46 protein-coding genes and 1 tRNA gene (2 of these 47 cut by a window edge) are annotated in these 57,671 nt (G+C 45.3%); 14 read left to right on the plus strand and 33 right to left on the minus strand.

What is annotated here, in order from left to right:
- The 14 genes from urtA to QUA25_RS06560 all read right to left on the minus strand — a co-directional run.
- Positions 1-1,048: the 5' portion of an urea ABC transporter substrate-binding protein gene (gene urtA / locus QUA25_RS06495; RefSeq protein WP_333036463.1), read on the minus strand. Its footprint begins 272 nt before the window's first position; the window shows 1,048 of its 1,320 coding nt (coding positions 1-1,048); it begins with the start codon at positions 1,046-1,048; the stop codon falls past the left edge of the window.
- Positions 1,049-1,572: 524 nt separating this feature from the next.
- Positions 1,573-1,645 (minus strand) — tRNA-Ala (locus QUA25_RS06500).
- Positions 1,646-1,765: 120 nt separating this feature from the next.
- Entirely contained in the window at positions 1,766-2,494 is a 729-nt protein-coding gene (locus QUA25_RS06505) for an HAD family phosphatase (RefSeq protein ID WP_333036465.1), read from the minus strand.
- Positions 2,495-2,617: 123 nt separating this feature from the next.
- On the minus strand, positions 2,618-3,517 hold the full coding sequence (locus QUA25_RS06510) for a class I SAM-dependent methyltransferase (protein ID WP_333036467.1): 900 nt from the start codon (positions 3,515-3,517) through the stop codon (positions 2,618-2,620).
- Between the two features lie 247 nt (positions 3,518-3,764).
- The gene (locus QUA25_RS06515) at positions 3,765-6,323 is read right to left on the minus strand and encodes an ATP-binding protein (protein WP_333036468.1); all 2,559 of its coding nucleotides are present in this window, start codon (positions 6,321-6,323) and stop codon (positions 3,765-3,767) included.
- 301 nt (positions 6,324-6,624) lie between these two features.
- Positions 6,625-7,350: a TVP38/TMEM64 family protein gene (locus QUA25_RS06520; RefSeq protein ID WP_333036470.1), complete on the minus strand. Its 726-nt coding sequence runs from the start codon at positions 7,348-7,350 to the stop codon at positions 6,625-6,627.
- Positions 7,351-7,447: 97 nt separating this feature from the next.
- The gene (arsS, locus tag QUA25_RS06525; RefSeq protein ID WP_333036472.1) at positions 7,448-8,434 is read right to left on the minus strand and encodes an arsenosugar biosynthesis radical SAM (seleno)protein ArsS; all 987 of its coding nucleotides are present in this window, start codon (positions 8,432-8,434) and stop codon (positions 7,448-7,450) included.
- 201 nt (positions 8,435-8,635) lie between these two features.
- Complete coding sequence (arsC, locus tag QUA25_RS06530) at positions 8,636-9,031, minus strand: arsenate reductase, glutathione/glutaredoxin type (protein ID WP_333036474.1); 396 nt, start codon at positions 9,029-9,031, stop codon at positions 8,636-8,638.
- 64 nt (positions 9,032-9,095) lie between these two features.
- On the minus strand, positions 9,096-9,755 hold the full coding sequence (gene arsH / locus QUA25_RS06535) for an arsenical resistance protein ArsH (protein ID WP_333036476.1): 660 nt from the start codon (positions 9,753-9,755) through the stop codon (positions 9,096-9,098).
- A gap of 7 nt (positions 9,756-9,762) precedes the next feature.
- Positions 9,763-10,467, minus strand: coding sequence for an MIP/aquaporin family protein (locus QUA25_RS06540; protein ID WP_333036479.1), 705 nt, complete (start codon positions 10,465-10,467; stop codon positions 9,763-9,765).
- Positions 10,468-10,571: 104 nt separating this feature from the next.
- On the minus strand, positions 10,572-10,913 hold the full coding sequence (locus QUA25_RS06545) for a metalloregulator ArsR/SmtB family transcription factor (protein WP_333036482.1): 342 nt from the start codon (positions 10,911-10,913) through the stop codon (positions 10,572-10,574).
- Positions 10,914-11,052: 139 nt separating this feature from the next.
- Entirely contained in the window at positions 11,053-12,168 is a 1,116-nt protein-coding gene (locus tag QUA25_RS06550; RefSeq protein ID WP_333036485.1) for an inorganic phosphate transporter, read from the minus strand.
- Positions 12,169-12,404: 236 nt separating this feature from the next.
- Positions 12,405-12,659 (minus strand): hypothetical protein, encoded by a 255-nt coding sequence (locus tag QUA25_RS06555; RefSeq protein WP_333036487.1) that lies wholly within the window; start codon positions 12,657-12,659, stop codon positions 12,405-12,407.
- 177 nt (positions 12,660-12,836) lie between these two features.
- A complete protein-coding gene (locus QUA25_RS06560) occupies positions 12,837-13,511 on the minus strand; it encodes a HEAT repeat domain-containing protein (RefSeq protein ID WP_333036488.1) in 675 nt (224 codons plus the stop codon).
- A 259-nt stretch (positions 13,512-13,770) separates the two neighbouring features.
- Between QUA25_RS06560 and QUA25_RS06565 the strand changes: the two genes are divergently transcribed.
- Positions 13,771-16,230: a CBS domain-containing protein gene (locus QUA25_RS06565; RefSeq protein ID WP_333036490.1), complete on the plus strand. Its 2,460-nt coding sequence runs from the start codon at positions 13,771-13,773 to the stop codon at positions 16,228-16,230.
- A 223-nt stretch (positions 16,231-16,453) separates the two neighbouring features.
- Here QUA25_RS06565 and QUA25_RS06570 read toward each other — a convergent pair whose 3' ends face one another.
- From QUA25_RS06570 to QUA25_RS06590, 5 genes are all read right to left on the minus strand, one after another.
- On the minus strand, positions 16,454-18,811 hold the full coding sequence (locus QUA25_RS06570) for a polysaccharide biosynthesis tyrosine autokinase (protein ID WP_333036492.1): 2,358 nt from the start codon (positions 18,809-18,811) through the stop codon (positions 16,454-16,456).
- Positions 18,812-19,851: 1,040 nt separating this feature from the next.
- Positions 19,852-21,282 carry an MFS transporter gene (locus QUA25_RS06575; RefSeq protein ID WP_333036494.1) on the minus strand — a complete coding sequence of 477 codons (1,431 nt, stop codon included), beginning with the start codon at positions 21,280-21,282 and terminating at the stop codon, positions 19,852-19,854.
- A 213-nt stretch (positions 21,283-21,495) separates the two neighbouring features.
- The gene (locus tag QUA25_RS06580; protein WP_333036497.1) at positions 21,496-22,053 is read right to left on the minus strand and encodes a Uma2 family endonuclease; all 558 of its coding nucleotides are present in this window, start codon (positions 22,051-22,053) and stop codon (positions 21,496-21,498) included.
- A 59-nt stretch (positions 22,054-22,112) separates the two neighbouring features.
- Positions 22,113-22,667, minus strand: a complete 555-nt coding sequence (locus QUA25_RS06585) for a hypothetical protein (RefSeq protein ID WP_333036499.1) — start codon at positions 22,665-22,667, stop codon at positions 22,113-22,115.
- A 115-nt stretch (positions 22,668-22,782) separates the two neighbouring features.
- Entirely contained in the window at positions 22,783-23,460 is a 678-nt protein-coding gene (locus QUA25_RS06590) for an ATP-dependent Zn protease (protein WP_333036501.1), read from the minus strand.
- A gap of 254 nt (positions 23,461-23,714) precedes the next feature.
- Here QUA25_RS06590 and rseP point away from each other — a divergent pair, with 254 nt between their 5' ends.
- The 3 genes from rseP (at position 23,715) to rpsN (ending at position 26,119) form a co-directional block, all read left to right on the plus strand.
- Complete coding sequence (gene rseP, locus QUA25_RS06595; RefSeq protein WP_333036502.1) at positions 23,715-24,815, plus strand: RIP metalloprotease RseP; 1,101 nt, start codon at positions 23,715-23,717, stop codon at positions 24,813-24,815.
- A 177-nt stretch (positions 24,816-24,992) separates the two neighbouring features.
- The gene (gene nth / locus QUA25_RS06600) at positions 24,993-25,643 is read left to right on the plus strand and encodes an endonuclease III (protein ID WP_333036504.1); all 651 of its coding nucleotides are present in this window, start codon (positions 24,993-24,995) and stop codon (positions 25,641-25,643) included.
- Between the two features lie 173 nt (positions 25,644-25,816).
- Positions 25,817-26,119, plus strand: coding sequence for a 30S ribosomal protein S14 (gene rpsN, locus QUA25_RS06605; RefSeq protein WP_006633844.1), 303 nt, complete (start codon positions 25,817-25,819; stop codon positions 26,117-26,119).
- Between the two features lie 131 nt (positions 26,120-26,250).
- Here the strand turns inward: rpsN and QUA25_RS06610 are convergent, their stop codons facing one another.
- Positions 26,251-26,580, minus strand: coding sequence for a hypothetical protein (locus tag QUA25_RS06610; protein ID WP_333036506.1), 330 nt, complete (start codon positions 26,578-26,580; stop codon positions 26,251-26,253).
- A gap of 46 nt (positions 26,581-26,626) precedes the next feature.
- Between QUA25_RS06610 and aat the strand changes: the two genes are divergently transcribed.
- The 3 genes from aat to leuS all read left to right on the plus strand — a co-directional run bounded on the left by aat (position 26,627) and on the right by leuS (position 30,855).
- Positions 26,627-27,223, plus strand: a complete 597-nt coding sequence (gene aat, locus QUA25_RS06615; RefSeq protein ID WP_445242200.1) for a leucyl/phenylalanyl-tRNA--protein transferase — start codon at positions 26,627-26,629, stop codon at positions 27,221-27,223.
- A gap of 100 nt (positions 27,224-27,323) precedes the next feature.
- Positions 27,324-28,046, plus strand: coding sequence for a Uma2 family endonuclease (locus QUA25_RS06620; protein ID WP_333036508.1), 723 nt, complete (start codon positions 27,324-27,326; stop codon positions 28,044-28,046).
- Between the two features lie 250 nt (positions 28,047-28,296).
- Complete coding sequence (leuS, locus tag QUA25_RS06625; RefSeq protein WP_333036509.1) at positions 28,297-30,855, plus strand: leucine--tRNA ligase; 2,559 nt, start codon at positions 28,297-28,299, stop codon at positions 30,853-30,855.
- 207 nt (positions 30,856-31,062) lie between these two features.
- Here the strand turns inward: leuS and QUA25_RS06630 are convergent, their stop codons facing one another.
- The gene (locus QUA25_RS06630; RefSeq protein WP_333036511.1) at positions 31,063-31,872 is read right to left on the minus strand and encodes an SAM-dependent chlorinase/fluorinase; all 810 of its coding nucleotides are present in this window, start codon (positions 31,870-31,872) and stop codon (positions 31,063-31,065) included.
- An 18-nt stretch (positions 31,873-31,890) separates the two neighbouring features.
- Between QUA25_RS06630 and QUA25_RS06635 the strand changes: the two genes are divergently transcribed.
- The gene (locus QUA25_RS06635; protein ID WP_333036513.1) at positions 31,891-32,739 is read left to right on the plus strand and encodes a DUF3598 family protein; all 849 of its coding nucleotides are present in this window, start codon (positions 31,891-31,893) and stop codon (positions 32,737-32,739) included.
- A gap of 100 nt (positions 32,740-32,839) precedes the next feature.
- Here QUA25_RS06635 and QUA25_RS06640 read toward each other — a convergent pair whose 3' ends face one another.
- The 3 genes from QUA25_RS06640 to QUA25_RS06650 form a co-directional block, all read right to left on the minus strand.
- On the minus strand, positions 32,840-33,517 hold the full coding sequence (locus tag QUA25_RS06640) for a GIY-YIG nuclease family protein (protein WP_333036516.1): 678 nt from the start codon (positions 33,515-33,517) through the stop codon (positions 32,840-32,842).
- 143 nt (positions 33,518-33,660) lie between these two features.
- On the minus strand, positions 33,661-34,524 hold the full coding sequence (locus QUA25_RS06645; protein ID WP_333036518.1) for an aldo/keto reductase: 864 nt from the start codon (positions 34,522-34,524) through the stop codon (positions 33,661-33,663).
- Between the two features lie 224 nt (positions 34,525-34,748).
- The gene (locus QUA25_RS06650; protein WP_445242199.1) at positions 34,749-35,543 is read right to left on the minus strand and encodes an ABC transporter permease; all 795 of its coding nucleotides are present in this window, start codon (positions 35,541-35,543) and stop codon (positions 34,749-34,751) included.
- A 448-nt stretch (positions 35,544-35,991) separates the two neighbouring features.
- Between QUA25_RS06650 and QUA25_RS06655 the strand changes: the two genes are divergently transcribed.
- Positions 35,992-37,065 carry a radical SAM protein gene (locus tag QUA25_RS06655; RefSeq protein WP_333036520.1) on the plus strand — a complete coding sequence of 358 codons (1,074 nt, stop codon included), beginning with the start codon at positions 35,992-35,994 and terminating at the stop codon, positions 37,063-37,065.
- Positions 37,066-37,930: 865 nt separating this feature from the next.
- On the opposite strand, the gene QUA25_RS06660 is transcribed toward QUA25_RS06655, so the two are convergent.
- The 3 genes from QUA25_RS06660 to QUA25_RS06670 form a co-directional block, all read right to left on the minus strand.
- A complete protein-coding gene (locus QUA25_RS06660) occupies positions 37,931-39,520 on the minus strand; it encodes a glycoside hydrolase family 57 protein (protein WP_333036521.1) in 1,590 nt (529 codons plus the stop codon).
- A gap of 540 nt (positions 39,521-40,060) precedes the next feature.
- Entirely contained in the window at positions 40,061-43,270 is a 3,210-nt protein-coding gene (locus tag QUA25_RS06665; RefSeq protein ID WP_333036522.1) for an EAL domain-containing protein, read from the minus strand.
- Positions 43,271-43,641: 371 nt separating this feature from the next.
- Complete coding sequence (locus QUA25_RS06670; RefSeq protein ID WP_333036523.1) at positions 43,642-46,917, minus strand: PAS domain S-box protein; 3,276 nt, start codon at positions 46,915-46,917, stop codon at positions 43,642-43,644.
- 542 nt (positions 46,918-47,459) lie between these two features.
- Here QUA25_RS06670 and gatB point away from each other — a divergent pair.
- The 5 genes from gatB (at position 47,460) to QUA25_RS06695 (ending at position 53,166) form a co-directional block, all read left to right on the plus strand.
- The gene (gene gatB, locus QUA25_RS06675; RefSeq protein ID WP_333036525.1) at positions 47,460-48,962 is read left to right on the plus strand and encodes an Asp-tRNA(Asn)/Glu-tRNA(Gln) amidotransferase subunit GatB; all 1,503 of its coding nucleotides are present in this window, start codon (positions 47,460-47,462) and stop codon (positions 48,960-48,962) included.
- Positions 48,963-49,321: 359 nt separating this feature from the next.
- Positions 49,322-50,488: a pentapeptide repeat-containing protein gene (locus QUA25_RS06680; protein WP_333036527.1), complete on the plus strand. Its 1,167-nt coding sequence runs from the start codon at positions 49,322-49,324 to the stop codon at positions 50,486-50,488.
- Between the two features lie 43 nt (positions 50,489-50,531).
- Entirely contained in the window at positions 50,532-51,107 is a 576-nt protein-coding gene (locus QUA25_RS06685; protein ID WP_333036528.1) for a Uma2 family endonuclease, read from the plus strand.
- Positions 51,108-51,187: 80 nt separating this feature from the next.
- On the plus strand, positions 51,188-51,826 hold the full coding sequence (locus QUA25_RS06690) for a Uma2 family endonuclease (protein ID WP_333036529.1): 639 nt from the start codon (positions 51,188-51,190) through the stop codon (positions 51,824-51,826).
- A 107-nt stretch (positions 51,827-51,933) separates the two neighbouring features.
- Positions 51,934-53,166: a pentapeptide repeat-containing protein gene (locus QUA25_RS06695; protein WP_333036531.1), complete on the plus strand. Its 1,233-nt coding sequence runs from the start codon at positions 51,934-51,936 to the stop codon at positions 53,164-53,166.
- 79 nt (positions 53,167-53,245) lie between these two features.
- Here the strand turns inward: QUA25_RS06695 and QUA25_RS06700 are convergent, their stop codons facing one another.
- The 6 genes from QUA25_RS06700 to QUA25_RS06725 form a co-directional block, all read right to left on the minus strand.
- The gene (locus QUA25_RS06700; RefSeq protein WP_333036532.1) at positions 53,246-53,437 is read right to left on the minus strand and encodes a hypothetical protein; all 192 of its coding nucleotides are present in this window, start codon (positions 53,435-53,437) and stop codon (positions 53,246-53,248) included.
- A 337-nt stretch (positions 53,438-53,774) separates the two neighbouring features.
- The gene (locus tag QUA25_RS06705) at positions 53,775-54,044 is read right to left on the minus strand and encodes a response regulator (RefSeq protein WP_333036535.1); all 270 of its coding nucleotides are present in this window, start codon (positions 54,042-54,044) and stop codon (positions 53,775-53,777) included.
- A gap of 173 nt (positions 54,045-54,217) precedes the next feature.
- Positions 54,218-54,598, minus strand: coding sequence for a response regulator (locus tag QUA25_RS06710; protein ID WP_333036579.1), 381 nt, complete (start codon positions 54,596-54,598; stop codon positions 54,218-54,220).
- 127 nt (positions 54,599-54,725) lie between these two features.
- Entirely contained in the window at positions 54,726-55,160 is a 435-nt protein-coding gene (locus QUA25_RS06715; protein WP_333036536.1) for a hypothetical protein, read from the minus strand.
- A 116-nt stretch (positions 55,161-55,276) separates the two neighbouring features.
- Positions 55,277-55,657 carry a response regulator gene (locus QUA25_RS06720; RefSeq protein ID WP_333036538.1) on the minus strand — a complete coding sequence of 127 codons (381 nt, stop codon included), beginning with the start codon at positions 55,655-55,657 and terminating at the stop codon, positions 55,277-55,279.
- Positions 55,658-55,714: 57 nt separating this feature from the next.
- Positions 55,715-57,671 carry the 3' portion of a PAS domain S-box protein gene (locus QUA25_RS06725; protein ID WP_333036540.1) on the minus strand. 1,478 nt of this gene lie beyond the right edge of the window, so the window shows 1,957 of its 3,435 coding nt (coding positions 1,479-3,435); its start codon lies off the right edge, out of view — the gene reads right to left on this strand; it ends in the stop codon at positions 55,715-55,717.

A 57,671-nucleotide genomic window follows, 5' to 3' on the forward strand; every position in this document is an offset into this window, starting at 1 on the left:
TTTCGACGGCTTGCTTCCACAGGTAAACCATGATATAAGCTGCTTCCATCGGGTCGTTAGTCACTCTATCGTTGCCGTATTTTGCCTTGAAAGCTTGCACAAATTTTGTATTGGCCGGAGAGTCTACAGTCATGAAGTAATTCCAGGCGGCATAATGACCTTTAAGATATTCTACGCCTATCGCCTTTACTTCTTCTTCGGCAATACTGACGGACATTGACGGATATTTGTCCGGCCCCAAACCTGCACCCTGCAACTGTTTGAAAAATGCTACGTTGCTGTCGCCGTTGAGGGAATTGAAAATGACGCCCCCGTCTGGCAAAGCTGCTTTAATTTTAGTAATAATTGGCGTGACTTCTGTCCCGCCCAAAGGAATGTAATCTTCCCCAACTAATTCGCCGCCTTTGGCTGCTAGCTGTGCCTTGATAATGGTATTTGCAGTGCGGGGGAAAACGTAGTCAGACCCGACTAAGAAGAATTTTTTGCCTTTATTTTCTAGCAGCCAGTCAACGGCTGGTTCGATTTGTTGGTTTGGTGCCGCGCCGGTATAAAAGATATTTTTGGAACACTCTTGACCCTCGTATTGTACGGGATACCAGAGCATGTGATTTTTTTCTTCAAATACTGGCAATACTGCTTTGCGACTGGCGGAAGTCCAGCAGCCGAAGACGGCGACAACTTTATCTTGGTCGATCAATTTTTTGGCTTTTTCGGCAAAAGTCGGCCAGTCTGAGTTGCCATCTTCTACGACTGCTTCGATTTGTTTGCCGAGGACGCCACCAGCTTTATTAATTTCTTCGATCGCTAATTGTTCGGCATCGACAACGCTTTTTTCGCTGATTGACATCGTGCCGCTCAAGGAATGTAAAATTCCTACTTTGATCGTGTTTCCGCCCCCGGCTGCTGCTGGTGTAGTTCCTGTTGATGTGGGAGAAGCTGCTGGAGTTGCTGTTGGAGTTGGAGTTCTACAAGCTTTGAGAAATAAACTTGATGTTAGGGTAGCAGAACCGTATAAAAGAAATTTCCGCCGATCGAATCGCTTTGTCATTTTTTCTTGTTACTCTTGAATAGATGAGTCAGATGATTGAGAATAATAACACATAGCGATTTGATATTAAGACTCGCTTCAGCAGACTGTTGTATTTTTAGCTACAAAACTTATTCTTTTTGACAAAATGAATGTTTTATGGGGATTGAGGGCAACTGCGGCAGAAACCGGGCTGATACCTTGTTAGATTTTAGATTGACTGATGACATCAGGGTTGGGATCACGGGCTTACCGGATTTTTTTGGAAATCTGGTTTAGACACCAAAATACGTCTTTTCAGCAATTAGTGTGACATTAGAAACTGGGTTTCTTTACATAAATTATCTTATTGATGCTACCAGTTAGGCAGGAACTGGGTCGATCGCACAAAATAGAAAGCGGGTTTCTCGCTCTCCACAGGTTATTGATGCTAAAACTTAGGCAGCAACTGAGTCGCTCGCACACTCATAGGCGAGTATCAAAGCAGGTGACGATCGCACTTCGCTTTGAGTACGATCGTCACCTGTAGTAATGCCCCTGATTTATGGAGAATAGCGGACTCGAACCGCTGGCCTCTGCGGTGCGATCGCAGCGCTCTACCAACTGAGCTAATTCCCCTGATTGAGTTTTAATTTAGCATTTTAGATGCCGGATTGCCGAATCTAAAAGGCTTACAGGTCTTGCTGGCTCTCACGTTCGCAGACCGTCACTTACACTAGCACGTAACTGCTAAAAAGGTCAAGAGTTTTCTGCGGCCGGCTCAGTGGGGGCGATCGAGCAAAGTGCCGCCACTCTATCCAACTCTAAATCAGCAAAATAGTCCACCGTCCAATTAGCTTGGCGCTGGATCATGTGAAACGGGTAAGTGTGAGTCACACCCGCAACCTGAATCCCCGCTTTTTTCGCTGCTTCAATCCCCGCAAAAGTATCTTCCACCGCCAAACACTCGATCGGTTGCAGGTTAAAGTCGGGATATTTCTGGTTGAGAAGTTCCACAGCCAATAAATAGCAATCCGGTGCTGGTTTGCTCGCCGTCAAGTCGTCGCCTGCGACAATTAACTCAAAGTTTGGTGCCAAACCGGCCCGATCTAACACCAATTCTATATCCGATCGCATTGCCCCGCTAACTACGGCCATTTTCAGTCCGGCAACCCGAATTTTATCAATAAATTCTGCCAAACCGGGATAAATCGGCAGTTTCTCCAAAGTATCTATTTGAGCTTTGTAAGCTTCTGCCTTGCGCTGCAGCAGTCGATCGAGATATGTTTCTGTTAGATATCGTCCTCGGCGCTTGAGCAGTTCGGTAATGCAAGCGCGATCGCTCCTTCCCAAACAAACTTCTCGAAACTCCCCACGTTTGAGCTGGAGATTTTCATCGAGCATCAATTGAGCGATGATTTTCTCGTGAATCGGCTCGTCATTAACAATCACGCCATTAAAATCAAATAAAACAGCTTTTAGAGTCATTAGTTAGGAGTTAGGAGTTAGGAGTTAGGAGTTATTAGTTATTAGTTATTAGTTATTATTCAGTCCGCGAAGGCGGACTTTATTTGTGTAGCCCCGACTTCCAGTCGGTGGTTATTCTGTAAATCAAGCGGGAGCTGGAATGCCCGGTAAATCGCCATCAAAATCAGGAGTTCGATCGCCCCAATTCCACCCCCTCGCCACATTTGCCTGTTCCAAATCTTCCCCAGGCAAAGGTTTCACGCCCTGCGTCACCTGATTTACCCACCAGTGTTCGTGAGTTTGCACCGCCGCGAATCCAGCCGCCCCCGCCCAAGCATCGAGGCTGCCAGCCGCGTAAGACTTAATATAAGGCTCTTCAAAGATATCAGTCAGCCACTCTGTTTGCCGCAAAGTTTTTTGATTTCCGTCCAAAATTGCCACTTGTCCCCCAACCTTCAGCAGTCGGAAGCTTTCTCGCAAAAATGCCCGCGATACAGCAGGTGGCGTCTCGTGAAACAGCAAGGAAGCTGCGACTAAATCAAAGCTGGCATCGGGGAAAGCAACGCTTTCAGCATTTCCGTGCAACCACTGGATATTTAAGCCGGCTTTTTGCGCTTTCATGTCGGCAACTACCAGCATATAAGGCGACAAATCCAGCCCGACAACTTCCGCTGCGGGAAAAGCCTGCTTGAGCATGAGCGTTGTCGAACCGGTGCCGCATCCCAAATCGATAATTCGGCGCGGTTTCACCCGCACAGCGTCAATTAAGCCTTGCCTGACGACTGTTTCATGGGGAGGCAAAATATATTGCGTGATGGGATCGTAGGAAACGGCGGCACTGGGGTTGAGGTAGCCACGTTTAATGCCGTGAAAGTTTTGGCTGGTGTAATATTCGGGATAAACTAAATCGGGTTGTCGGTAGCGATCGCCCGCTGTTTCCCAGTCGATACCTTCGTATAGTCGTTTCAGTGCTTCTTCGTCGATCGCCAGTCGAACCAGGGGCGACAAAAAGCGCTCGAAAATTGTATCCTTGCCAACAGCCATAAAACACCTTTAACAAAAACTCTTCTAATTTTAGCCAACGGCCGTCAACTTAGCATTAATTAAAACTGTTTACCCCCTCTTCCCTCTTCCTTCTAGCCCTTACCTCCGTTACAAAATCCGTGGGCTTCCTTTCCACTTCCTTCTTATACCAGTTTTTCCAAAAAATGCAACTATATACCAGCTTAAAAAGATTGTTTGATCGGGCATTTTAAAATCTCAAATCTCAAATCTCCAATCTCAAATTGTATTACTTCTCGTTAGTAATAGGAATTTTTACCAAACACTCCGTACCCCCGCCAGGAGGTCGAGAAATTGTGATGCTGCCACCGTGTCCATCTACTACAATTTTGTAGCTAATTGCCAACCCCAAACCCGTGCCTTTGCCCACCTCTTTAGTAGTAAAAAATGGGTTAAAAATTTGGTCTTTAACGCTGTCGGGAATGCCGGGGCCGTTGTCGGCGATCGCCACTTTCAGAAATTTAGCGCCATGTTCCCGAACTACTCCCGTGGAAATAGTAATAATTTTATCCAGGCGATCGATCTCGTTCAAGGCATCGATCGCATTACTCAGCAAGTTCATAAACACCTGATTGAGCTGAGAGGGATAGCACTCGACTGAAGGCACTTTTCCGTATTTCTTGACTATATAAATTCTATTTTTAATGCGGTTGGAGAGCAGCAGCAAGGTATTTTCTATACCTTCGTGAATGTCCGCTAGCTTTTTGTCAGATTCATCCAGGCGAGAAAAGTTTCGTAAAGAAAGAACTATGCTGCGAATGCGTTCGGTTCCTATTTTCATAGAATTCAATATATGCGGCAAATCTTCCTCGATAAATTCTAACTCGATTTCTTCGCTAAAATCTGCGATTTCCTGGGGAACCTCTGGGAAGGCTTCTTTGTATAAACTCACCAACTCTAATAAATCTTTAGTATATTTGCTGGTGTGAGGCAAATTAGCTGAAATGAAGTTAACGGGGTTGTTGATTTCGTGCGCTATCCCAGCCACCATTTGACCGAGGGATGACATTTTTTCGTTCTGCACTAAATGAGTTTGAGTTTTTTTCAGTTCATTTAAGGCACTATTAAGCAGTTTTACTTGGTCTTGGGTTTGACTGTAAAGGTGAGCTTGAGTAATTGCGATCGCCAATTGGTCTGCTACAGCTTTTAACAGTTGGATTTCCTCCCGGCTCCAAAGCCAATGAGTAGCGTGGCTACAAATTAAATAACCCTGCGGTTGATTCTGAGTCTGGACAGGTACGGCTAAATAGCTATTAGCTTTAAGTTCGGGCGGTTGAGTTACACCCTTCGCCCAAGTGTCCATCGAAAGAATAATTGGTTCGCCTTGACCACTCCGTACTAACACATTTTCGAGAAAGTAAGGCTCAAACTTTATGCCTTGTGTGGGAGAATCAGATGGGCAACATTCCCATAGGATTTGTAACGTTTTTTCTTGCGGTTTATACCAACCAAAAGCCGCCAGTTCTAGGTGCAGCAAACTTACTATTTCTTCGACTGTACTTTGCACAATTTGGTCTAATTCTAGGGAAGCGCGAATGCGTCCGGCAATCCGGTTGAGCATGGCTTCTCGCTCCGCTTGAGCGCGATTGTTTTCGGACGAGTAAATTAGCCAAATTGCTGCTAGCATTGCCGGGATGAGCAGTCCGGCTACTACGGAGGTCAGCAAATTTAATGCTTGCAGTTGGGATTCAATATTTTCACGGGGAATTACTAAAGCCATTGACCAGTTAACTTCCTTGAGTGGAGCATAGGCCACATACACCCATTTGTTATCTATTTTTACCAGTTTGATGTTCGTCTGGCGGTCGATCATCTGCCGCGCAATTGTGGAGAGAGCGGGGTCTTTTGACTGTAAAAAGCTTGGGGCCTCCTGGTCGATATTTCCGATTAAGTTATTGTTGGGATGAACAATTGGCACTCCTTGTGAATTGAGCGCAAAAGCATAACTGTCGGAACCGTACAGCAAGCTGTTAGCGACAGATGTTACTCGGTCTAATTTAATGCTGCCTGAGAGGACTCCAATTACTTGATTGGGAGCGGGAGGTAAGGCCCAAATAGGAGCTGAAATAATAATCGTAGAAACTTTTGTACTGCGGCCGATCAGCGGATCGGAAACGTTGAGCTGCCCGGCCATTGCTTTTTGAAAGTGTTGGCGGTCTTTGCTGTTCGCGCGGTGGCCTAAAGTGTTGATAAATAAGCCGTCGGGTTGAGTTAATGACAGGACGAAATACTCTTTTAATCTGTATATTTCTCCTTGTAACCGGGGCTCGACTAATTGCCAATTGAGAGTGCCAACCGTAGGATCGTAAGCAATGGTTTCTATTTCTGCTTTGCGGCTGCTGAGCCAGCGGTCGATTTCATCGGTGCCTTTTTCTAGTTTTAATAGTGCTATTTGCTTTAAATTGTCCAGGATTAGTCCGCGTACAAAAAAATAGCTGATGCAAGCAGTTGTGCTAATGGTTAAAGCGGTGGTGCCCAGAATTAGCAGGGTCAGCAAATGGCGGCGCTGCCGTCTGTGCTGCCAAAGACTGTGCGCTTGCTGCCACTGCGATTGAGCAGAATTGCAGATGTTGTCCCAAAAGTGGCGCAGCTTTTTTGTTTGGTGTGGCGGCGGCGCAGACACAGATCCGGCTTGATTTGCTGGGTTTTGCATCATCAAATGTTCTCTCCGAATCAAATTCATCAAACGGTAATGGTCATTCGGCAGAATTAATATCAGCCAAGTCGTGAGAGCAGTTTCAGAAAAATAATGCAATTGTAGGGCGGTGTTCCCAACCCTGGTAGGCATCAGTCATTCCAATCTCAAATCTCAAATCTTACATTTAGAATGGTATGACTTGCATTCCTGACTGCAAACAATTCTTATTCCGATCGCACGCTTGCCTTCTATTTTGGCATCAGCTTTATATTTTGACCTTCGGTTTACCTAATTGAGGTAACAGCTTTACGATATCTTTAATATCTATCTCGTTTGTATAACAAAATAATTATAAATAACACAGAGAAAACACGGAGTTTTTTAAATTAGCCATGTATTATAAGGTAGAGGTAAATACTTATTGACAATTTTACTAATTTGCGCTGTGGTTTCAAGGGGAAATTTTTTCGTCTAAAGCTTTTTTTGCCAAGCGGGTTGCATAAACGGTGAGGGCGATCGTTGCTACCAAACCAATGCCGTAGAGAGTCCACTCAGCAGTAGTGCGCGATCGCCCGCTAGATCCGAGTGCAGCCAAACTCCCGGCCAGGGAACCGATATAAACATACATCACAGTTCCAGGAATCATGCCGATCCAAGATGCCAAAAAATAATCTTTTAAAGATACCTGGGTGACTCCAAAAGCATAGTTAAGCAAATTAAACGGAAAAATGGGAGAAAGTCGCGTCAGCAGCACAATTTTCCATCCTTCAGAAGCAACTGCGGAGTCGATCGCCTTAAATTTTTGATTGCCCTCTATCTGTTTGGAAACCCAGTCGCGCGTTAAATACCGCCCTACCAAAAAAGCGCAAGTTGCGCCTAAAATCGAGCCGATGGAAACACAAACAGAACCGCCAACGACTCCAAACAAAACGCCAGAACCGAGAGTCAGCAAAGAACCGGGGATAAATAGAACCGTTGCGACAATGTAAATTAGAATAAAAGCTGCCGGGCCCCAAGGGCCGAGACTCGCGATCGACTCCAAGGCATTTTTCAGAATTCCTTGAAAGTTAAAAAACCTGGTAGCTGCAATTAAAGCCACAGCTAAACCAATCCCTAAAATCAGCTTCCACCTGTTTGATGCTGGCGGGTTTTCACCGGGCGATCGCGAATCATTCATTACCTAAACTCCCCAGTCTAAATTGCATACACCCTAAGCTTGGCAGTTGCGCTTTAGCGCTGCAATACTCTGTAATAAAGCGCAACTTTCCCTTAAATTAAATCAAACTACCGCCGCAGCTAGAACCGCAACCTGCCGTACATCCATAACAATAAGCAGCAGTTTGCACCTCTTGAATCAAATCTAAACTCCCAGATTCGAGCAATTTAGCAGCCGTTATCTTTTCTCCGCGGCCAGTTTTCGCCGGCAGATTTTCCATTTGGTTAAAATCGCAGTCGTAGACATTGCCCAAATAGTCGATCGACAATTCGTTGCGACACATTAAATGTTCCAGAGTACCGGGATTAAAATTATCCTCCAAAAACCCCAGATAAGGCTTGTGGAGTTTCTTATGTTCCAAATGAAACTTAGTCCGTCCCACCGGCAAATTAGTAATCGCGAACAATTGATTAAAAAAAATCCCAAAATGTTCGGCTAAATAAATCTTGTAATCTTCCTCTAACTTGCCTTGTTCCGGTGTTAGCGAAAACTTCTCTGTTGCCGGCACTTGTGGATTGTACACCAAATCCAGAGTTAAATTTGGGTTTTTCCCGTATCCCAACTGATTTAGCTTTTGCAGCGCCCGAATCGAACTGTCAAAAACACCGTTGCCGCGCATTTTGTCCACATTGTCAGCTTGGTAGCAGGGAAGCGACGCCACAATTCTGACTTGTTGCTGCGCGCAATATTCGGGAATATCTTCAAAACCTTTTTCAAAGTAAATCGTCAAATTAGAACGAACAATTACCTCTTTACCTGCCGCCCTGGCAGCTTCCGCTAGCGGTTTAAAACCGTAAAGCATTTCGGGAGCACCGCCGGTGAGGTCAACAGTTTTAATTTGAGGAAAGCGGCGAATAATTTCAATTAATTGGTCGCAAATTTCCGGGGCAAGTTCTTCTGTTCGTTTCGGGCTAGCTTCTACGTGGCAGTGAGTGCAAGCGAGGTTGCAGCGTTTGCCGAGATTAATTTGTAAAACTGTAATCTGCTTTTTAGTTAAAGCTGAGTTAATTTTGTTTTTGAAAGGCGTGACTGCTGTCTGAATCATGTGCTCACCTTTTGGTCTGTGCTCGCAACGAATGTACAGGCGTTCCGGCGGAACGCCTCTCATAATTTAGCACTAATTCCCATAGTTCTGGACGCATCAAAACCCACGAAACCGGGTTTTGTGCCGTTTTTGCGGGATGTAAAGCGTCTTCTTAGAAAAAAACCCGATTTCTGACCACTCGTGCGTGTAGGACTATTAATCTTACTTTAGAGAGTCAACTAATGTTTCAACTCGTGCTTTAATTTCATCTCGAACGCGGTGAAAAGTTTCGAGGGGTTGTCCGTCGGGGTCGTCGAGTTGCCAATCTTCAAACAATTCTCGCAATACCCACGCTTCGGGTAAATTCACACCGCAGCCGCACAAAGAAATTACTGCATCGTAGTCTTCTGCATTGAATTCGCTTAATGGGTTTGATGTTTGATCTGTGATATCAATGCCGATTTCTGACATGACTTGAATTGCTGTCGGATGAACTCTGCTTGATTCTAACCCGGAACTGGTGACTCCAATCTTGCCGACTCCGATGGTTTTAGCAAATCCTTCTGCCATTTGCGATCGGCAGGAGTTTCTTTTGCAAACAAACATTACTTTTTTCATGGTTTTTGTTGGTTGTTAGTTGTTAGTTGTTGGTTATGGGTTGTTGTCGGGGTGTCGGCGGTTTCTAAGCGCCCGGTAATTCAAGGGCGCGATTTGCTAGGGCGATCGCCTCTTTAGCTGCTTGTTCCTTGCGTTCGCTGTAGCGATCTGTCAAATAGTCGGTTTGCTCCCGCAACAACAAGGTAAACTTGTACAGTTCCTCCATCACGTCGATCGCGCGATCGCGATAAGGCGAATCCTTCATCGTCCCATCTTCATTAAATTCCTGATAAGCTTTCGCAACCGAAGACTGGTTCGGAATCGTAAACATCCGCATCCACCGGCCCAAAATTCTCAAAGTATTGACAGCATTAAAAGATTGCGAACCACCGCTAACTTGCATCACCGCCAAAGTTCGGCCTTGAGTTGGTCTGACAGCCCCAATGCTTAAAGGAATCCAGTCAATTTGATTTTTCATAATGCCGGTAATATTGCCGTGCATTTCTGGACTAGACCACACTTGACCCTCCGACCACAGGCTCAATTCCCGCAATTCCTGAACCTTCGGATGCGTATCGGGAACGCTACCATAAATCGGCAGTTCTAGAGGATTAAAAAACTTAACTTCTGCACCGAAATCCTCAATAATTCTCGCCGCTTCTTCCGCCAACAAGCGACTATAAGAACGCTCTCTTAAAGAGCCGTATAAAAACAAAATTCTCGGTTTGTGCGTAAAATTTGCCATAATGCTTTCACTTAAAATCCCGAAATCCGTTAGATATTTCCCGATAAACTGCGACTGCTAATTGTGCCCCCCAAATAGGAGCAACCCAGTAAACCCAGTGGTGTTCCCAAATTCCGCCAACTAAAGCCGGGCCGAGAGAGCGTGCCGGATTCATACTCGCTCCGGTAATCGGCCCCATAAATGCAGCTTCTAAGCCTACAGTTAAGCCTATTGCTATCCCTGCAAACCCGATGTGAGCGCGCCTGTCAAGTCCTGAACCGAGGATAACAAACATTAAGATAAAGGTCAAAACTGTTTCTAAAATTAGAGACTGCAACCAGTTACCGTTGAGAGGGATAGTTGCACCGAGATTTGCTACTTTTCCTAGGGTAATTAGCAGCACTTGAGAAGCTGCGATTGCACCCGCACACTGCCCTAAAACGTAAGGTAAAACTTTATATTTTGGGAAAAAACCGCTCGCCCAAAACCCTAAAGTTACGGCCGGATTAAAGTGTGCACCGCTGATGTGTCCTAGGGCGTAAATCATGGCACATACTACTGCACCAAATACAAAACTGACGCCTAAATTAGTTACGGAACCAGCGCTAGTTTTGTTAACCATCACCGCACCGGTGCCTGCAAAAACCAAAATAAATGTACCTAGAAATTCCGCGATCGCCTCTCGCCTGCAATCTGGCCGAGCACAACCTAACCTATGAGCTGTTGCATCCATCGCTCTCAACTAATTTGTTCCATCCCATCATATCAATAAAATTTGATATGTCAATTATCAAACAAGCGATATCAGTATTTGAGTGATTAAGAAATGTTGATGGGTTAACCTGCGTCGGAACAGGGGCGCGCCGGCAGGATCTGGCTGAAACGGCGGTATTCGGCGAGGTACTGTTCGAGGGCGACAAACTGAGCTAAATTGAGGCTGTAGTAGATCCAGCGCCCTTCTTGGCGGCTGCGGACTAAACCGGCTTCTTTTAGGGTTTTGAGGTGGAAAGAGAGTTTAGGCTGGGGGACAGAAAGTCGATCGCACAAATCGCACACGCACAACTCCTGTTCCCGCAGCAACCCCAAAATCTGAAGCCGCAAAGGATCGGAAAGAGCGTGAAAGCCAGCAGCGATCGATTTATCTGCAACAGGCGGCGCGATTGTAGAATTTTTAACCATAAATTACCCTTAAATTTTAATTCAACAACTCCCGGCGCGATTTCTTGTTATTACCGTTAGATTTGATATGGTTATCCTTTGATGGCCATCCCAAATCAACTGCGAACTCTTTATCTTCTAGGACTAACGATTAATTCTCTTAGCGATGCAACACCCAGTAAGCACAGCCGCTGATTGCCGCAGCAATGGGCAAGGTCAAAATCCATGATAGTAGAATCTGATAGAAAACGCGCACATTAGCTTTTTTTGAAATCAATCCAACACCAAAAATTGAACCTACCGAAACATGGGTAGTAGAAACTGGAAGCCCATAACGACTGGCAACAATAACTAAAAATCCAGTCACTAAGTTTGCCACCAGCCCTTGACCGGTATTCATTGCTGTCAGCTTTTTGCTCATGGTTTCGGCAACTTTTTTAGCATTCAATAAACCGCCGATCGCCATTCCCAAAGCTACTGCCAAACTTCCCCACTGAACTGATATTGATTCACCGACTAACATGAGCGAAACAATTTTCGGCGTATCGTTCAATCCTCTGGCAAAACTGACGATTCCCGCACTCATAAAATGGCAAACATCCACTAACTTTTGGCTGGGGATTTGTAAGAAATTTCCCAGATACCTTTGCGTGCATTTATCTAAAGAATCGATCGCGACATCAGCGGTTGTGATGCACTTAAGTATGTTAGTTGCATCTGGCTGGGGAATGGGAATAATTTGTTGAATTTGACCAGCGCAAATACACCATTCTTTCTGGATTCCTAAATAAACTCGCAGGTAGCGAGACAGCGCATAAATTAAAGCTCCTAATAAAATCGCAATCATGGGACTCAGCAACAAAGGCATTAGAAAATTTTTCTGCAAAGCAGTAAAATTAACTTGATTACCAATTGCTACTAAACCTGCACCAACAAGAGCACCTGTAAGACCGTGAGTTGTGGAAATAGGGAATCCAGTTAAGGTAGCAAGAATAACGGTTAAACCCGCAGCGATCGCGACTGCCAAATGAAAATCTGAGCCATTGGCGATCTCGTCTGGAACTAGCCCTTTTCCCGAAAAGCTTTTTACCAGGGTTTCTGCTAAAAAAATAGAAAATATTGAACCTGTAAAAGTTGTGATCGTTGCCCAACCAATTGCTGTTTTATAGTTCGTCGTCTGACTGCCAAACAGTGTCGCCACGCCTTTAAAATTATCATTAGCACCATTGGAGTATGCTAAAAAAAACGTGGCGATAAATAGGGCAATAAGTAACATTCTCTTACTCAGAATAAGTGTGGTTTATTTAAAACTGTTTTAGACCCGGGCCGCTACAGCACCGAATTTGATTGTATAGACACAGTTGCATCAAAAAAAATAAGGAAAATATTAAGATTTCTTTGGGACTAGGCGAGCGATCGCATCTTAATTTCGCGCCAGCAACATGGGCACGATATTGAACGATATTATAATTAAGGCTCGGCGATCGCTTCCGGTACGCTCAAGCAAGCGATTCACTTCGGAGTCTGTACCCTTGCCGGCACATCTGTCAGTCCCGCCTTCTGCATCAGCGAAATCACCCCTATAGATAGAATTCCCCCAATAATTGCCCCAACAACTACCAGGATGATAAAGACTTTTTGCAGAGTTTTTTTAGTTGCCGGGTGGTACTGTTTCGGCAATGCTTCACCTTGTTCGTCAACTTCTTGATCCAAGGGGTCTAGCGGATTGGAGGGATTTGAGTTAAAGGGATTGGGCGCTTGATTCATGATTAGTTTGGGTTAAAGGAGATCGACAACTATTTTAACTTGCGATTTAGCCTCGCGGCTTAAATAATACATTCTGGTTTTACTGAATACTCTATAAATTTTATTAAGATTGCTAAAATACGGATTAACCCGGTTTATTGAATAAACCGGGTTTTTCAACATACTAAAAGTTTTAGGTCACGCTTCTGCTTTTGACAGGCGCTCAAGAGAAATTGTTGCCGCCTTAGATACTTGAGAATTACTATCTTTTTCTAAGTATTTTAAAGCCGAAACGCTCTTAACACTCGGCAAATTGCCCAAAGCTTCAGCCAGCCTCTGGCGGATCAGCCAATCTTCTGACTGAGCAAAAGTGAGGATGCGATCGATCGCCCCAATATCTTTAATTTCCCCCAAAGCCGAAATTGCCGCCTGCTGGATCACCACTTGCTCGCTGTCGAGAGCTTTCAGCAGCACATCGCGGGCCCGGGGATCTTTGAGATTTCCCAAAGAAACAGCAGCACTGAAGCGCACCAGCCATTGAGTATCTTCGTAAAAAGCCCGCACCAAAGCATCAAAAGCTCTGATATCTTCCAGATAGCCCAAAGCGCCTGCAGCGTCAGCGCGAATGCCGTAATCCGGGTCTGTTTCTAGCAATTTGACTAGAATGGGATAGCACTCTGCTGTCGGTTTTACCCCGAGAGCAAACACAGCCATCGATCGCACCTGCAAACTTTCGTCGTTCAACACCTTTTTAATCAAAGGCACCGCCTCTGCAGCAGGCACATTCCGCAAGTTGGCCAAAGCCACCATTCGATCGGCGGAATTTTGGCTTTCTAACTTGGCTGCAATTTGCTCTAAGCTTAAAGTTGTCATTATGGATAAATCTTGTAGTAAAACTTTACATTCGGGTTATTTTGATTATAGGCGAGTCTCAGGGGAAAAGCAGGCAGTAAAAACCGCCCAAGGATTTGAGGTTCCGGATTAGTGACACCATTAATCTAAAGCTCAGATTGTATAGAAATAATCAATTAGAAAGTCTATTATTTAAATCCCAAGCACAGGCGAGGTGTTTCTGCCGTTCCCTAAGGCTTTGCCCGATAGTTAGCCGCCCTCTGACAACCTGCAATCAACTATGCCGTTTTACCACCCGCCCTTTTACTCCTCAGCCTTAGAACAAGCGATCGATCGCTACCCCCTCACTGCCGGGCCAGAAACTTCCTTAGCAGTGGCGATCGCCCTGATGAGTCAGTTGCAAAACAGTTGTCCCCTAGTCAAAACACCTGTACCCTCAGACCGGGCGGCGATGACCGAAACATCCGCGCCGGAAAAGGTGCGGGCCCGCTGCGTGTTCGTCGTAGAGAACCAGCAGACTATTACCACAGGCAACTTATCCGACAACCCCAGCCGCGGACTGTTAATCGGCATATTAACCCCCGCCGACCTAGTGAGGCTGATAGCTTCTGGCACAATAGACAACCAGCACAAAGTAGCCCTGCACAAAATACCAATTTCCGAAGTGATGTCCCCGGTGTCGGTCTCCCTCACAGAATCCGATGACCAAGACGTGTTTACCGCCTTATCCTTATTTCGCCAGCACAAGATTCGCTATTTGCCGATCGTCAATCAATTTCGCCACTTGGTAGGAGTGCTGACACGGGAAAGAATTCGCCAAGTATTGCAGCCTTCAAACATTCTTAAATTGCGGCGGGTAGCAGAATTAATGACTACGCCAATTACAGCGCCCCACACCGCCTCGCTGCTGACTATAACCGAACTGATGTCAGAGCATCAAGTCAGTTGCGTAGTGATTACAAAAAACAAAGAATTAACAATGGAGAAGCCCAAAGATGACTATACCTCCATTTTTCACTATTCCTTTCACCAACCCCTGGGAATTATTACCGAATATGACATTGTGCAGGCACAGTTTCTCGAACTAAATTTCGAGCAAACCCCAGCTCAAAAAGTCATGAGAACTCCCTTGCAATTTCTTCAACCTTCCGATTCCCTATGGACGGCGCACAAAGAAATGCAGCAGCAACAAGTGCAGCGGTTGGTCGTGTGCGGGGGGCGCGGAGAACTGTTGGGAATTATTACTCAGACCAGCTTGCTCAGAGTCCTCGACCCCACCGAAATGTACCGAGTTGTCAAACAGTTGCAGCAGTCGGTTTATCAATTGCAAGCCGAAAAAGTGGAACTGCTGCAAAGCCGCAACGCCAAACTGGAACAGCAGGTGCGGGAACGGACTGCAAAACTCCACGAACAATTGCAGCGCGATCGGCTGTTAACTCACATTTCCTTGCGGATTCACCAATCCTTAAACCTCGAAGAAATTCTCAACGCCAGCGTTGATGAAGTCCGCCAGGTTTTGCAAGCTGACCGAGTAGCAATCCTGCATTTAGAGTCCAGCAATTACGGCATTGTAGTGGCAGAATCCGTTGCCGATAATTGGCCTTCAATATTGGGAGAAATCATGCCGGATAATATTTGGCAAGAATCTGCTTCCGTGATCGAACAGGAAATTTATGCGGTTCCGGATCTCGACCAAGCCTGTTTGAGCGCCGAAAAATATGCGCGGTTCCAGCAAGCGCAAATCAAAGCTTATTTGATTGTACCAATTTTGCAAGACGGCAATTTGTGGGGGATGATGTGTGTCCATCAGTGTGCCCAATCCCGTCAGTGGCAGCCTTCCGAAGTGGATTTGCTGCTGCAACTGGCAACTCAAATCGCGATCGCCATTCAGCAAGCTCAACTCTATCAGCAAGTCCAAAATCTCAACACCGACCTCGAACGCCAAGTCCAAGAACGCACCGCCGAATTGCAGCAAAAAGTTCACGAGCTCCAGCATTTAAACGTCCTCAAAGATGAATTTCTCAGCACCGTTTCTCACGAACTGCGGACGCCTTTAGCTAATATAAAAATGGCTATTCATATGCTGAGAATTTCTCCTACACTAGATCGGCGCCAGATTTATCTAGAAATTTTAGAAACAGAATGTACTAGAGAAACTGATTTGATTAATGCTTTGCTAGATTTGCAGCGGCTCGAAGCTGCAACTTGTCCGATCGACCTCGAACCAGTAAACTTAGAAGTCTGGCTGCCTACTATTATCGACCCGTTTTACACCCGGGCCCACGACCGCCACCAAGATTTGCGAGTAGAGTGCGATCGCCACCTCCCCACGATCAGTTCCAACCGCGCTAGTTTGGGACGAATTTTAGCCGAGCTCCTCAACAATGCCTGCAAATATACTGCCAATGACGGCGAAATTTTTCTGAAAGTTGAGTGCAAAAACGGAGACTGGGAACAAGAAGGACAAAGGACAAATTCGCGACAAGCAAGTGCTGTGGCTTCAGAAATCCAATTTACACTCAGCAATCAATCGTCCATTTCCATAGAGGAATTGCCTCGAATTTTTGAGAAATTTTATCGCGTTCCCAACGCCGATCCTTGGAAACAAGGAGGTACAGGTTTGGGTTTAGCTTTGGTTCAAAAACTTGTCGAACAGTTGCAAGGAAAAATTGAGGTTGAAAGCAGGAATGGCTGGACTAATTTTATCGTCACATTTCCTACCAACCCGGATGGAAATTAATCCGCCATCAGTCAATTTTAGATTTTAGATTTTAGATTTTAGACTTCGGCCTCAGAGGTTCGGCGAGCGCGAGGGGCAAGTCGCGCTCAGTCGAACGATTTTAGATTTTCGATTTACTCCACAGACGCATCTAGGAGATTGAACAAGAGTCTAAAATTTTGGGAGTTCCATGACTCCTGTCGGGAGCTGGTATCATTTTTTTGGGGGTCATCTTTGTTGGATCTCACTCTTTTTTGGGAGCTAGTTTGCGGATACGAGACGGTGCTGGTGTCAAATTCAAATATTCATTTTTATCTTCAACAACTGATGATCTTGATGCTGGATACTTCTTGCGTTTAGGGGCATGATTCGCAACTGTACCCAAGCATGGTATACCAAAATTTTCTAATTGACTGAAAACTTTTTTGACTTCAGAAAAAGGGACTTGGTGAATTGCTACAACCATCAGTATGCCATCGGTGCGCGCCGCTAAAAAATTCGTATCTTTACTGTCCGCCAGCGGCGGCGTATCATAGATAACTAAGTCAAATTTTGCCTGAAGTTCTTCCATTAAATACTGCATCTGAGATGATGCCAGCCGTCTGGCAGTACCAGGATTCGGGAGACCGGCAGTTAATACAAAAAGATTATCTGCTAGATGCGATCGTTGGATAATTTCATTGGGTTCGTTTTTATTGTCGAGCAAGTTGCTCAATCCCTTGACATTAGGCAGTTCCAACAGCAAGTGCAGGCTGGGCGAATGTAAATTCCCGTCTACTAGCAGCACTCGCTGACCCGCCAGCGCTGCCACGTGAGCTAAGTTTAAAGCAACGGTAGATTTGCCTTCGCCAACTGTAGCCGAACCAATTGCCAAAGAGCTAATCGTTCGATTTGAAGAAAGAAAGCGGATATTAGTATAAAGAGAGTCAAAAGCTTCTATAAATTCCGCAGCATTTTTCTTATTACCCTCTTTTCCTTCAAGATAAGCATAGGCATTAGCAATAGAAGGCGGCAATTTTCTAGCATTTTTGTCCAGAGGAATTGCTCCCAATAAAGGTGCATCAACCGCATCTTTAACGTCATCAGCACAGTAGAAAATATTGCGGAACTTTTCAATGAGGATAGCAGCTCCCAGACCCAAAACTAGCGCTCCAACAACTGCCATCACTAATTTGTTTTTAGCTTTCGATGGAACTGTCATCAGCTCGCCCTTCTCATCTCGCGGTATCCGTGGTTCAGAAATTATTTCCCAAGGTACTTGGCTTTGAGCGGCTTGGACGCGCAGAGTTTCCCGCTGGCTTAAAAGTTGATCGCGGGTGCGGGCGGCTACTTCTAATTGCTGTTGCAGTTCGTTGTAGCGGCGGGCTATGGTGGGGAATTCAGTTGCTTGCCTGTTTAAATTGTTTTTAGTTTGGCTGATTGCCTGAAGGCGAGCTTCTAAGACTTCAACTTGGTTAGCAGTATCAACCAATTGTTTAATCAAGCCTATGCGAATAGAATTTTGAAAATTTTGAACTTTAGAATTAGCTTGGGTGCCTACTAAATTTTGCCCCAAAATTCGATCAGTTTGCTGGTTGAGCAAAGCGACTAAATTTGCCCGCTTGCGCTCTAAAGCTTCCACTATAGGGTTAGCAGATTTAAAACGAGCTGTTTCTACAGCAATCTGACCTTCTACTTCCTTAACCTTGGTCAGCAACTCTTTATATTGAGGTTCTTCGCTTAAAGCGGAAGCGGCAATAGCTTCATTTGGTGTAAAATCTAATTGTTTTTGCAAGTTAGCGTACAGTGTTTTCTGTTCTTGCAGTAGCCTTTGAGTTTCTAACTCTAAAGTTTCTACGGTACGAACTTGCTCCATTAATTGCGCGCCTTGTTCTTGAGGATTGGTAATCTTTTGCTGCTCCTGTATCACCTGTAACTCCGATTTCAGCTTGTTTACGCGCTTATTGAGTCCCGGAAGCTGGTCTTCAATAAATTTAACACCTTCACCAATCCGAGTCTTGCGTTCATCAAGACTGTACTTTAAATATTTCTTTTTAGTTTCTTGTAAAACGAACTCAACTAATTTAGGATCATTCCCCATGAAGCGCACTTCCAAAATTTTAGTCAGCGTCCTCTCATCTTCTCCTATCCGCAAAACGACTAATTCTTTTTGAAGAATTTTCTCGGTAACTTCTGGATATCGTTTTTGGACTTGTTTAACAATAGCCGACAGCATCTGAGGACTCTGGAGAATTTGAAGTTGAGTTGCGTAGTCTAAACTAAAAAAATCTCGATTAGGTACTCCTCCCCCCTCGCTGCGATTTGCTAGGGCAGAGGGGTCAGCAATTCTTGCCTCCGTTGTCACAGGTTCCACTAGCATCCGAAAATCGCCTTGATATGTTTTCTTACCTCCCTTGATCTGATAAACAGCTCCAGCGCCTACTATACCTATAATCCCAATAATGATTAGGGCTTGTCGCTGAAAAGTCCTCAACAACGGCTTGAGATTCAATCCTTTCTGAGGCTGCGCGCTTAACTCTTCTCCCTCGTCAACGGAAAATTGCTGCACCTGTCGGCTCTGGTTGCTAATGGGTACGATATGAGCGTCCTGTTCTCTTTCCATGTTGACCTCTTTGATATTTTGTGGGTAAAATCAGCTTTCTTCTGCGAGCCTTCAGGTTGATACTTTAAGCATTGGCTTAAGGATATCACACGAAATTATTGGTTGGTCGAGCCCACTTCCTTCTAATAGTTCTCACTACTTTGACATAGTATACAAAAATAACTAAATCCCTATGCCATGCCGGCAGCAAAAGTTCTTTTACAACTGCTGGAGAGTTATATCAGACTGCATTTGGCTCTGCTGCGTTGTGCTTGTATTTCGGGTTTCCGGGCGACGAAGCCAACTTTTTGAGGTGTTGCTCCGCTTCGCGACAGGCGGTGCAATAACTTTACCAAACTTTTACAATTGACCGTAACACCTCAGCCGCCGCTTGCGCTGGTATTGGTTTGTCCTCTATGCCTTTTTTCGGTTCAGAGTCAACTGCAGAAGCACTTGTTAACTTACGTGCTAACTGACCGGCTAAAAAGTTTTGCATTTCCCATGTAGATATAATTAGCCACCTTCTGCAGATTTTTTGGAACGGCAACTAATCGAATCAATTTCCGAGAAAAATCTGTTTCTTCTTTTAATTATAAACTTTTTGAGGAGTTGGATGAGTGAGCAAGTTTATATACTTAGTTTATCGTCGTAATTATATCACAAACTCATCTCTTTAGTGCGCGACAGACATAAAATTTAATAATTTGTGTTCTCAAGCTCGATCGACATCTCGAACAACTCAAGCATTCGGGGTTTGTCTACCGGGGCGGATGGCGCGGCGCGATTTATGTATTTTCGTAAAAAAAACTAGGTTTCTGCGTTCCGAGGCTATTACCCAAACTATAGCTTTGAGTTGCTCTCCGAGCAAACTATAGCAATCCTTTCGGGAAACGCGCAACGGGCTTTTTTTGAATTAACTGATGCAATCAGAAGATGACACATTGTTAAATAAAAAAAGAGTTCGCACAAGAGGGGAGGATTGCTATTAATCTCGCTCGACTCAGCTATTGGTAGTGGTTATTTTTCGAGTTGACTAATGACCAACTACTCCTTATTAAGGCTTACTGATTTTGTGCTTTTCTTTCTCGCAGTTTTAACAATATTTCTGCATGAACTTCGCGGGTTATAGGATAAAAACATGTAAGAATCATGCCAGCAATTAAAGCAATTGTGGGCAGTGGCCCGATCGCAACTCGAATCGCAAACAGTGCAGACTCTGGCTGTACGGGTGCCGGCTGTCCCGGAACTGTAGATAGAAATCCAGCTCCTTCTAATGCTTGGCCTACCAACCACAAACCCCCTGCCAATCCGATTTTTTGCAGCAGTACCATAAACGAATAGAAAACGCCTTCGCGTCTTTCTCCTGTTTGCAGTTCGTCGAGTTCGATCACATCCGGTATCATCGACCAAGGTATTAGATAAGCCGTGGAAACTCCGACACCTGCCATGACTGCTAATAAGTACATTTGCAATACTTGTCCTGGTTGGAGGAAAAATAGTCCAGCTTGGGCAATAATCCACAAACTCATGCCCATAAAATATACGGCTTTTTTGCCGTATCTCTCGCTGACTTTACTCCAAACAAATAGCATGATTAATGCAGTGCCTTGAACTGCGATCGCCACCAAGCTAAAAACGTACTGGGGCTGTTGCATCCAATTAACAACAAAGTAGGGAATAATAGTAGCAGTCAACTGCACTCCCAGCCAAGAAAAAAGATAAATTCCAATTACGTACAAAAAAGGGCGATTGCTAAATGCAATCTGCAACTGTTCTTTCAGTGGCAAGGATGTAGAATTATCTAGTTCGGCGTTTTCTAATAGTTGGGCTGCGACGTGCTTGCGAGTTCCCAAAACGCACCAGTACAAAGGTAAGACAGAGATAACTGCAGAGATTGCACCTAAGACTAAATATTGTTGATTCGGGTTTTTGTCAAATACAGCAAAGATAATTAGAGCTAAGATTAATGAAAAGATGCTGCCGCCAATGGAGAAAGCAAATCGAAAACTATTAAGGCTAGTGCGTTCGTTGTAGTCTTGAGTAAGTTCTGGAGTCAGGGCAGTGTAGGGAAGATTGACAGCCGTGTAGGCGGTGTTGAACAAAATGCTGATTGCAACATAGTACCAAAATAACACTGTGTGATCCGTGCTAGGTACAATCCACTGCAATAAAAAGAATATGCCGAAGGGAATGCCACCATATACGATCCAAGGATATCGGCGACCCCAAGGGTGAGAAGTGCGATCGCTCAAAACCCCCACAATCGGGTCATTTATGGCATCCCAAACCTTGCCAACTACCAAAATATTGCTGGCTAAGCCGGCAGGTAAACCAGCGACATTGGTAAAGAAAACTAGGAGGTAAAATGCTAAAACATTAGCGGTAATTGCCGGGCCGAGGTCGCCGGCACCGTACGCTAATTTTGTCGAGAAACTGAGTTTTTTTGTTGCAGGATTGTTGGCGGCTGATTGAGGCGGGGAAGTGTTGCTCATAAACTTTGATTTTGGGATTTTTTGGCAGTCACAGTCTTTCCAGTAGGAGTATAACTCATGCTACGCCTTAATACTAAATTTTTTGTAGCGATCGGGACAAGCTTGAAGATTTGGTAATTTATAATTTGGTAATTGGTAATTGATAGGTTGGTGGGGGCAGGTTTACGAGATTATTTGTCTTAGGCAATTATTATGGGTAAAACCTGCCCCTACTTAAGGAAACAGTTGCGAAATCTGAACTTCTATTTCTGGAAATGCCAGCATTGACAAAACATCATCTTCATTAAATACTGTTTCTTGTCGGTAGTTTGCCTCGCCCGGTTCGCGAAAAACATAAACTTGCCGCGTGTTAACATCAAGTATCCAATAATCAGTAATTCCGGCCTTAGCATAAGCCGGTGCTTTTCGCTTGCGGTCTGTTTCTAAGGTGGTATCAGCTATTTCTACTAATAAGAAAATGTTGGCGGGTGCGGGATGAAAATCTTGGTACCGCCGGGGGTCGATTTGCACTACAGCAATATCCGGTTCTGGTTCTGAATTTATACTTAGAGCGATCGGGTCTTGAATGCGAATTAAAGCAAGTCCTGCCAGCAGATTTCTGAGATAGTCGGCTGCACAGAGGTTAGTGGCTGCGTGGGGAGGATTTTTTGCACTTATTGAGATAATTTGCCCGTCAATTAATTCGACTCGTTCATCGGGATTGAGAATGCCTGTTTCGGTCATGCGGCGATATTCCTCTACAGTCCACAAGCGTAAACCTGTTACAGTCATGGCACAATTTCCTGGGGCGATATTATGTATTATCAATTCACATTCTAGTTTTTATTGAATTACTCGGTCAACAATCTAGATTTAGCTGTAATTGCTCCCACACACCACAAAATAGCATTGATAATTTCCGATCGCTGAATATCTTCTGCGTCTAAAAAACTTGCAAACTCTTCCTCAATATTCAAATGGTCTGCAAAATCATAAAGTATGCGCTTGTATTCAGTTGGCATCGGTATTAAAGTAGCTTTCACTAAATCGAAAAGCGCGTTCAAACAGTTGAGGATAGTAGCTGACTCGTCAAAATCTTCGGCATCGAGCAAGTACAGAGTTTCTGCAATGTCGCAAATAGCGTCTATTTGTGTCGGTGGCTTTCCCACTTCACTGACATCGATATTGCACAATTGGAGAGCGTTAATCGCTAGTTCTGGACGGGTAAAAAATACAAGTTGACCGCCGGCTACTAAGGGCGGCTCTTGTTCTCCATAGACAATTAGAGTATATAGATTTGGTGTTTCTGTGCCGGGGTCGATCCGGAAACCGAACAGCCACAACAATTTTTCTGTATTGGGATTTGCTGTTTGCAGTGTTGTTGGGAAAATTTTGGGTTCTGACATAAATTTTTAATCCTTATAATACGCTGTTAAACTCGGTTTATAGGCAAAATCTGGGTTTTAGTGATAAATCTATAAATAAACCGGGTTGATCAAGGTAAGAAGGCGTAACTTTTGTTTATAAGTTTTGCTGGATTATGTCGCAGCACTCAGCGACAGTTGCTCTTTTTTCCATTGCTGCTACTAGGGCTTCGTAAGCTGATTTGTGGCTTTCGATCAGGTTTTTGGCTCGCAGCAAACCCCAGTTTTGTTTGAGTTGAATTTCGGAACTGGGACGGCGCAGTTGTGTTAAAATTGCACTAATTTTTGTGCGGTCTTCTGCTCCTCCTTCTGCACGGCCGTAAACAAATTTTTCGGCGACTATTCCGGCCATCCACACTGTGCAGTATTGGTCTAAAAGTTGAGCGGAAAGAGTGCCACTTTGGAGTTGAGATGCTAATTGTTCGTCTTCAAATCGGACGCCGCCTTGGGCTGTTTGACCTTGTTTGAAAGCTTCCCAAGCGTTGAGGGCGTAGCTGGTTACGGGAATTCCTAACAGGTGGGCGACTAAGAAGTGTCCGGCTTCGTGGTGAAGGATACGATCGCGCTTTTGTTTGGAAGTTCCTCCCAGCCAATCTAATAAAATAGTCCCGCCTTGACCTTGCCATTGGAAACTGTCGAGGGTAGCTAGCCCCAACAGGCAAAAAGTGGCGATCGCAGGTACGGCTTCTGGCAGGTTGAATAGGGGCCCTAACAATATTGAAACGGTGATGGCAAAGATAGAAATAGCGATAATATTCAAAGAAGTGTCTTTCATAATGGGGAATGGGTAACTGGGAATTGGTAATGGAAAATTTGTAATAGAGAATTGGTAATGGGAATTGGTTTTAGAGGTAAACTCAGGTACGATCGCGCGATCGGTTTGGCAGCGTCGGGTCGATCTCCGCGCCCCCGACTTCCGACAAAAACTCCACCTTCCAGTTTGACTGAAAAATGTCGCTCCCAAGCCACCGATCTTAAAAAGATATTAAAATAAATCAAAGTCAAGTAAAAGTGTTAGTGGAATCCTTCATGTCAGTTTTGGCAGCGATCGCAGTTTTAGGTATCTTGATTGTCGTTCACGAACTCGGCCACTTCCTGGCGGCGAGACTTCAACACATCCACGTCAACCGGTTCTCTATCGGTTTCGGGCCTATCCTCTGGAAGTACCAAGGTCCGGAAACTGAATATGCCCTCCGCGCCTTTCCCCTGGGAGGTTTCGTGGGTTTCCCGGACGACGATCAAGACAGTACAATTCCCCCAAATGACCCCAATTTGCTCAAAAATCGCCCCGTGCTCGATCGGGCGATCGTCATTAGTGCAGGGGTAATTGCCAACTTAATTTTTGCTTATTTCCTGCTGGTGGTGCAATTGACAACTGTCGGCGCTGCAGAAATGAACTACCTACCGGGAGTTAAAGTCCCGGAAGTCGCCGCAGAAGTCAGTTCGGCGGCGAAACAAGCGGGAATTCGATCGGGCGACGTTGTTCTGTCTGTTGACGGCAAGGAATTGGGCGCTTCCCGCGAAGCAATCAAATTATTGGTAACAGAAATCCAAGATCATCCCAACCAACCCCTAGCGTTGGAAATTCAGCGCCAAGAACAAAAATTTGTGGTGACAGTAACTCCTGAAGAGTCGCCCGACGGCAAAGGTCGCATTGGCGTGCAGCTAACTTCTAACGGCACTGTGGTGCGGCAGAGGGCAGGAATTGTAGAGGCGTTTAGCAAGGCAGCCAAAGAATTTGAGCGGATTGTGCTGCTGACTGTTCAAGGTTTTGGGCAGTTACTTAGCAATTTCAGCCAAACTGCCGACAAGTTGTCAGGGCCGGTGGCGATTGTGGCGATTGGTGCAGGGATTGCCAAATCGGATGCTGCTAGTTTGTTTCAGTATGCTGTGCTAATTAGCATCAATTTGGCTGTGATTAATATCTTGCCTTTACCTGCTTTGGACGGCGGCCAGCTAGCTTTTTTGTTAATCGAGGGACTCCGGGGTAAACCTTTACCGAACCGGATTCAGGAAAATGTGATGCAGACTGGTTTGGTGTTGTTGCTGGGTTTGGGAATTTTCTTGATTATTAGGGATACAGCTAATTTGGCTGGGTTCGATTTGATGGGCAATTTTCGGCAACAGTAAATTAAGGAATTGGGAATTGGGGAAAATTTAAAAGTATTAATTTTTTCTAATTCTCCGCCTTTTTTATTCTCGTATTTACCCAATGGGTAAGGTGCGCACTGCGCACCCTACATTTAGATTATGTGTGCAGTTTTCCCAATGGGTAAGATGTACAGTGCCAGCCCTTGATTTACATTAATGACTCGAAATAAGTTAAGTTTAAAACAACGATCGCTCGAAATTCTGATTCGCCTCAAACGCCTCTATCCAGAAGCTCCTTGTACTCTCAACTACGAAACTCCCGTGCAGTTGCTGGTGGCGACGATTCTCTCAGCTCAGTGTACGGACGATCGAGTAAATTTGGTAACGCCGGCTTTGTTTGAGCGTTTTCCCGATGCGGTTGCTTTGGCAAATGCTGATATAGAAGAACTCGAAAGTCTCGTGCGATCGACTGGTTTCTACCGGAATAAGTCTAAAAATATTAAAGGTGCTTGTCAGGCGATCGTCAATAAATTTAACAATCAAGTGCCGCAGCGGATGGAACTGCTGCTAGAATTGCCCGGAGTTGCCCGCAAAACAGCTAATGTCGTTCTCGCTCACGCTTTTGGTATTAATATGGGCGTGACGGTAGACACTCACGTCAAACGTTTGACTCAGCGGTTGGGATTGACCGAACATACCGATCCTACAAGGATCGAGCGGGATTTGATGATATTGTTGCCGCAGCCGGATTGGGAAAATTGGTCGATTCGGTTGGTTTATCACGGCAGGGCAGTTTGTAATGCGAGAAATCCGGTTTGCAATATTTGCGAACTTGCAGATTTGTGTCCTTCTGCTAATATTTCCTAGAGTGCGTCAGCTCGAATTAGAGCAACTGTCGATCGCACAATATGAACTGACGGACTCTACAAATCAGATCAGTTGTTGTGTGTAAATAAAAATATTTAAAACTAAAGTTATCCAAAAAGACAAAAATATAGTAAAATAGTAGATTGTGATTTATCTAAGGATATCAACAGATTATGGCTAAGAAGAGCATGGTCGAGCGCGAGAAAAAGCGCCAGAGACTCGTAGACAAGTATGCCGACAAGCGGGAAGACCTGAAAGACCAGTTTGACCAAGCAAACAATCAGATGGACAAAATGGCGATTCACCGCCAACTGCAACAGCTACCCCGCAGCAGTTCGCGGACTCGCTTGCGGAACCGCTGCTGGGCAACTGGACGGCCCAGAGGTTACTATCGTGACTTCGGACTGTCTCGCAACATGATGCGAGAAATGGCTCACGAAGGTCTTTTGCCCGGTGTTGTGAAGTCTAGCTGGTAGCACGAGAAAGAAGGGAGAAGGAAGAAGGAAGAAGGAAGAAAGAAGGAAAAAACTCACAATTAATCGGCAGGATTAGGTTTGGGGTTGATTTTTGTTTCAGACTTATGAGTTAAATTTTCCTCCTTCTTGCTTCACTGGCCACAGCATTTATCGATGCCGAGACTTTCGAGTAACAAGTCGCTGACGGCATTGGCGATCGCAAATTCGCCGTAGAAGCTTTTAGAAAAATCATAGGCCTGCATTTCGGTGACGATCGCAATTACGAGGCTGCCCACGTCATTTTCGCCTTCCATGCGCTGGCGGACATAGATTTGGGCAGCTCTTTTAGCTATTTGCTGGTTGGCTGCTTCTGGGATAAACTCGGAGTCTAGCCAGACCAGCAGCGTTTGTTGGAGCCATTGGCCTTCTTGTTCGGGGTTTTTGGCGGGCGGTAAGGTAATAGGTTCAATGATTTCAGACATGATTATTCCTAATTGCTAATGTTGACTTTGAAAAGTTAACTGAGAAATGACAACTGATAAATATATGCAATATGATATACCGACAATTATACAAGGATACGCGCAAGGCTATTTCTTGATGGCAAATGACGGCGAGGAGAGTTTGGGGTGGTATTCGAGCCGTCAGCGGGCGCTGATTCCCCTGGATGAAAGATTTACCTATCCGAAATCCCTGCGTCGCCAAATCAATCAAAATCGATTTTCGGTGGCTGTGAACCGCGATTTTGGGGCGGTGGTTGAGGGTTGTGCCGATCGCGAAACGACTTGGATTTCTAAGGAGCTCAAGAAGATTTACTGGGCTTTGTATGAGGCCGGTTGGGCTTACAGCTTCGAGACTTGGTGCGGCGACGAATTGGCGGGCGGTATTTTAGGATTGTCGATCGGCGGTGCGTTTATTGGGGAGTCGATGTTTTACCGAATTCCCGAAGGTTCTAAGGTGGCGATGGTGAAGTTGGTGGAGAGATTGCGCGATCGATCTTATCTACTTTTCGACGCTCAAATGAACAATCCGCACTTGGAAAGATTCGGCGCTTATACTGTTAAGGAAAAACTGTACAACACTCTTTTGCAAGCAGCTTTGAAGCGCCGATGCTCGCTATTTTGAATATTCTGTTATTAGGGAAATGGCAATGTCATTTTCGGATCGAATAGTTCCTTCAAACAATAGTCTAATTAAGCTCAGATACTTCTCGGAGACAACCACTATGCAAGTCACAACCGAAGAAATTATTTATCTATCCAGCGACGGTCAACCGATGGCAGATAGCACAATACAATACAAATTACTTGTCACAATCAAAGAAGGTTGCGAATCGCTGTTTGAAGATGACCCCAACGTGTTTGTAGCAGCCGATTTACTTTGGTATCCGGTTGAAGGTAGACCAGATATTTCTCAAGCGCCGGATACGATGGTGGTATTTGGTAGACCAAAAGGCGATCGACGTTCCTACATACAGTCTCGCGAAGATAATATTGCTCCCCAAGTCGTCTTTGAAATTCGCTCCCACAACGATAATAACACAAAAATGAACAAGAAACTTTCATTTTACTATCGTTATGGAGTCGAGGAGTATTACCTTTACGATCCAGAAAGAAATCAGTTAGAAGGTTGGCAAAGAATTGAAGGAATCTTAGAACCCATTGAACCGATGGAGGGATGGATAAGTCCCAGACTGGGAGTGCGGTTTGAGTTACCAGAAGAAGGGTTAGAAATCTATCGCCCTGATGGAGAAAAGTTTCTTTCCTATTCCGAAATAAATGCAGAGCGGCTATTAGAGCGACGGCGCGCAGAACAAGAATTTCAGCGTGCCGAAGAAGCCTCGCACCGCGCAGAAGAAGCCTCGCAGCGGGCCGAACAAGAAGCTCAAAAAGCCGAACGTTTAGCAGCCAAACTGCGCGAATTGAACATCGATCCTGATAGCATCTAAGCTCGAACTAGGAGAATAAACCCGGTTTGTCAAAGAAATCGGGTTTCTGGGGATTGCAGTTATTTACTTTTTTCAGGGCGAACGGGAGTATTTGGTCGATCGCCCCCCAGCTAAAATTACATATACTACAATACATAATACAGAGATTTGAGCCAAAATCCTTGGAGCTCAGAAAAATCAGAATCGAAGCCCCTTGAATGTGTAAAAATACTGAAGCAAACATTACTAAACCCTGCACGGAGCAATTGTTGTGGATTCCAGATATAACCCCCAATCCATAGAAGAAAAATGGCAGCAGACATGGGCTGAGCAAAACTTAGACCAGATGCCAGAAGATACGCAAAAGCCTAAATTTTATGCCTTATCCATGTTCCCCTACCCGTCGGGAAACCTGCACATGGGCCACGTCCGCAACTACACAATCATCGATGTAATTGCCAGACTCAAGCGAATGCAAGGTTATCGGGTATTGAATCCGATGGGATGGGACGCTTTTGGTTTGCCCGCAGAAAATGCAGCCATCGAGCGAGGAATTCCCCCTGCACAATGGACTTATCAAAACATTGCCCAAATGAAAGGCTTATTTCGCCGCCTGGGTATTTCTTTCGACTGGACAAAAGAAGTTACAACTTGTTCTCCCTATTATTATCGGTGGACTCAATGGATTTTCTTGCAATTTTTAGAAGCCGGATTAGCTTATCAAAAAGAAGCCGCAGTTAATTGGGACCCTATAGACCAAACAGTCTTAGCAAACGAACAAGTAGATAACGAAGGTCGTTCCTGGCGTTCCGGTGCCAAAGTCGAGCGCAAATTATTGCGGCAGTGGTTCCTCAAAATTACCGATTACGCCGAACAGTTATTAAACGACTTAGACAAATTGCCAGATTGGCCAGAAAGAGTCAAATTAATGCAAGCCAACTGGATAGGCAAATCAGTCGGCGCTTACTTAGAATTTCCGATTGTCGGAATGGATGAAAAAATCGCCGTTTTCACCACACGTCCCGATACAGTTTACGGCGTCAGTTACGTTGTTTTAGCGCCGGAACATCCACTAACTCAGCGCGTGACAACCGAAGATAGGAAAGCCGCTGTAGAAACCTTCATCAAAGAAGTTGCACTGCAAAGCGAGATCGATCGCACAGCCGAAGACAAACCAAAGCGTGGCATTCCCACAGGCGGCAAAGCAATCAATCCTTTCAACGGCGAAGAAATCCCCATTTGGATCGCAGATTATGTGCTGTACGAATACGGCACCGGCGCAGTCATGGGAGTACCCGCCCACGACACGCGAGATTTTAAATTTGCCAATCAATATCAACTGCCAATTAAAGTAGTAATTGTGGATGATGATGAAGTTCCGCTGACGGAAGCTTACACCGAACCTGGGATTATGATTAATTCCGAAAGCTTCAACGGCATGGATTCAATTAAAGGCAAAGCAGCGATTATTCACCATGCCGAAAATGCAGGTTATGGCAAAGCCCGAATCCAATACCGCTTGAGAGATTGGTTAATTTCTAGACAGCGTTATTGGGGCGCTCCGATTCCCGTAATTCACTGTCCCACCTGCGGAACTGTCCCCGTACCCCAATCTGATTTGCCCGTATTGTTGCCGGAAAATGTAGAATTTACGGGCAAAGGTTCGCCCTTGGCCAAGATGGAAGAATGGGTAAACGTTCCTTGTCCGAGTTGCGGCACTCCGGCGAAGCGGGAAACAGATACGATGGATACTTTTATCGATTCATCGTGGTATTTCTTGCGCTATCCCGATGCTCAAAATCAAGAGCAAGTCTTCGATACGGCGAAAACTAATGATTGGATGCCTGTAGACCAATATGTAGGCGGCATCGAACACGCAATCTTGCACCTACTCTATTCGCGGTTCTTTACCAAGGTTTTGCGCGATCGGGGTTTAATCAATTGTGACGAACCATTTAAACGCCTGTTAACTCAAGGCATGGTGCAAGCAATGGCATACAAAAACCCCGTTACTGGCAAATACGTTCCCCCAGCAGATATAGACCCCGCAAATCCAAAAGATCCTGAAACTGGTGAAGCCTTAGAAGTCTTCTATGAGAAGATGTCAAAATCCAAATATAACGGCGTTGACCCATTGCAAGTTATGGGAAAATATGGGGTAGATACGGCGCGGATGTTTATTTTATTCAAAGCACCGCCAGAGAAGGATTTGGAGTGGGATGATGCTGATGTAGAAGGGCAATTTCGCTTTTTAAATCGCGTTTGGCGCGTGGTTACAGAGTTTGCTGCACGCCCCCCTGTCACCCCCGGTCAAGGCGTAGAAAATGCTGAATTAAGTAAAATTGAGAAGGATTTACGGCGGGCAATTCACACGGCAATTAAGGAAGTGAGCGAAGATTTGGAGGGCGATTATCAGTTCAATACTGCTGTTTCTGAAATGATGAAACTCAGCAATGCTTTGAATGATGCTAAGTGTAAAGATTCGCCAATTTATGCAGAAGGAATAAACACTTTGATTCGCTTGTTAGCGCCTTTTGCACCGCATCTTGCTGATGAATTGTGGCACAATACTGGTAACAGTGAATCGGTGCATACGCAAACTTGGCCGACTGTCGATCCATCTGCATTAGTTACCGATGAAATTACGCTGGTAATTCAAGTTATGGGCAAGACTCGCGGCACAATTCAAGTGCCTTCTGGTGCTGATAAAGCTGCTTTTGAAAAGTTTGCTCGCGAGTCGGAATTGGCTAAGCGTCACCTGGAAGGTAAGGAGATTAAAAAGGTAATTGTGGTGCCTGGGAAGTTGGTTAATTTCGTGGTAGCTGGATAAAGATGAGAAACCCGGTTTCTTCAATAAACCGGGTTTTTAATACTTGCATTTAAAAATTAGCCAGTCCAAAAATGAGTTATCTAAAAAATTCCCGACTATGACTTACGCACTCCGCCAAAGAAACCGGGTTTTTTACGGTATCTCCTGATTCCAACAAAGTATTTTCGTAAAAAACCCGGTTTCTGAGTACCCATGCGTAAGTCCTATTTAATTGTTAGTTTCAAAAAGCAATTGCACGATCGCTCCGCATTCCAATTTTAATACTGATTGAGCACTCCCGCCATTAACGGCAATTTCTAGCCAACCGTCAGAACCAGTTATGGCAATTAAATCGCCCGGTTCGCTGTCGCTGTAGCTTTTACCGCTGGGGATGCGAATTGCATCAGAACTCTTGCTAATTGTTACTGACCAATTGTTACCTATAATGCAATTATTGGGGATATTAGTAATTAGGTTGCCAAAGCGATCGACATATTGAATGCAGCCTTCTATACCTGTGGCTGTAACGGCACAATTTGGTATCTCTAACTGCACTAAACTTGCAGGGTCGATGGCATCTCCCAACTCTTCCAACGCCACCCCGTTAGCCAAGTGAGCGCCCGCTGCAGCGAAAATATCGCGACCGTGAAAAGTGCTGCTGGGTTGAGGTGTGCGCCAGTATTTGGGGTTGGTGAGTTCGACAGATGCGATCGCACTTTCCCGACTCAACACCCCGCTAAACAACCCGTTATCCGGCCCGACAAGAAAGCAATTAGCACATTTAATCGCAACCCCGCGTCTCTTGCTTCCCACCCCCGGATCGACGACAGCAACGTGTACGGTTTCCGGCGGAAAATAAGCAAAAGCAGTCATCAAACAAAACCTCGCGGCCGCAATATTTTGAGAGGGTATTTGGTGCGTAATGTCAATGACTTTTAACTGCGGGTTAATTTGGGCGATCGCACCTTTCATCACTCCTGCATAAACATCGCTTAATCCAAAATCCGTCAGTAGAGTTATAATTCTATTTTTAGACATATATCCAAAGGTAAGAATATGGTAGCGCAGTGGGAAAATTTTCTGCAAAACTTGGGAGAATGGCACGGTTCCTTCACTCAGCTATCAACGCGAGGAGAGGTACTTCAAGATACTCCTAGCATTCTTTCTCTCGAAGGTTTCAATGACAACAAAACTGTGCGATTGAAACTCCGTCGATTTTCCCCAAATCCTAGCGGTGTCGGCGAACTGGAAGTCAGCGAACTTGTTCGAGAATATCAAGCTTTGGGACGAGATATCCTATTTTTTGAGAATGGAGCTTTTTCTCAGGGTACTATTCAACTAGCGCCTTATTCTGAGTGCGGTGCCGAGTTTGGTTTTATCTACAATTATCGCCGGTTGCGCTTCCCTCTGACATACAATACCGACGGCAATTTATCCAAACTTATCTTAATTCGGGAAAAGCAGCCGGATAAAAATGTCCCCGAACGTCCACCTTTAACTGTTGACGATTTGCTGGGAGAGTGGGAAGGCGAGGCGGTGACAATGTATCCTGATTTGCGTTCTCCTGACTTTTATTCTACCAAACTGCAATTGCATTTGGAAAATGGCGATCGCCTAGTAAACAAAATTACTTTTGGCAGTAATGCTACTGTTATTAGTTCTAGCGCCCGCATTGACGGTTCAGTTCTGCACTTTAACGAAGGTGCTTTGCCCGTGCAAGTTGTGCTGCTTCCTGACGGTGGTTCTTGCACTTTACCTGTCAAGATTGAATCCAGAAAACCTATATTTTTTGAGGCAGGTTGGTTGGTAAAACCTGACTTGCGGTTTCGGATGATTCGCAGTTACAATGAGCGGGGTGAATGGGTAAGTTTGACTTTAGTTACTGAACGCAAAGTTAGTCATTAATTAGTAGGGGCTGGTTCACCAACACTCTTTAATTTCAACCAATAATCTACATAAACCCGCCCCCATTTATGGCGGACGAAAGTTTATGTAGCAGCAAATTTTATTCGCCGGACTTTGTTTCCTGGGTTTGCGATTGAATCACGGCACTCCAGTCATCATTGTTAACAGCCGCTTCCAAATCCTTAGCCCGATCGCCATCACTTTTGGTAGCGGTTTCTAACTCTTTGGTAAGAGTGGAATCAGCCATTGCTTTGCGTAATTTTAGCTTCTTTTCTTCATAAGCTTTTTGTTCCTCAGCAGACATTGCCGATCGCGCTGCTTGGCCTACCGTAGCCGCCCACATTTCGCTGTCAGCACTGTTTCCAGGCGGAATGCTGCCGAGTTCTGCTATCCAAGCATCCCGCAAACTTTCCATTTCTTCCCGCTTCGGGAATTTGAAAGTTTGCACGCGCAGGAAAGCACAATTTTCTGCGCCATTTTGGGCGATGTGACCGTTGATTGAAAGCAGGATATTTCGCGAATAACCGATAAACTGAGTGTTGCGGGAAGTGTCCATTACAGCGTAAACGCCGGCGACTTTCGCGTTAGTTGCCAAATCGCGCCATGTATCGATCGACATTACTTGCGTGCCGTCATTTTCTAATTCAGAAATAGCGGCTGCTGCGCTGTGTTCTGAGTCGGAACTGTATAAAAAGTTGTGCAGTCCTTCATGGGCGACTGGTACGTTTTGATGTTCAATTGCTACGTCTCTATCGGCATTCACTTGATTAGCTTCCATTAAATTCAATTCCTCAAAAAATGTCAACTTTACTCATTAAATCCCACTTTCAGGGGCGGGCTTTCCGGCCCACCCCACAATAAAGTTCTGTTTGTGGAACAGGCCGGAAAGCCTGTTCTATTGTTGTTTTTGCCCTTATATACTTAACTTACGGCAATTTGTTGCAATTCCTCGTCAGTCAATTTAACTTCGAGCGCCTGCACCGAGTCCTCAATACTCGATACTTTGGTCGCACCGGGAATCGGAACGATGCAGGGCGATTGTGCCATCAACCAAGCTAATACTATACAGTAAACTGAAACGTTTTTTTCTGCTGCTAATTTGGCGATCGCGGGCATATCTTGCAAGCTTGTGGCGCGGCGGCTTCCTCCTAAAGGGCTCCAAGGAAAAAATGTCAGTTTTTCGGTTTCGCAATATTCCAGAACGCCGTCTGATTCCGGCTGTCTGTGCCACGGATTATACTGATTCTGTACAGAGACAATTTCTACTGTATCGCGGGCGCGTTTTATCTGCTCTACAGAAAAGTTGGAAACTCCAATAAATCGAATCATTCCTGCTTCTACTGCTTCTTTTGCGGGTGCTAGGGCTGCTTCGATGGTATAAGCGGGATCGGGCGAGTGATATTGCCAAAGGTCGATCGGTTTCTCGCCGCCCAACGCTTCAAAACTTTCGCGAATTGTCTGGCGCAAATGATGGGGATTGCCGTTGCGCGTCCATGCACCTTGAGGCCGCATTAAGCCGCCTTTAGTGGCGACAGTAACGGCCCGAGTATCTCCGGTGTACTGTTCCAAAGCTTTGGCAATCAGTTGCTCGTTGTGGTGTTTGTCGGATTCATCTTGGCAGTAGGAATCTGCGGTGTCAATTAGGGTGACACCCAAATCGAGGGCGCGGTGAATTACCGCAATTGATTGCGATTCTGGCGGCCGGCCGCTTAAGGACATTGGCATACCTCCAAGACCGATCGCGCTGATAGTAAAATTACTGTTACCCAGTTTTTTTCTTTTCATTGGTTTGCCTTCGTTTGCGTAGTTTATTTCCTGTTTACATTTCCAGGATAGGTTGAAATCTTACATTTTTTTACCTATCTAAGTAAATAGAAAAAATATTTTTTAGATAAGCTGTTTTGCCTTGAAAGTGTATATTTCAATTCCCTATTCCCCACGTGTCAAATCCTCTCCCTCTCAAACATAATAGACAATCTAGATGTGCAGCAGCTTACCTACCTACTTAACTAGCTGGAAGCGCTGGTGTAAAAGCGGAGTGCAAAGTGCCAGAAGTAGCGGGAGAAAAATAACAGCCCGATCGCCAATATTCCCGCCCCTGCGATCCAAACGATTTCACCTCTCCCCAGCATGGCTTCTGCAGGCACAGTCGTCAAGAAGGCAACGGGAACTACGAAAGTGAAGAAAAATCGATAAGCTGCGGGATAAGCTGCCATTGGAAACCTACCGGCTTCTAACAATCCTTCGAGAACTTCGGTAACATTGTAAATTTTGACAAACCAAATGCTGGTTGCCCCTAACATAAACCATATACTGTAAAGAGTAATAGTTCCGAATAATAGCGGTATTGCTGTTAAAAAATAGTTGCCGATTGCTACTCCCAATTTGTTAGCAGCATACAGCAGCAATACGGTGCCCAAGATTAAATCTGGGATTCCCCAAGGCGAAACTGTGTTTGCAGATAGCCAGAATTGGGAACTGATGGGTTTGAGGAGTACGAAATCGAGAGTACCTTGCTGCACTCGATCGACAATACGGCTGAGATTAGGTGCTAGAAACGTTGACGAAAACCCCTGCAAAATCGTGAAAATACCGAGTACAACTAAGGCTTCTTCCCATTTCCACCCAGAAAACGTGTAACCGGTACGGTAGAACAAAAACAGCCCAAACAAGCTGCCCGCAAGATTTCCGAGGCTGCTGATGGCCGCGAGGACAAAGTTGATTCGGTATTCTAGTTCCGCTGCGATCGCCGCACCCCAGAACAATTTCAGTACGTGCAAATATCGTCCCATGTTTGTCGCCATTTTTTGCCGTTGAAATATTTATATTTCATCCTATTGTAAAGCTTGTGTGAAGTTAACTGCTGTATAGCTGCTTATTTCACTATAATTTTAAATTATTTAGACCGCTTATTTAAGTAGTTTTATTGACAGGCAGTATTAAGTTATTTAACAAATTTTAAACAAAAAGTACAATTATTAAATTAAGTCAATCTTAAGCCCATATATTTGGGGAATTATTAATCCGGGTTCATGTTTTTACACAAAGCCTCGCTTGATTGATTAGAAATCTTAATAGGTTACAATTCTTAATAATATAAATATTTGACAAACATCTAGCCATACCTAAACGCAACACTTAGGATGGGGCATACGTATTCAAAAGCAATACGTAATCAACAATGCGTAATTATACGTACAAAAGAGGAATCGAGAAATTGACCTAGCTAACAACACGTAAGGAAAAAAAGACATGGATGCTTTAACATTATCGAGACTGGGCGTCAAGCACACCAAAAGTGCAGTGGCCGAATCGCTGCGAATCAATACAGGATACGACGTGACAAGCCCCGTCACTTTTTACGGGATTGTCAACGAGCGCTGCAATGTAAAATGCCGGCAGTGCGAGTATTGGCGGCTCAAAGAATATAAAGACGAAATGACGATCGAAGAATGGCAAAATGCCCTCTTGAGCGTCAAAGAATTTGTGGGCGAATTTTCAATCAACTTTAGCGGCGGCGAACCTTATATTAAAAAAGGTTTTCTAGACTTGCTGGCCTTTGCAAATAAAAATGGCATTCACGCCGGCGTCACCACAAACGGCTATTGCATGACCAGGGAAAACGCAGCCAAAACTGTGGCTGCTCGTCCTTTTAATGTGAATATCTCAGTTGACGGGCCGAATGCAGAACTGCACGATTATTTGCGAGGTCAACCGGGATTATTTGATCGGCTTTCTAAAGGAATCGGTTATCTGCGCGAAGAACAAGAAAAACAGAACGTCCTGTTTCCGATCAACATCAAACCGACAATGAACCGACTCAATTTCCGCCACCTCCCGGAAATAGTCACCTGGGCTCAGGGAATTGGCGCGACGACGGTGAACTTCCAACCAGTCAACCGCTGGACGCCAGAAACATACGAGGAATTGTGGATTGAAAAAGAAGACATCGAGGAATTTGCACAAGTAATCGAACGCCTAATTGAAATGAAGAACAACGGTGCTCCGATTATGAACAGCGATGAAGTGTTGCGATTGATGATTCCTCACTTTGCCGAAGAAAAAGCTCCTGATTCAACTCGTCCTTGTCGCGTGGGACTCCGCAATTACTGGATTGATACGCGCGGTGATGTGAAATTGTGCGATGAGTTTCCGGTAATTGGTAATGTAAAAAATGCCAGCGCCCGCGAGATTTGGTACGGCGAAAAAGCTCAGGAAGTCCGTCGCGATACCTTGAATTGCGGCAAGCTTTGTCTGATTACTTGTGTCTCACAAAAGACTATTTTGGACAAAGTGAAAATGGGGATGAAGTTATTAAAAAATTGAGGTTTTAGCCGTGTTAACATTGCTTGTTTTCATGGTTGGTGACCGGGTTTGAGCAGAAACCCGGTTTTTTGTTTGATTAATTGTATTCCCTTCGGTTTTGCTAAAGGACATGGCAATGCCGTTTATTTACGAATACAATGTTTTGTATAAGTCTTGGCTAAATATATTATTGTCCCTTAAACAATAACCGATTGGTTGACGATACCTTATGTCAAGAATATTATAAATCTGTTGGAGCTTTAAGTGGGTTATCAAACGAACTCAAATGAGGGACAATTATTAAAATTAAAAATTTTCCCCAATTCAATAAATTAAATTATTTCCCGTACTTGTAAAAAAATGGATATTTCGCAACTACGGACAAGAATCAATCTACAACAAGTGATGTACACAAAGTGTGTGCCATTCGTTGGAATAACAACTAATTTCAGAGAACTCAAGCAATTAACAAGGATATAGTCTTGGCAGTGTAGTAAAGCTCGGATTAAAATAAATCATGTTGCTTCTTGCGCTTTACTCGTGTAGGCTTTGCGCTAACAAGTTTAGCCGGTCAATCGGGTCAAAGAATTTATCAAATTAAACACTCTAGTGCTGTCAAGTTATTTAATTTGTTAACTAAAACGTCCCAATGCTCATATGTTTATTGTCTAATGGTTTGGTGCATGGTGCGAGGCTCACTTGGGACAGTTGCCTAAGTCCTGAATAGGTTTGACGCGCTACTTATCGGGGTAAGGCGCCCACTGCAAACCTGCAATATAGATGTTCTGCCCAAGTCTTGAACAATTGTATGAAAAAAAACCCGCGTAGGCGGGTTTTTTTTGTGTCGCAAGTGGTTTGAAACTGTCGGGATTTGCTCGCAGTTTGCTTAAAGCGATCGATAAACGCGATAGTTAATTTCAGGGAAAATATTATCAATCTCCTCAACCTTCTCCAACCAACCCGAATCAACTTTCCCTTCTTTCACTTCATCGTACAGCTTGTGAAAGCGCATTAAGTGCGATCGAGTCCGCCGCACTGCATAGGGCACCATCGTCCCTGTACGCATGATAAATGCCCAGTCAGAAGATTGAGCTAGCAGCACTTCCCGCGCCGCCTGGTTCAAAGCTCGCCACTGCAATTCATCCGCAGGTTCCATGCTTCCCAACTCAATCATCCGTTCCGCAGCTTTGTGCAAGTGCGGGTAAATCCAAGCATTGGTATCGTTGAGCCAATATTCGTGGAAACCCCGGAAACCCCAGCTAGACTGAGACGGGCGGCACACTTGCTGAGTCGGATTTCCCCGCAAATAATCGGCTAAGTGCGTCATCTCGTAGGTATTTTGGTCGTACCAACTCTTGCGGAACAGGTAATCTAAGAACCAAGGCCCTTCGTACCACCAGTGACCGAAAAGTTCGGCGTCGTAAGGTGAAACAATAATCGGCGGACGCTGCATAATGCCGTTGAGGTGTTCGACTTGGCGTTCCCGGTTAAAAGCAAAGTTGCTGGCGTGTTCGGCTGCTTTTTCCCTTGCCCAGTAAGGATCGTACAACTGTTTATCGCCTAAACCCAATCCGCGACCGGTGATTTTGTGATATTTAATCCCGGTATTTTTCCGCTGGCCGTTGGGCATGATGTAGGGCTTAATGTAATCGTAGTCAGCTTCCCAGCCCAAATCTTTGTAGAATTCGCGGTATTCGGCAGCGCCTGGATAGCCGACTTCGGAAGACCAAACCTGCTGCGAGGATTCGTGATCCCGGCCGAAGGCTGCGACTCCGCATTCGGTAAAAATGGGGGCGTAGCTGCCGTAGCGGGGACGCGGGCGGGCGTAGAGGATGCCGTGACCGTCTGTGAGAAAGTAGCGGAGGCCGGCGTCGGCTAACATCCGTTCTAAGCCTTCATAGTAGGCGCATTCGGGCAGCCAAATGCCTTTTGGTCGGCGGCCGAAGTTTGCTTCGTAGTTGTCGCAAGCTACTTGAATTTGTGCCCAAACTGCTTCTGGGTACATTTTCATCAGCGGTAGGTAGCCGTGGGTGGCACCGCAGGTGATGATTTCGAGGTTGTTGGTATCTTGGTGTTCTTTGAAGGCTTTGACTAAATCTCGATCGTACTTTTCCCAAAAGTTGCGGACTTGAGAGAAATGGGCGGCGTAATGTTCGGCTAAATAGCGGAGGTGGCCGTTGCCGCTGTTGTGTTCGATTTCGAGATCGGCTAATTCTTCGAGTTTAGCCAAGTGGTCGTCGAAGCGGTCTTGCAGCAGGGGGTCGCGCAGCATGGCCACTAAGGGCGGCGTCATGCTCATGGTAATTTTAAAGTCGATGCCGTCGCGCTTGAGCCCTTCAAAGACTTGCAGCAGGGGAATATAGGTTTCCGCGATCGCCTCAAACAGCCATTCTTCTTCTAAAACGTAGTCGCTTTCGGGGTGGCGGACGAAAGGCAAGTGGGCGTGGAGAACGAGGGCGAGGTAGCCAATAGTCATAAAAAAATTCGGTAAGTGGGAAACTCAGCGTCTTTAGGGCTGAGAGGGAAACGGGTCGGCGGTTTGAACCGCCGTGAATTTTTCCATTACACGAGGATTGCTAGATGGGAGTGTACTTTTGTAATGTACTTTCAGTGGGACAATTACCACTTCCAACCTCGCAACCCGCGATCGTATAATGTTCGCTCCATAAGGAGCCTCTATGAGAGGGGTAATGTTAGCTTGCGCCTTAGTTAAGGGCCGATACTATATTTAGGACACTGATTTAACCCAATAAGTCTATTTAATCCTAAATTTCGCTTGGCAAGGAACTAGCTTCGCACTCCCTGGTAGGTCTTTAACTCTTACCGTTAACGTAGTACGCAGCTACACATCTGGTCAACTATCGTTTAAGTCTGAGGCTGAAAGCCCAGTATCTTTAGACATGGGTTGTTGACAGTGATTTGGATGCCGTAGTTATTAACTGACGCCAGTTAGGGACTGTTTTAAAATATTTTAAGATTTTATGCTGAAACGGGACTCACAAAATGCCGTGTTTTTTTAATGGCCTTTCTCTAACAAACTAAATGTCAGCAAATTCTGATTTTCTGCTTGCTGTCGGATTAGGGTTGCTGCTGTTTGAGAGTCTACTGCCTTTGAGAAAAAGAATCCCTGGGCGTACTCACATTTTAACCCTTTGAGTATAGATAGTTGCGAGGCTTCTTCGACTCCTTCGGCTACTACATCCATGCCTAAATTGTGGGACAAAGTAACGATCGACCGCACAATTTCGGTCGGGTCAATCCCTCCTTTACTGAAATCGAACTCCCCTCCCATCCTGCTAACAAAAGAACGGTCTATTTTTAAGGTATTGGTGGGGAAGCGGTGCAGGTAGGAAAGCGATGAATAGCCGGTACCGAAGTCGTCAATACACAAGTGTATGTTTCGGGTTCTGAGCTGTACCAGCATTGCTGTTACTGATTCGGAATTTTCTATGAGTACGCTTTCGGTAATTTCTAGTTTTAAACTGCTGCCGTCGAGGTGAGTTTCTGCGAGAACTTGATCGATGTATTCGATTAAATCTGGCTGAGAAAACTGTTTGACAGAAATGTTGACGCTAACGCTTAAGGGGGGATTGCTGGGAAATAGCTGCTGCCACTGGCGGATTTGGTGGCAAGCTGTGCGGAGTACCCAGCGGCCCAGGGGTACGATCAAGCCGGTTTCTTCGGCGATGGTGATGAATTCACCGGGGGAAACTAAGCCGCGTTCTGGATGCTGCCAGCGCACTAGGGCCTCAAAACTGGTAATTGTGTTACTGGCGATCGACACGATCGGCTGGTAGTGAATAATAAACTGGGGCGCTGCGGATAAGGGAGGTAAGGCTGATGCGGGGGATGAGGGAAAGTCTTCTTCTCTGACCGACTCTCTAATTGATTCGATCGCCCGCCGTAGGTCGTTTTCTAGCTGCAACAGGCGCAAAGCGTGGGCGTGCATGGAACTGTTGAAAACTTCGTGTCGGGCTCTGCCAAGTTCTTTGGCGCGGTACATTGCTGTGTCGGCGTCGCGCAGCAGGGTTGTCGGTTCCAGGTATTCGCCAGAACTCAAAGCTATGCCGATGCTGGCGGTGATAAATACTTCGTGTCCGTCTAGAAGGAGAGGGGAGGTGATTTTCTTTTGCAGGCGGTTGACAATGGTGGTAGCTTCATTGATGCCCTCGATGTCTTCTAGCAACAGCACAAACTCGTCACCTCCGAGGCGGGCCACTGTATCTCCGACCCTCAGACAAGCTTCCAGACGCCGCGCGATCGAGACTAGCAGTTGATCGCCGATGGCGTGGCCGAGGGAATCGTTGACTACTTTAAATCTATCTAAATCGAGAAACAGCACCGCAAACAAGTAGTCTTTGCGCCGTTTTGCCATCCTCAGAGCGTGTTCCAGCCGATCGGTCAATAGCGATCGGTTGGGCAATCCGGTGAGGGCGTCGTGAAAAGCATCGTGCAGCAGTTGTTCTTCGGCGAGTTTGCGCTGAGTGATGTCGTGACAGTTAATCACGATTCCCTCGACTGCGGGATCATACAGCAAGTTGGTGGCTACAGCTTCTACATAACACCAGGAACCGTTGCGGTGGCGGACTCGGTACTCAACTGGGCACTGGCTTCTTTTGGGGTTTTTAATGGCTTTGTGGAGGGTTTCGGTGATCGTGGCGCAGTCGTCGGGGTGAACTATTTCTAAGGCGCTGCGCCCGATCGCCTGGTGGGGCGCGTATCCTAAAATTCGCTTGACGGAAGGGCTGATGTAGCGGAAGATTCCTTCGGCGTCGAGAATGATCGTGATGTCTGTGGCGTTTTCAATCAGCGAGCGAAATCGCTGTTCGCTTTGGCGCAGGGCTGATTCTGCTTGTTTGCGATCGCTGATGTCGAGGGCTACTCCGTCTATAATTACGTCGCCGTTTTCGTTTTTGGAAAATTTAGCGCTGTCTTGCACCCACTTGATCTCCCCAGATCTCAGAACGATGCGGTACTGGCGATCGCATGGCAAAAGACTCGCTCTCGATGCTGCTACGTGGCTGTCAGACGAGCTTTTGTCCTCTGGATGGATGATTTCGGTCAAGAGTTCTGGGTGCGAAATCACTTCTTCGGCCCCGAACCCAGTAACTTCGCGCACGCCGGGACTGATGTAGGGCAGCGACATTGTGCCATCTGGATGCAGGACGGTGCGGTAGACTGAGCCGGGAATATTGGCTGCCATTGTGGCTAGCTGCTGCTGGATGCCGCAGACTGCTGCTTCGGCGCGCTTGCGTTCTGCAAGCTCGGTTTGGGCTTGTTGGTAGAGTTCGGCTTGGTGGATCGCGATCGCGCACTGATCGGCTATGGCTTTGAGTAGCGACAGTTCTTCTGCGCTCCAAGAGCGCGCCCGATCGCACTGATAGAGGCTAATTCCTCCCAAAAATGACTGCTGGTAGAGCAGTGGCGCGATCGCGACGGAGCGAAACCCTACCAACCCTGCTGATTCTTGCAGGGACGGGCACAGTGTCGATAACTCGTCGATAATCAGGGTTTCCCCGGCCGCGAGCCCCGATCTGTAGTGCTCGGCTACTTTGCAATTTACCCCAACAAACCCTTCTCGGTCGGATGCTTTGCTGATGTAGCGAACTCTGATGCCGCCTTCAGCATCTGGCTGCAAGATGGCGCAGGCGCTGATGTCTAGAGCTTCGTGCAGTTGATCTGCGGTGGTTTGCAGCACTTCGTCGAGTACAAGGGTGAAGCGCATGGCTTGGAGGATGCGGTTGATGATCGCTTCTCGCTGAGCTTGCCGCTGAATTTGGGCGATCGCTTCTTGTTGCTGGCGCCGCATTTTGTATTCTTGGAGCGATCGTTCTAAGACTGTTGGCAACCTAAACAGTCGCCCTTTTAATACGTAATCGGTCATTCCGGCTTTGAGGCACTCAACTGCCGCTTCTTCTCCCAAACTTCCCGTTACTAAAATCAAGGGTATGTCTTGCCCTAATTCCTGCATTAATTTCAACACTTCTAAACCGTTGAAGCCGGGGAGGCGGTAATCTGAGAGTACAGCATCGTACTTGTAATTTTCGAGCAGTTTTCTGCACTCTGTTGCTGTTTCGGCCGTGTCGCACTTAAAATTTACCCCCCCCGATTCTAAGGCGAGCACTATTAATTCCATATCTTCTGCCATGTCTTCGATAATCAACAAGTTTAATGTTGATTCCGCCACCATTTTTAGTAGATAGTTGGTCTGATTTATATCTAACATAATGTATTTGGGAGGTTTTCAATTGGTTATTCGTGTTTTTGCTAGTAATTTTTTAGACTGAGTTTTGTTGTTAATTTTATCTCTATATTTTTAGTTATTTTTAGCAAAATCAATTATCTACTCTACTCGCCAGACCTTGATTTAGCACCGGCAGTCGAGGGCTGACCGAACCGATTGGGGATCATCCCCATTTTTAAAAGAGCGTTTTTTAGGAGTACGAGCATCTTGGACAGCCTAGCCTATATCTTTCGCTTCTATCCCTAACAGTGAACACTCCTGTCATACCAAAATTCTGATGCTCTCACCGATTGTGACTTATTTAAGTGTATAAGAGTTTTAAATTTTGAATTTAAAACTCTTATACACTTAATTTACGAATCTATACTACCGTTTGAGATTGTTTGCCCTAGTTTAAAGTAAAACGTGGCTCCTTGACTAGGTAGGCTTTCGGCCCAAACCGTGCCGCCGTGGCGGTGAATAATCCGCTGGACGATCGCCAAACCGATGCCCGTACCTTCAAATTCTCTCTGGGAGTGCAGCCTCTGAAAGGCTCCAAACAGGCGATCGGCATATTCCATTGGAAAACCCACCCCGTTATCCTTGACAAAAATCGTCCCATCCGGTAAACCCTCAATAACTATTGTAGCTGGAGTGCGTCCGCGACTGAACTTGACGGCGTTGCTAATCAAGTTGCTGAACACCTGTTGCAGCAAGGTTGGATCTCCCATTACAGTTGGCAAATCTCCGACGGCAAATTCAACGCTGTGGGGAGTTTGGGCCGGATCTGCGACAGTTGGTGGTTTAGTCAATTTAATCGCATTTTGTACCAAACGGCTCAGATCGATCGGAATTTGCCTCAACTCGGTGCGAGTCACCCGCGACAGGGCGAGCAAACCGTCAATCAACAGGCTCATTTTTTGGCTGCTTTCTTCAATTATTTCCATATAGTGAACTATTTTGCGATCGCTCAAAGCCTCAGTTAATTCTAGCCGCTGCTTCAACGCTTCTACAAAACCTGAAATGTGTCGCAAAGGTGCGCGCAAGTCGTGGGAAACTGAGTAAGAAAAAGATTCTAATTCTTGATTGGCAGCTTCTAATTGCTCTGTGCGTTCTGACAAAGCTTGTTTTGTCTCTACCAACTCAGTGATATCGCGAGCAGTGCCAATTAAAGCATAAACCTCGCCGTTGAGATTTCTCAGCGGAATTTTAAACGTGTCGAAGTAAGCATTGCCACCCGGCCTCACAAATTTTTCCTGGTAGTGCAGAGTTTTGCCCGATTCAAATACGTGCAAATTTTCCCGCCTAAATCGTTCTGTGAGTTCGCTGGGATAGCACTCAAAAATAGTTTTGCCCTGCATCTGCTGCCTGCTGTAGAAGCCGGAAAATTCTGCAAGGGGATGGTTGACAAAAGACAAGCGCATATTGTCCCGTTCTACAACATAAATGTAGTCCGGCAAAGCATCAAAAAAAGTCTCTAATTCTGCGGTACGCTGGGCAACTTGAGCTTCTAAAGTTTCGTTGAGTTCTTTAAGTTCAGATTCTACTCGTTTGCGTTCGGTGATATCTTGACCAATGCCGATACACCTGCCGTCCGAAAGACGAACATTTGCCCAAGAAGTGTCGATAATTCGCCCGTCTCTAACTTGTGTTTTGAAGTCGCTCCAGTTCTGATTTGCTGCTTGGATTTCATCCAAAACGTATTGACGGTATTCTGGCTGCGGATAAAATTCCGCCAAGATATCGCGGTCTTTGGTTTCCGCCAAACTCCAGCCGAGCACTTGTTCCCAGTGGCGGTTTACCCAGTTTACTTCACCGCTGCTTCCCAAGAATGCGAGCATGACCGGCACGTTGTCGAATATAGTTTGCAGCAGTTCTTTTTGCTGTTTTAATGATTCTTCGGCTTGTTTGCGATCGCTGATATCGAGTACGGAACCGATAAATTGTACAATTTGTCCGTCTGGGGTTCTTTTAAAAATTTTAGAGCGATCGTGCACCCAGCGCCATTCCCCATTTTTGTGTTTTATTCTGTAGTCTATGTCATGCGTTTCATGGGTATTGCTGCTGTGTTTGAGCCGCTCCCTACCTGTAATTAGCTCTAACAAATCATCGGGATGAACCAACTTAGCCACAGCGTCTGTACCCAAATCTTGCAATTCTTGGGGAGTGTAACCCAGCATGGCTGTGACCGATTCATTTGCATAAATATTTTTGTTTTCTACTGCATCGTAAATGTAGAGAAAGTTAGGTATTGTTGTAACAATACTCTCTAAAAGTTGCTGATGTTTTTGCAGTTCCAATTCTGCCTGCTTGCGATCGCTTAAATCCAGCACAAAACTGACTCCTAACTGCTGCGTTCGTTCTAAAAATGTGCTGCCGAGCATCACCGGAGCGCGGCTCCCATCGGAGCGCAAAAATTCTTTTTCAAAGGGAATAACGGTATTTCTAGCCCTCAGTTCGGCAACTTTTTCTGTGTCTAAACGCACGTATTCTGGCGGTGTCATTTCTTGCCAGTTAATTCTTCCCGCAAGCAAATCGTCCCGCGTATATTTTACCGTGTTTAAAAAAGCGGCGTTGGCATCTATAATGGGACCATTAATGTCCCAAAAGATTAGACCGATCATGTTAGAATCAACTATTGTTCTAAATTTAAATTCGCTTTGTCGCAACTGGGATTCCACTTGTTTTAGTTCAGTAATGTCCCGGGCTATGGATAAAACTGTTTCTACTGAATTGTCTTCAGTAAACTCGGGAATAACTCGACAGTGGTAATGTTTTATGCCCTCGGGAGTGGGAAACTCAAATTCTATGGTTTCTTGTTTTCCGGTGCCAAAAACTTTCAAAAAAGTGTCCTCCCACAGGTCGCACAAGTGTGGTGGCATTCCTGATTCTCTGTTGCTCTTGCCAATTAATTCGGCGGGGGTTTTTCCGGTTGCTAATTCTACTGCGTGGTTGATGTAAAGGTGGCGGAATTCTCTATCAAACCTGGCGATGATATCGGTCGCATTTTCCGCTAGGGTGCTGAAAGCTTGTTCGCGCCGGTGCAGTTCTTCTTGAATGCGGTGGCAATCGGTTATGTCTCTGCCAAAAGAGAGAATAGAAACTACTCTTCCCGATTCATCGAGGAGTGCAGAATTGTACCATTCGCAGTAAATTACCGAGCCATCTTTGGTATAGTTGCGGTTGCGGGAAATGTTGCGGGTTTCTCTACTGTGTAACAGTTGATTTGTGACGTCGCACACTTGCTCGAAGTCTTCTTGATGAACTATTGACCATTCGTGCCAGTATTTGCCGATTACTTCTGCTGCACTCCAGCCAAATAGTTGTTCTGCCATTGGCGACCACCGCATTACCCGAAATTCGCTGTCCCACTCTACAACTGCCAGGGGCGAGTTTTCTAGATGAAATTCCCGCCGCGAGTTGGCTTTTTTTATTTGAGTTTGAAGTTGCTGCCGGAGTTGCTTCGCGCCGGCCAAGCGATCGCTAATTTCCTGTGTGTTTGCTGAGCCGGCTTTGGCAATGTGAGCAATGGTTTCTGCTGTTTGTTTTTCGAGTTCGTTCCAAGCGAGTTCGAGGGCTGATTCCGCCTGCTCTAGCTCAGTGATGCTGTTCTGAAACAGTGTGGCACTTTCTACTGGAATTTCAGGCATAGGTTTTACACTTAGGCAAGTGTTACTTTTAGAATTCAAAATTAAAGCTTAAAAATTAAAAATATGTAATTTCCTGTTAAATTATACATTTTTAATTTTTAGTCTGTGCGTGGAGCAGATCGTTGGAGGCGGCGGGCGTTATTAAATACTGCCAGTAAAAGGATTTGGGGTGTACATTGATCAGCAATTGTGGTGGATGGATCTAAAACTCTCCTGGGTAAGGGAAGGGTGCGGGCAGGAGCAGGCGCTAAGTATATTTTTGCACAGAGTTGTTGTTTGGGGGCGATCAAAAGGAGATCGGCGTGGCTGCGGGCTTGGGTTGATCGCGAATCTGTAGCACGGCGTTGCCTATGCAGATCCCCATTTGTCTCAACTAAACACGCTTTATCCAAGTCCGGCAGGGGTTTAAACCTGCTGAACTCAGGGTTTGACGCGCTTGTAGACACCAATGAAACCGCCCCTACCTACAAATACTCTCCAATCACTTTGGTCAATAAAAAGCTAAAATAAAATCTAAAGTTATTCAGTCTTTTAAATCGCTTATGACTGCTGCTGCACCCTCTTCGATAAAAAACCAAACTCAGTACGAAGCCATTATCGGTCTCGAAACTCATTGTCAATTGAGTACGAATACTAAAATTTTCTCCAGTTCTTCTACAGAATTTGGCAATGCCCCAAATACTAACATTGACCCAATTTGTATGGGAATGCCGGGAGTATTGCCAGTATTAAATCAAAAAGTGCTGGAGTATGCGGTGAAAGCAGGGCTGGCTCTCAACTGCGAAATCGCACCTTACAGTAAGTTTGACCGCAAGCAATATTTCTATCCCGATTTGCCTAAAAATTATCAAATTTCTCAGTTCGATTTGCCGATCGCTACTAACGGTTGGCTAGAAATTGAACTGGTGGATGAGACGGGAAATTCTACTAGAAAAAAAATCGGTATCACTCGCTTGCACATGGAGGAAGATGCCGGAAAATTGGTTCACGGCGGCAGCGATCGGCTCAGCGGTTCAACTTATTCAATGGTGGATTACAACCGCGCCGGTGTGCCTCTAATCGAAATTGTTTCGGAACCGGATTTGCGATCGGGCGCGGAAGCTGCCGAATACGGTCAAGAATTGCGCCGGATCGTGCGCTACATCGGTGTTGGCGACGGGAATATGCAGGAAGGTTCGCTCCGGTGCGACGTGAATATTTCGGTGCGCCCCGTGGGCAGAAAAGAGTTCGGCACGAAGGTGGAAATTAAAAATATGAACTCTTTTAATGCGATCGAACGAGCGATCGATTACGAGATCGAGCGGCAAATTCAAGCTGTGGAAAATGGCGAAACCATCGTCCAAGAAACGCGGCTTTGGGATGAAAACAAGCAGTGTACTTTCAGTATGCGGGTTAAGGAAGGCGCGAGCGATTATCGGTATTTCCCGGAACCGGATTTGCCTCCGATCAAAGTTTCGGCCGAGCAATTGCAGGATTGGAAAGCTCAACTGCCGGAATTGCCAGCCCAAAAGCGCAATCGCTACGAAACAGAGCTCGGTCTTTCTCCCTACGACGCGCGGGTGCTGACTGACGACAAAGCGGTGGCGGAGTATTTTGAAAAATCGATCGCCGCCGGTGCTGTGGCTAAACAAGCTGCGAATTGGGTGATGGGCGATATTACTGCTTATCTGAAAAATGAAAAACTGGCGATCGCAGAAATTCCTTTCCAACCGCAGGATTTAGCCGAACTGTTGGGGCTAATTGATGCCGGTACGATCAGTGGCAAAATCGCTAAGGATATTTTGCCGGAGTTGCTGGCAAACGGTGGTTCGCCTCAGAAGTTCGTTGAGAGTAAGGGTTTGATTCAAATTTCGGATACTGGGGCGATCGATCGAGCGATCGATGCGGTGTTGGCAGCCAATCCCAAGGAGCTCGAACAGTACCGAGCCGGTAAAACTAAGCTGCTGGGCTTTTTTGTCGGCAAGGTGATGAAGGAAACGGGCGGCCGGGCCGATCCCAAACTCACCAATGAGCTGTTGGCGGCGAAGCTTAACGGCGCAGGCTAAGCAGTTGTTAAGGGGGTCGTGTAGCGGATACAGCGGCGGGCGATCGGTTTTTCCTGAGCTCGCCGCGATCCCTGGATCGTAACTTTATAATTAATCTACATTTCTTTACAACATCTTCACGTTTGGGGGTGACACCCCTCATCCCGACCGTGTTATATTGTGTTATGTAGATGCACCCTGATGGCAGAGAGAGTTACTTAGGTAGCTCTCTCTTTTTTTGTCTTTTTTTTTGCACGGACGTGAAAATACGGATGGGGGAGGGGATTAACCATACCGATCCCCGATTCCCGATTACCGATTAGCAATTACCGCTTTGAGTCGATTAATATCAATTTTAGTTATTAACTAATTTTGACATTATGAGCGAACAAGCTAGCGAGCTAATCAAGCAGGGGATTTCGCAATATCAGGCGCGTCAATTTGAGGCGGCGCTGAATTCTTGGCAGGAAGCGCTGGCGCTGTATCGCTCAATGGACGATAAGCGGCGATCGGGTGCGGCGCTGGGTAATATGGGCGTAGCTTACGAAGCGCTGGGAAATTATGCTCAGGCGATCGACTGCTACCAGCAGCATTTGGTGTTAGCGCGGGAAATTCGCGATCGCCGGGGTGAGGCAAATGCTTTGGGAAATCTGGGCAATGCTTGCTGTGCTCTGGAGGATTTTTCTAGTGCTATTGATTACCAGCAGCAGCGTTTGGCGATCGCGCGGGACACTGGCGACGGGCGCTCTGAATTGGAAACTTTGGGCAATTTGGCGCTAGCTTACGATGCTAAGGGAGATTTGCCTGGTGCGATCGAATGCTATCACCAGCAGTTGTCGATCGCGCGCACCAGCAAGGACGATCGCATTGAGCGCAATGCTCTCAAGTATTTGAAGCTGGGTTACAAGTATTTAGCCGATTACGAGAAGGCTAACCAGTACCGACAGGAGCAATTGGCGATCGTCCGGGAACTGTTTTTAATTGATAAAAATAAGAGTTTTGTACAACTTGCAGAAACAGTTGGTTTGAATCCAATTGAGGATTTTGCTGGGGCTAATTTAAGCGGTTTTGACTTGCACTACACTGATTTTAACGGTGCGGATTTGCGCGAAACCAACCTCCGAGGCGCAGATTTGACTTTGGCAGATCTCAGCGGTGCTTTGCTGAGCGCTGCTATTTTAATTGATGCTAATTTGTGCAATGCTAATTTGCGGGATGCTGAGCTCAGCAGCGCCAATTTGAGCGGTGCTGATTTGCGGACAAAGCTGCCCCGGGCGAATTTGAGCGGTGCAAATTTAACCGGCGCCAATTTGAGCAGTGCTTATTTACCGAATGCGATTTTAGTAAATGCAAATTTGACAAATACTGATTTCAAGAATGCTGATTTAAGTGGTGTTAATTTGAGTGGTGCGAATTTAAACGGTGCTGATTTGAGTCGCGCTGATTTGACAAATACAGTAGTAAAAAATGCAAAGTTTTTTTGTTGTTTGGGAATTTCGGATGCCCTGAAGGTTGAATTGACGGCACGGGGCGGGATTTTTGAGTAGAATTAATTGGAAAGGTTGGTAATTGTAGAGGGTAAGAAAAGCTATGACTGCCGTAACTGCAAAACGATTCTCGATCGCCGAATATCACCGTTTGGGAGAACTGGGATTTTTCGCCCCCGATGAGCGAGTTGAATTGATTCGCGGAGAAATTATCATTATGGCTGCTAAAGGTACGTTTCACTCTGTTTGTAATTCGCTGCTGTTTGGAGAATTGTACGCGCTGGTGGGAAAACGCGCGATCGTGCGCGGTCAAGAGCCAATTATTTTGTCTGATGATAGCGAACCAGAGCCTGATGTTGTGATTGCCCGCAATCGAGCCGATCGTTATTTATCTTCTCACCCGCAGCCTGCTGATATCTTGTTGGTAATTGAAGTTTCAGATTCTACTTTGAAGTACGATCGCACAACCAAGCTGTCTCTCTATGCTGAGACTGGGATTTCTAATTATTGGATATTTAATTTGGTTGATAATCAACTGGAAATGCACAGCGAGCCTTATCAGAAACAAAACGGGAGTTATAGTTATCAATTGCAACGAGTTGTTTTGCCAAATCAGACGGTGGTAATTCCTGATTTTCCCGAGTTGTCTCTAGATTTGTCTTTGGTATTTCCAGCTTAGGCTTCCTTCGATGATATAATGCAAAAGTGCGATGGCTACACCCCGGCTTGCGCCTACGAACTCTTCACGAAAATAGCCCTATGACCGCTCAAACTCTCGCTCCACCCGAACAAATTGTCGAGCTATCGGGTATCAGTTGGCAAACCTACGAAACTTTGCTAGCCGAAATCGGCGATCGGCAAATTCGATTGACATATAATCGCGGCAATTTGAAAATTATGGTACCTTCTCCCGAACACGAACGTTTCAAAACAATAATGGGTCGATTTGTTGAAACCTTAGCGGAAGAATTAGAGGTGAGAATTGAGCCTCTTGGTTCCACAACTTTCAAGCGTCCTGAACTTAGCGGTGTAGAACCTGATGAATGTTTTTACATCCAAAATGTTAGTGCAGTTAAAGGCAAAAAAAGAATCGACATGAATCAAGATCCGCCGCCCGATTTAGTGGTAGAAATTGATATTACCAGCCGTTCGGAAAATAGCTTGCAGGTTTATGCGGATCTGGGAGTGCCGGAAGTTTGGATTTATAATGGATCGCGGCTCAGAATCAACAGATTAGAAAATGGAGAATACGTTGAGGGCGAGATCAGTTTAGCATTTCCCAGCTTACCGATATTAGAGATTGTTAGATTTTTGGAACAAGCAGAAACAATGGACTATTTGGAATTAGTGAAAGCATTTCGGAATTGGGTGAAAAGCCAAATCCAGCAAAACCAATGAGTTGCGGATCGAATTAAACAAAATTTACAATCTTGTCCACAAAAAAAAGCTGTATTGTGATAAAATAGAAATAATAAACTAATTTAAATATCAATTACAGGCTGGTAGTGCCAGCAATTCTACCCGATATGCGATCGCTAGAGTCTCAAAACAAATACCCAGATTGCTTGTGGATGCAATTAGAAGCAATTCCACTTCCATCGGTTGCAGCCCAAACCCAGCAGCTAGACATTCACTTGAGCCTAAATTTTAACGAGCATTGGGAACCGCTGCTCGGCGGTCGCGTCAAATTTGGTCTGCAAGGCGGAATCCTCAAACTCCATCTAGAAAACTGCAAGATTCCCGTAGCATCTCGTCAGTTAGTCGGTTCTTTTAAGCTTTTGCCAATTGAAGAAACCCTGGCTATTCAAAGCAGTGCAGAAAATTTAGTAACCGAAACTCAGCGGGGAGTTCAGGGCGGGGAGAAGGCGGAAAAAATTAAGGAGACAGAGAGCATATTTTGTCACGTTTCCACAATCAGCGATGATACAACGCCAGCTTGGATTTTTTCAGTAGAACAGGGCAAATCAGTATTAAAAGGTTTGCTAAAAAATGCTAAGCTGGGAGAAATTTCTGGCAAAGAATTTCGGGTGGCAGCCGCTTTTGAGGTTGCTAAAGAAGATATTAATCTCACAGATGCGGAGGGTTTGTGGCCGCACGAGATCACGCCAAATCAACATTCTATTTTAGAAAGAATCCTGACTGTATACCTACAAAAACATAAACTCCAACCTGCCCTCAGTTGGGCGCTATTGTCCTACAATTTACCTCCGGTTGAACCGCGCGAACTGAAAATTGTCCCGGAAGCTGAATCGGAATTGCAGGAAATGGTCGATCGCATTATCTCCGCTGAAACCGACAACTTTGTGGAGTTGGCAAAAATCGCCAATCTCAATCCAGCACTAGATTTCGCTGGTGGTAGCTTGCGCGGAACGACTTTAAGTGCAGTGGATTTTAGCAGCGCAAATCTCGATCGGGTAAATTTCCGGGGTGCAACCTTAAACGATGCCGATTTCAGCGACGCCAGCCTGCAAAATGCCAAATTCGGCGGGGCAGATTTGAGCGGCGCTTTCTTAGGAAATGCCGATTTAAGCGGTGCAGATTTGCACAAAGCAAGTCTAGCTTTAGCTAACCTCAGCGGTGCCAATTTGAGCGGCGCAAACCTGCTGGAAGTGAACTTAACAAATACTAATTTCAGCGGTGCGAATGTCGAGTCAGCGAGGTTTGGGAACAATTCAGGAATGGATGAGGAGATGCAGGTGAATCTACAGCAACGGGGAGCGATTTTTGAAGAGGTTTAGTCGGTAAGTGCGAGATCCCTTTCATCCATCCGCCTCGATTGTGGCACGGGCGTCACGCCTGTGCGATCGCATTTCACCTTCAAACTAGCGCCTCTGAAGAAAGTGGCTTCTTAATGCTTAACTCTGTAACTAAATTTATAGAGAGTGATGCACCGTAGCTGTTAAGAGAGTACACAGGCATTTCTTGCCAACACTGACGGCAAAACCAGTATAATTGAGCTTGGCGAATGTGACGCAGCAGTTGATTCGTGCAGCAAGGACAGCTTGTCATAAAAACCTCTTTTTTATCGAAAGTGTATTAGTCTCTTGTTGCCAAGCGCTGTAAGCTGGCTGGAAGCAGCAACTCTATGAATGTAGAGGTAAGAAGTAAAGATTTGGTAAAGAATACAAGCTTGTTAAGGAATTGATGCAAATCGAAATATTTCGTAAAAGTAGCAATAACTGAGAGAAATTGTATCCAACAACCCCCAGATTCCCACAGAGGATACTCAGTCTAAATCCCAACCCAAAACCTTCGCTATCTCAACGGTAAGCATAGTTGGCTTGAGAGAATTGACGATCGCTGCTGCAAGTTGAGATTTGTGTAACCAACTCTGTTGTAAATCGGATCATTTGGCTTTGAGAGTTACCAGCAGAACCGGAATTCCTTGGGTTTCTGGTTGGGTTTTTAGTTGTTTGAGAAATAGCAATCCATCAATTTCGCCGATAGCAACATCCAAAATAATCGCCTCTGGCTGATAGAAACTTGCTTGTCGCAAGCATTCTTCACTCGAACTAGCAACTTCCACGTTCCAACCTACCAAATCAGTCAAGCAAGCCTGGATTACCTCGCCTATATTCTGATTTTTGTGAATTACTAAAAGTATGTTTGTAGTCATACAGATACCTTGCAAATGCTTCATGTTTTATTAAACAAAAGCCTGTAAAATAGTAGCCATGTCTGGGTTTTTGGCGGGGTAGTCACGCCCTAGGGTGAGTTTGGCAAGCCTATCAATAGGGATATTAAGATTGTAAAGTCTTAAGAATCCTGCGTCTGCCATACCGGGAAGTGTCAATCATCCCATCCCAAAATCTCTGCCACTTTTCCCGGCAGGGTAGTGACTTCAAATGGTTTGCGAATTACCCCAGCAACACCCATTTCGGCAAATTGAGCCATATCGGTTGACAAAACTCTTGCTGTCACCAGAATCACTGGAATCGATCGAGTTATGGGATCGGATTGGAGACGATCGTACACAGCAAACCCATCCATTCCCGGCATAGATACATCCAGCAAAATAGCGTTAGGTCGTTCGGTTTGTAGGATTTGTAAACATTCTTGTCCTGATTCGGCCACCAGGGTGTTCCATCCCGCGAGGTCTTCCAGGCACAACTGTACCAGTTCACGGAGGTGTTCTTGGTCATCAACGATGAGAATTTGTTTCCCTATCATCTTGCTTTCTGGCAGGAGACTGCCCTCATAATTAGCTAGTTGCAAAGTGTTCATTTTATTTGGGTTGATTAGAAATCAATTGTTCGGTTGCCAATTTGGCCTTAAATACACATTTTTAAGCAATTGCTTAAAAATGTGTATTTAAGACTTGAATCCGAACTTGGGATGGCGGAGTTCTCAACTTTTTAGCAAGCTGAATGGTTAAACCATCCGAGTGTATTTCAGTCCCATAAATTTCAGGATGTACGGGGTGGGGCAACGGGATGAGACTTTGAAATTGACTAGGAAGGAAATAACCTTCTACTCCAGCAGCTTCGGTAGGTTGACCTTGAATTAAAACAGTTTCTGGAGTGATGTGGAGATTCAATTTGACAAGATGAATGTCAGAAATGTGAACTTTAAGGATAAGAGTCATATCCTTTTCTTGAATTGTAATACCTGCGATCGGTGTTTCCTCTGTATGATCAATCCAAAGTGTGGATTGCTGACAACCAGTGGGTAAACCGGAAAATGAAACTGCGAGATCCTGATTTATATCATTCAAAGCCTGAAAAGCATTCATTTAGTCTCCTCCTAATGCAAAGAACTTTTAGCTGCATAACAGGAGACTAAATAACAACGGTAAGGAATTGGTAAAGATTCGGTTATTGTTACAAAACTTCACAAAAATGGTGAAAGTCAATCAACCCATCCCAAAATCTCTGCTACTTCTTCCGTCAGGGTGATGGGTTCGATCGGTTTGGCAATTACTCCAGCTACCGCCATCTGGGCAAATTTAGCCCGATCGCTGGGCAAAACTTTCGCTGTCAGCAGAATCACTGGAATCGATCGGGTAATCGGATCGGACTGCAGGAGCTCGTACACAGCAAACCCATCCATCCCCGGCATAGATACATCCAGCAAAATAGCGTTGGGTTGTTCTATTTGCAGTATTTGTAAACATTCCTCTCCCGATCCTGCCCCCACTGTTTCCCATCCGCCTAAATCTTCTAAGCAAGCCTGCACAAGTTCCCGAAGGTGTTCTTCATCGTCAACAACTAGAATTTGTCTGTCAGTCATGGCATTTTGGATTGGAGATTGTGGATTCGGGATTGATGCTACAGATTAATCTAAAAGTTATTCAACGGTGGCTAAGGGTAGGGTGAAGCAAAATGTGCTGCCTTCACCTAAGATACTTTCCGCCCAGATTTTGCCGCCATGCTGCTCAACAATACTACGACAAATTGCTAAACCTAAACCGGTGCCTCCTTTTTCGCGGGAGTCAGAAGCATCAACTTGCTGAAATCGCGCAAAAATCAGTTCTAGTTTATCTGCTGGAATGCCTCGTCCGCGATCGCTAACTTGGAACAGCACAAAGTCTGTCTGGTTTTCGGCACTCAGATGAATTGTGGAATCGGCAGGTGAGAATTTAATCGCATTACTGAGCAAATTTGTTAAGGTTTGGACGATCGCATCTCTTGTTGCCCCGACTTCTGCATCTGTGGGGTTAACGATTAATGAGATCTGCTGTTGAGTAGCCAGCGCCTGCATGCTATCTACTGCTTGCTGCATCAAATCGGCAGCTTTGCAAACGGTTTTCTCGACAATTGCCCGCCCGGAGTCTAGGCGCTCCAAATCTAAAATATCATTAACCAGGTGGACTAATCGATTGGTATCGAGGAGGGCAATTTCAATCATGCGTTTAGATTTTTCGGGCTTTTTATCATAAACCCCACTTTTTATTAGTCCTAATGACATTTGAATTCCTGCCAAAGGAGTGCGAAGTTCATGGCTGACAATACCAATGAACTCATTTTTAATGTGTTCTAGCTTTTGTCGTTCGGTAATATCTTCCCCAATGCTGATAGTTCCTATGATGTTTCCCTCTGAATCTTGCAGCATGGTATTGTTCCAGGCAATAAATCGTTCCTCACCCGCTTTTGTTAAGATAAAATTTTGATAATAGGGATGATAGTTATGGGCTAAAACTTCCGAAAAAACAACTTGAACCGATTGTTGATTAGAAGGGGGTAAGAAGTTTTCAAACCAATTCTTTCCCATAACTTCTGGGTGAGTATATCCTGTAATTTTTAAGAAGAAAGGATTAACATAATTAACATTTGCATCGAGATCAAGTCCGACAACAATCAACTGCACGTTATCCAAGAGCGATCGCCAGCGTCGTTCGGCTTCTCGGATGGTGGCTTCGGCTTGCTGACGTTCTTGCAGTTCGACCTGAAGCTGTCGGTAGAGTTGGGATTGCTGAATGGCGATCGACAATTGGCTGGCAATCTGTTCAAGTAATTCTATTTCCCACGATTGCCATTGACGAGGTGCAGTATTTTGGTAGATAGCTAACAAACCCCAGAGAGTTTCTCTCAAAAAGATCGGGAAAACTGCATAACTTTTTGCTTGTAAGTGTTCCAGTAGCTCGATATGACAGGGTTGAAGTTCAGCGCTGTAAATATTGTTAACAACAAAATTTTCATGATTGCGGAATCGACCGCCGTGAGTTTCTTGCAGATAGGTATCTGCACAATTTTTTTGAATATCGCTCCCTATCAGTTTTACCCAACCCTCACCAACTGACTCGAAAATAAAATCACCACTCCAATCATGATTAAATCGGTAAATGGCAGTGCGATCGGTTTGTAATGTCTGCCTAATTTCAGTAACAGCAGTATTTAGAACGGCATTCAGATCCAAAGATTGGCGAATCCCTTGAGTAATCCTCCAGAGCAAATTTTCCTTTCGGGATTTCTGTAGTAAGGCTGCTTCCGCCTCTTGTCTAACTTCTTCGAGGTGCTTCGCTACTGTGATATCTTGATGAACGGCCACCAGAACATCGCCATAGCCGGAATCATTGAATACAGAGCAAGTTGCACTGCACCAAAATGGAGTCCCATCTTTCTTGACATTGTGGACTTCATAGCTGAATTCACTGTTTTGGAAAACGGCAGACCGAATGGCTTGATTTACATCTTCAGGACTGACCGATTCGGTGGCATAGTTGAGAATCGAAACGTGCTGACCGTTGAGTTCGCCAAAGTCATAGCCAAACATCTGCTCAAATTTAGGATTGGCATAGACAATA

The sequence above is a fragment of the Microcoleus sp. Pol17C6 genome (assembly GCF_036701145.1).
In the GTDB taxonomy this organism is placed as follows: Bacteria; Cyanobacteriota; Cyanobacteriia; order Cyanobacteriales; family Microcoleaceae; genus Microcoleus.

What these genes read in the sequence shown, in the direction of transcription:
- arsH (WP_333036476.1), bottom strand. Translation starts at nt 9,755, where the DNA reads ATGGCAAATTTTACGCACAAACCGAGAATTTTGTTTTTATACGGCTCT.
- QUA25_RS06690 (WP_333036529.1), top strand. Translation starts at nt 51,188, where the DNA reads ATGACCGCTCAAACTCTCGCTCCACCCGAACAAATTGTCGAGCTATCG.
- nth (WP_333036504.1), top strand. Translation starts at nt 24,993, where the DNA reads ATGACTCGAAATAAGTTAAGTTTAAAACAACGATCGCTCGAAATTCTG.
- QUA25_RS06555 (WP_333036487.1), bottom strand. Translation starts at nt 12,659, where the DNA reads ATGAATCAAGCGCCCAATCCCTTTAACTCAAATCCCTCCAATCCGCTA.
- QUA25_RS06585 (WP_333036499.1), bottom strand. Translation starts at nt 22,667, where the DNA reads ATGTCAGAACCCAAAATTTTCCCAACAACACTGCAAACAGCAAATCCC.
- arsC (WP_333036474.1), bottom strand. Translation starts at nt 9,031, where the DNA reads ATGAAAAAAGTAATGTTTGTTTGCAAAAGAAACTCCTGCCGATCGCAA.
- QUA25_RS06640 (WP_333036516.1), bottom strand. Translation starts at nt 33,517, where the DNA reads ATGGAAGCTAATCAAGTGAATGCCGATAGAGACGTAGCAATTGAACAT.
- QUA25_RS06560 (WP_333036488.1), bottom strand. Translation starts at nt 13,511, where the DNA reads ATGACAACTTTAAGCTTAGAGCAAATTGCAGCCAAGTTAGAAAGCCAA.
- QUA25_RS06510 (WP_333036467.1), bottom strand. Translation starts at nt 3,517, where the DNA reads ATGGCTGTTGGCAAGGATACAATTTTCGAGCGCTTTTTGTCGCCCCTG.
- QUA25_RS06680 (WP_333036527.1), top strand. Translation starts at nt 49,322, where the DNA reads ATGAGCGAACAAGCTAGCGAGCTAATCAAGCAGGGGATTTCGCAATAT.
- QUA25_RS06685 (WP_333036528.1), top strand. Translation starts at nt 50,532, where the DNA reads ATGACTGCCGTAACTGCAAAACGATTCTCGATCGCCGAATATCACCGT.
- QUA25_RS06570 (WP_333036492.1), bottom strand. Translation starts at nt 18,811, where the DNA reads ATGGAAAGAGAACAGGACGCTCATATCGTACCCATTAGCAACCAGAGC.
- QUA25_RS06670 (WP_333036523.1), bottom strand. Translation starts at nt 46,917, where the DNA reads ATGCCTGAAATTCCAGTAGAAAGTGCCACACTGTTTCAGAACAGCATC.
- QUA25_RS06650 (WP_445242199.1), bottom strand. Translation starts at nt 35,543, where the DNA reads ATGGCGACAAACATGGGACGATATTTGCACGTACTGAAATTGTTCTGG.
- QUA25_RS06565 (WP_333036490.1), top strand. Translation starts at nt 13,771, where the DNA reads ATGCCGTTTTACCACCCGCCCTTTTACTCCTCAGCCTTAGAACAAGCG.
- QUA25_RS06635 (WP_333036513.1), top strand. Translation starts at nt 31,891, where the DNA reads ATGGTAGCGCAGTGGGAAAATTTTCTGCAAAACTTGGGAGAATGGCAC.
- QUA25_RS06705 (WP_333036535.1), bottom strand. Translation starts at nt 54,044, where the DNA reads ATGACTACAAACATACTTTTAGTAATTCACAAAAATCAGAATATAGGC.
- QUA25_RS06505 (WP_333036465.1), bottom strand. Translation starts at nt 2,494, where the DNA reads ATGACTCTAAAAGCTGTTTTATTTGATTTTAATGGCGTGATTGTTAAT.
- QUA25_RS06720 (WP_333036538.1), bottom strand. Translation starts at nt 55,657, where the DNA reads ATGACTGACAGACAAATTCTAGTTGTTGACGATGAAGAACACCTTCGG.
- QUA25_RS06515 (WP_333036468.1), bottom strand. Translation starts at nt 6,323, where the DNA reads ATGCCTACCAGGGTTGGGAACACCGCCCTACAATTGCATTATTTTTCT.
- QUA25_RS06700 (WP_333036532.1), bottom strand. Translation starts at nt 53,437, where the DNA reads ATGACAAGCTGTCCTTGCTGCACGAATCAACTGCTGCGTCACATTCGC.
- QUA25_RS06710 (WP_333036579.1), bottom strand. Translation starts at nt 54,598, where the DNA reads ATGATAGGGAAACAAATTCTCATCGTTGATGACCAAGAACACCTCCGT.
- QUA25_RS06660 (WP_333036521.1), bottom strand. Translation starts at nt 39,520, where the DNA reads ATGACTATTGGCTACCTCGCCCTCGTTCTCCACGCCCACTTGCCTTTC.
- rseP (WP_333036502.1), top strand. Translation starts at nt 23,715, where the DNA reads ATGTCAGTTTTGGCAGCGATCGCAGTTTTAGGTATCTTGATTGTCGTT.
- QUA25_RS06540 (WP_333036479.1), bottom strand. Translation starts at nt 10,467, where the DNA reads ATGGATGCAACAGCTCATAGGTTAGGTTGTGCTCGGCCAGATTGCAGG.
- QUA25_RS06550 (WP_333036485.1), bottom strand. Translation starts at nt 12,168, where the DNA reads ATGTTACTTATTGCCCTATTTATCGCCACGTTTTTTTTAGCATACTCC.
- QUA25_RS06715 (WP_333036536.1), bottom strand. Translation starts at nt 55,160, where the DNA reads ATGAATGCTTTTCAGGCTTTGAATGATATAAATCAGGATCTCGCAGTT.
- QUA25_RS06520 (WP_333036470.1), bottom strand. Translation starts at nt 7,350, where the DNA reads ATGAATGATTCGCGATCGCCCGGTGAAAACCCGCCAGCATCAAACAGG.
- QUA25_RS06655 (WP_333036520.1), top strand. Translation starts at nt 35,992, where the DNA reads ATGGATGCTTTAACATTATCGAGACTGGGCGTCAAGCACACCAAAAGT.
- QUA25_RS06665 (WP_333036522.1), bottom strand. Translation starts at nt 43,270, where the DNA reads ATGTTAGATATAAATCAGACCAACTATCTACTAAAAATGGTGGCGGAA.
- QUA25_RS06590 (WP_333036501.1), bottom strand. Translation starts at nt 23,460, where the DNA reads ATGAAAGACACTTCTTTGAATATTATCGCTATTTCTATCTTTGCCATC.
- QUA25_RS06575 (WP_333036494.1), bottom strand. Translation starts at nt 21,282, where the DNA reads ATGAGCAACACTTCCCCGCCTCAATCAGCCGCCAACAATCCTGCAACA.
- QUA25_RS06645 (WP_333036518.1), bottom strand. Translation starts at nt 34,524, where the DNA reads ATGAAAAGAAAAAAACTGGGTAACAGTAATTTTACTATCAGCGCGATC.
- QUA25_RS06630 (WP_333036511.1), bottom strand. Translation starts at nt 31,872, where the DNA reads ATGTCTAAAAATAGAATTATAACTCTACTGACGGATTTTGGATTAAGC.
- gatB (WP_333036525.1), top strand. Translation starts at nt 47,460, where the DNA reads ATGACTGCTGCTGCACCCTCTTCGATAAAAAACCAAACTCAGTACGAA.
- QUA25_RS06580 (WP_333036497.1), bottom strand. Translation starts at nt 22,053, where the DNA reads ATGACTGTAACAGGTTTACGCTTGTGGACTGTAGAGGAATATCGCCGC.
- aat (WP_445242200.1), top strand. Translation starts at nt 26,627, where the DNA reads ATGACAACTGATAAATATATGCAATATGATATACCGACAATTATACAA.
- QUA25_RS06610 (WP_333036506.1), bottom strand. Translation starts at nt 26,580, where the DNA reads ATGTCTGAAATCATTGAACCTATTACCTTACCGCCCGCCAAAAACCCC.
- arsS (WP_333036472.1), bottom strand. Translation starts at nt 8,434, where the DNA reads ATGATTCAGACAGCAGTCACGCCTTTCAAAAACAAAATTAACTCAGCT.
- QUA25_RS06545 (WP_333036482.1), bottom strand. Translation starts at nt 10,913, where the DNA reads ATGGTTAAAAATTCTACAATCGCGCCGCCTGTTGCAGATAAATCGATC.
- rpsN (WP_006633844.1), top strand. Translation starts at nt 25,817, where the DNA reads ATGGCTAAGAAGAGCATGGTCGAGCGCGAGAAAAAGCGCCAGAGACTC.
- QUA25_RS06620 (WP_333036508.1), top strand. Translation starts at nt 27,324, where the DNA reads ATGCAAGTCACAACCGAAGAAATTATTTATCTATCCAGCGACGGTCAA.